This window comes from Saprospiraceae bacterium, from assembly GCA_016719615.1.
Classification (GTDB): domain Bacteria; phylum Bacteroidota; class Bacteroidia; order Chitinophagales; family Saprospiraceae; genus Vicinibacter.
Genome location: JADJYQ010000005.1, coordinates 288,358 through 335,000, shown reverse-complemented (window position 1 = coordinate 335,000; position 46,643 = coordinate 288,358). Strand labels below are relative to the sequence as shown.

At 36.4% G+C, this 46,643-nt stretch carries 29 protein-coding genes (2 of these 29 only partly in view); 13 read left to right on the top strand and 16 right to left on the bottom strand.

What is annotated here, in order from left to right:
* The 9 genes from IPM92_11040 to IPM92_11000 all read right to left on the bottom strand — a co-directional run.
* On the bottom strand, positions 1-526 hold the 5' portion of the coding sequence (locus tag IPM92_11040; GenBank protein ID MBK9108874.1) for a hypothetical protein. Its footprint begins 149 nt before the window's first position; only the first 526 of its 675 coding nucleotides appear in the window; the start codon lies at positions 524-526; the stop codon falls past the left edge of the window.
* 123 nt (positions 527-649) lie between these two features.
* Entirely contained in the window at positions 650-1,246 is a 597-nt protein-coding gene (locus IPM92_11035; GenBank protein ID MBK9108873.1) for a hypothetical protein, read from the bottom strand.
* A 46-nt stretch (positions 1,247-1,292) separates the two neighbouring features.
* Positions 1,293-1,883 (bottom strand): hypothetical protein, encoded by a 591-nt coding sequence (locus tag IPM92_11030; protein ID MBK9108872.1) that lies wholly within the window; start codon positions 1,881-1,883, stop codon positions 1,293-1,295.
* Positions 1,873-3,159, bottom strand: a complete 1,287-nt coding sequence (locus IPM92_11025) for a hypothetical protein (GenBank protein ID MBK9108871.1) — start codon at positions 3,157-3,159, stop codon at positions 1,873-1,875. The genes IPM92_11030 and IPM92_11025 overlap by 11 nt, the downstream gene beginning before the upstream one ends.
* A gap of 54 nt (positions 3,160-3,213) precedes the next feature.
* Positions 3,214-4,266: an AAA family ATPase gene (locus tag IPM92_11020; protein MBK9108870.1), complete on the bottom strand. Its 1,053-nt coding sequence runs from the start codon at positions 4,264-4,266 to the stop codon at positions 3,214-3,216.
* Positions 4,267-4,337: 71 nt separating this feature from the next.
* A complete protein-coding gene (locus IPM92_11015) occupies positions 4,338-4,688 on the bottom strand; it encodes a helix-turn-helix domain-containing protein (protein MBK9108869.1) in 351 nt (116 codons plus the stop codon).
* An 86-nt stretch (positions 4,689-4,774) separates the two neighbouring features.
* Positions 4,775-6,118, bottom strand: coding sequence for a hypothetical protein (locus IPM92_11010; GenBank protein ID MBK9108868.1), 1,344 nt, complete (start codon positions 6,116-6,118; stop codon positions 4,775-4,777).
* Positions 6,119-6,235: 117 nt separating this feature from the next.
* Complete coding sequence (locus IPM92_11005; GenBank protein ID MBK9108867.1) at positions 6,236-7,042, bottom strand: T9SS type A sorting domain-containing protein; 807 nt, start codon at positions 7,040-7,042, stop codon at positions 6,236-6,238.
* The gene (locus tag IPM92_11000; GenBank protein MBK9108866.1) at positions 7,011-11,840 is read right to left on the bottom strand and encodes a PKD domain-containing protein; all 4,830 of its coding nucleotides are present in this window, start codon (positions 11,838-11,840) and stop codon (positions 7,011-7,013) included. Before IPM92_11000 ends, IPM92_11005 begins: the two co-directional genes overlap by 32 nt.
* A 195-nt stretch (positions 11,841-12,035) precedes the next feature.
* On the opposite strand from IPM92_11000, the gene IPM92_10995 reads away from it, so the two are divergent.
* Positions 12,036-15,176: a gliding motility-associated C-terminal domain-containing protein gene (locus IPM92_10995; GenBank protein MBK9108865.1), complete on the top strand. Its 3,141-nt coding sequence runs from the start codon at positions 12,036-12,038 to the stop codon at positions 15,174-15,176.
* Here IPM92_10995 and IPM92_10990 read toward each other — a convergent pair.
* A complete protein-coding gene (locus IPM92_10990) occupies positions 15,171-16,433 on the bottom strand; it encodes a site-specific integrase (protein ID MBK9108864.1) in 1,263 nt (420 codons plus the stop codon). The two genes, IPM92_10995 and IPM92_10990, sit on opposite strands and share 6 nt — an antisense overlap.
* Positions 16,434-17,476: 1,043 nt before the next feature.
* On the opposite strand from IPM92_10990, the gene IPM92_10985 reads away from it, so the two are divergent.
* The 4 genes from IPM92_10985 (at position 17,477) to tnpA (ending at position 24,966) form a co-directional block, all read left to right on the top strand.
* Positions 17,477-21,904: a tandem-95 repeat protein gene (locus IPM92_10985; protein MBK9108863.1), complete on the top strand. Its 4,428-nt coding sequence runs from the start codon at positions 17,477-17,479 to the stop codon at positions 21,902-21,904.
* 234 nt (positions 21,905-22,138) lie between these two features.
* Positions 22,139-23,914 carry a right-handed parallel beta-helix repeat-containing protein gene (locus IPM92_10980; GenBank protein MBK9108862.1) on the top strand — a complete coding sequence of 592 codons (1,776 nt, stop codon included), beginning with the start codon at positions 22,139-22,141 and terminating at the stop codon, positions 23,912-23,914.
* A gap of 175 nt (positions 23,915-24,089) precedes the next feature.
* On the top strand, positions 24,090-24,350 hold the full coding sequence (locus IPM92_10975) for a DUF559 domain-containing protein (protein MBK9108861.1): 261 nt from the start codon (positions 24,090-24,092) through the stop codon (positions 24,348-24,350).
* 163 nt (positions 24,351-24,513) lie between these two features.
* The gene (tnpA, locus tag IPM92_10970; protein ID MBK9108860.1) at positions 24,514-24,966 is read left to right on the top strand and encodes an IS200/IS605 family transposase; all 453 of its coding nucleotides are present in this window, start codon (positions 24,514-24,516) and stop codon (positions 24,964-24,966) included.
* A gap of 863 nt (positions 24,967-25,829) precedes the next feature.
* Here the strand turns inward: tnpA and recQ are convergent.
* The gene (gene recQ / locus IPM92_10965) at positions 25,830-28,205 is read right to left on the bottom strand and encodes a DNA helicase RecQ (GenBank protein ID MBK9108859.1); all 2,376 of its coding nucleotides are present in this window, start codon (positions 28,203-28,205) and stop codon (positions 25,830-25,832) included.
* 439 nt (positions 28,206-28,644) lie between these two features.
* On the opposite strand from recQ, the gene IPM92_10960 reads away from it, so the two are divergent.
* Positions 28,645-32,448: a T9SS type A sorting domain-containing protein gene (locus tag IPM92_10960; protein MBK9108858.1), complete on the top strand. Its 3,804-nt coding sequence runs from the start codon at positions 28,645-28,647 to the stop codon at positions 32,446-32,448.
* A 6-nt stretch (positions 32,449-32,454) separates the two neighbouring features.
* Positions 32,455-33,903 carry a DNRLRE domain-containing protein gene (locus IPM92_10955; protein ID MBK9108857.1) on the top strand — a complete coding sequence of 483 codons (1,449 nt, stop codon included), beginning with the start codon at positions 32,455-32,457 and terminating at the stop codon, positions 33,901-33,903.
* Between the two features lie 70 nt (positions 33,904-33,973).
* Here the strand turns inward: IPM92_10955 and IPM92_10950 are convergent, their stop codons facing one another.
* From IPM92_10950 to IPM92_10940, 3 genes are all read right to left on the bottom strand, one after another.
* The gene (locus IPM92_10950; protein MBK9108856.1) at positions 33,974-36,262 is read right to left on the bottom strand and encodes a glycosyltransferase; all 2,289 of its coding nucleotides are present in this window, start codon (positions 36,260-36,262) and stop codon (positions 33,974-33,976) included.
* A gap of 105 nt (positions 36,263-36,367) precedes the next feature.
* Complete coding sequence (locus IPM92_10945) at positions 36,368-37,399, bottom strand: pesticidal protein Cry7Aa (protein MBK9108855.1); 1,032 nt, start codon at positions 37,397-37,399, stop codon at positions 36,368-36,370.
* Between the two features lie 186 nt (positions 37,400-37,585).
* Positions 37,586-37,762 (bottom strand): hypothetical protein, encoded by a 177-nt coding sequence (locus IPM92_10940; GenBank protein MBK9108854.1) that lies wholly within the window; start codon positions 37,760-37,762, stop codon positions 37,586-37,588.
* 446 nt (positions 37,763-38,208) lie between these two features.
* On the opposite strand from IPM92_10940, the gene IPM92_10935 reads away from it, so the two are divergent.
* The 6 genes from IPM92_10935 to IPM92_10910 all read left to right on the top strand — a co-directional run bounded on the left by IPM92_10935 (position 38,209) and on the right by IPM92_10910 (position 43,081).
* Positions 38,209-38,718: a hypothetical protein gene (locus IPM92_10935; protein ID MBK9108853.1), complete on the top strand. Its 510-nt coding sequence runs from the start codon at positions 38,209-38,211 to the stop codon at positions 38,716-38,718.
* A complete protein-coding gene (locus IPM92_10930; protein ID MBK9108852.1) occupies positions 38,637-39,212 on the top strand; it encodes a hypothetical protein in 576 nt (191 codons plus the stop codon). Before IPM92_10935 ends, IPM92_10930 begins: the two co-directional genes overlap by 82 nt.
* Before the next feature lie 101 nt (positions 39,213-39,313).
* Positions 39,314-39,886, top strand: coding sequence for a peroxidase-related enzyme (locus IPM92_10925; GenBank protein MBK9108851.1), 573 nt, complete (start codon positions 39,314-39,316; stop codon positions 39,884-39,886).
* Positions 39,887-39,924: 38 nt separating this feature from the next.
* On the top strand, positions 39,925-40,476 hold the full coding sequence (locus tag IPM92_10920; protein MBK9108850.1) for a peroxidase-related enzyme: 552 nt from the start codon (positions 39,925-39,927) through the stop codon (positions 40,474-40,476).
* A gap of 32 nt (positions 40,477-40,508) precedes the next feature.
* Positions 40,509-41,675, top strand: coding sequence for a DUF3179 domain-containing protein (locus IPM92_10915; protein ID MBK9108849.1), 1,167 nt, complete (start codon positions 40,509-40,511; stop codon positions 41,673-41,675).
* A 398-nt stretch (positions 41,676-42,073) separates the two neighbouring features.
* Positions 42,074-43,081: a hypothetical protein gene (locus IPM92_10910; GenBank protein MBK9108848.1), complete on the top strand. Its 1,008-nt coding sequence runs from the start codon at positions 42,074-42,076 to the stop codon at positions 43,079-43,081.
* Positions 43,082-43,109: 28 nt separating this feature from the next.
* On the opposite strand, the gene IPM92_10905 is transcribed toward IPM92_10910, so the two are convergent.
* Together IPM92_10905 and IPM92_10900 are read right to left on the bottom strand one after the other, a co-directional pair.
* Positions 43,110-45,323, bottom strand: coding sequence for a TonB-dependent receptor (locus IPM92_10905; GenBank protein ID MBK9108847.1), 2,214 nt, complete (start codon positions 45,321-45,323; stop codon positions 43,110-43,112).
* A gap of 245 nt (positions 45,324-45,568) precedes the next feature.
* Positions 45,569-46,643: the 3' portion of a vanadium-dependent haloperoxidase gene (locus IPM92_10900; protein MBK9108846.1), read on the bottom strand. The gene runs 320 nt beyond the window's last position; 1,075 of the gene's 1,395 nt are visible here — the last part of the coding sequence; the start codon falls outside the window, past its right edge; its stop codon occupies positions 45,569-45,571.

Sequence of the window (46,643 nt, the reverse complement as noted above, 5' to 3'; positions counted from 1 at the left end):
TTGTTACAAAAATCGTTATCTGGTTATTCAAATTTATTTCGCCATTTTGAGCATTGCTTTTAATTTCGAAATGAGGTAAAAATATTCTATAAGTATTAGTCGAATAAAAATTGATTATTGAAACAATACTACCTAAAAACCGATTTAGCTTTCCAATTTTAAATTCTTCACTTGCAAATGTACTTCGGCCATCATATAACACTTTGATAAAATCATCTAATTCATAATTTAGATATTCTTTATAATATTTGCTTGTATAAAGATCTGCTTCAATGTTAAATGTTTGCATAATAAAATCACCTAATGTACTTTTAATATGCTTGACTTCGCTTTTATAATTAATTTTTTGTACAATAAAATGAAAGAGTTCATGAATTATTATTGACAAATAATAATCTCCCTGGCAAATTTCAGCAATAAAACAATTGAAAACAATAGTCTTATTGTCTTCATCAACTTTATATAACCAATCCTCTTGAGAATCCTTGAAATTAAAATTATAATTGCATTGAGATTTTTCAATCATAAAATAAAATTGATTCAAGTGCTTTTTATAATTATCAATTTCAGTTGTACTTAGCATATTCTGTAAACTTAACTTAAAACTAAGAATAAATTTCGTAATTTGCCCAAATTGTTGTGATAATTATTACATTTTGGTCCCATTTATATACCCCAACACATCCGGAAACCCTACCCTCTCACTTTCTCTAACTTTTTGAATTATCTTCAAATATCTCTTCGTCGGTACTCCGGCATAGTATCTTTTAAAATGCTTCGCTTCTAAATCCGTTACAAGGTTTTCGGCTTGTAATGCTATTTGAAGGTGTTTGTCAAATTTACGGTCCCTATGGCTTTTTGTTTGGTTTTTGTAATAATGGTCCAGAATTGCGAATCTGGAAATAAAATAACCCCGTTTGAAATACAATTTTCTGCAAAGCTTCTGAGTCCTGGGACAAACAAAATACCAGATATTTCCAGCTCCTAAATTTGATTCAACTCCTTTAAGCAAAATCCGTTCAGTAAAACCGGTTTCATTGTACGTATAATCCAAAATAATATGACAAATTTTGGCATCCATATCAACCTTTATTGAAACCCTGCCTCTTTCAGATCCACCTTGCATCCAATTCAATACACCGCTGTTAATTGCTCCTTTTCGCAAATAATTCCATTTCTTTAAATCTGAAATGGAAATACTGATAGCATGCTCTAATATAAACGGAAACGTACTAAATCTGGACATATAATTTTAATTTTTATAACCTAAATCCTTAAGGAACTTTAAATATTTAATCGTGATACCGCCGTACTTTAAATTCATCAGGCTCCCCAAGTTTATGGATCACGTTTTCAACTTTGGGTAATACAAATGGCAAGAGCTTACAAATTATACTAAGTCGTTGCAAAGATGCATGGTCCTTGAGCGTTTCGGGCAGTAGCTCAAGTTCCCTTTGTATGAACTCTTTGAGGCTCTCCCGAATGTTTCTTGTTAATGGCTTGGTATACTCAATTTGTGGTTTATCATTTTTTAGTCTTTCAGTTTTGCTATTTAATAGGGTCAAAACTTCCATTAAATCAATGCCCTTAAAATCGGTATTCTTCAAAAATTTGCAAACCCATTCGTAAACAAATAATTTTTGATCCGGAATCAATTTTTGCTTGTCGCATTCATCCTCAAAATCTTGAATTGCCCTCAAAGGTGTTTTGTGGTGCAATGCGAAAATGTTTATAGCTTTATCAAATAATAGTAATGGCATTTCAAGGATTTCAAAATTACCCTGTTTAATTACATCACAAAGCATTTCCAGGACATACTTGTTTCGATGTTCATTTCCGGTTTTAAAATGGCTTTCAAGCTGTTCAATTTCTTTAATTTTCATAGCAATTCAGATTTGTGGATAATGCATGTTTCAATTCCTGTAATCGTTTGAGGTATGGTAAAAAGGTTTGGTTTCCGTTGTTAGCTTTAACAATAGAAATGTTACTTTGAATGAATTTTGAACAGTTGGTAATTGGTAGAAATTTGTTCAAAATAATGGTTTGGGTTGGTAATGCTATTCTTTCAAAGTAGTTTTCAAGCTCAATAATTTCTTGGTTCCAGCTTCCTGAAATAGGATGTCCGGTTTTTCTGATGCTATTTATATTAACGGGCTGCCCAAATGTTTTCTCTTCAACGAATGCTTGGCCAGATGAGAGTGGTTCGGTAGGTTCGGCTCCAGGAAATACAAATTCTTTGTAATCGTATTTCACTAAATAGTCAGCCAGATCAAACCCTTTTTGCCTTTCCGCTTCGGTGGCTCTCCGTTCCAGTAAATCTGAAACTGAAAATGATGCCATGTGCGAAAGTTCTTTTGCTTTGCTGGTCCATTTATCAAACGCATTAAGGTCGGGAAATAGAATTACTTTTCGTCCCTTTAATATGCTGCACTTTTCAGCTGTCAGGTTGGTAAGGCTGCCTACGGCAAGCCAAATAAACAGGGGTAAATAAACGCTGGCAATTATAGCCGTTTTTTCGCTTTCAACGATGGCAACGGGTTTTGTTTTGTCAATTAGTAAATGTTCACCAAACAAACATTGGTTTAGTTCAAATTCGGTCAATTTAAGAGCTTTGTGCGCCCAAGTAATATGATTGAATGGTTCTTTTACTCTTTTGCCTGTATCAGGGCTGTAAAGCATTATTTTCCCCGTTCTTACTTTGCCTTGTGTATCTATTTGCCAAAATACCGTTGCACCGTTCCAATGCTTTGAGGTGGCAATAAAATAACGGCTTACCAGCTCGCCGGCAAGCTCAACCCCGAACAGTTTAATGAGAAACTGTACAAAGTGGTTTGTTTCGTGTGCCTTCAGGCTGGATTTAAATACATCAACAGGAATAAACGAAATGGGCTTTGGTTTGGGTAAAATGTATTGGGGCTTGTGCGGTTTAAGCTTGGGTGTATCAAATAAAATATGGTTATCTTGAAAATATTGTTTTGGGGTGTAATGGTAGCCGCAATTAATTTCACGGTTGCACTTGCCAACGCTGGGATGTAAGTGTTGACCTGTTTCCGTGTCGATGTATCGGGAAAAGGTTTTATCCCTTTGTTGGCAACTTGGGCAACGGTAACGGGTGTTCATTCCCTTGTACAGTTCTAATATGTATCGGTGTTTATTCATTTATTGCCTTTTTAGCGTAACAGGTGTAACACTTGTAACATGGTATTACAGATGTTACAGTGTGTTACAATCCTTTAATATCCTGCTTGCTTTCATGTGGGAAATACCCAGTTGAGCCCCTATTTCCCTAAGGCTTCGCCCTTGTCTCTTTAGTTCGTTTACCTTTTCATTCAGTTTTTCTTTGTCCTTTTCAGTGTGTTGCTTCAAATGTTCACATTCCTTACCGAAATTCACAAATTCAAACATTAAGAAATTATGGGGCTTATCAATTTGACAAACACAAACATTTTCAGAATCGTAAATTTGTCCGGTGTTCCGTTGCTTAATCTGTTTCAAGTATCGTAAATTTTTATCGCTATGGCTTTCACCTATTGAAAAGGAACTATCACAAAAGTTTATTAGCATTTTACTTCCTTGCAGATCATTCCTTGTGATGGGTTTTGTCAAATCCCTTTTGGGAGTGTGTGCCAAAGCAAGAATAGACAGCCCATATTTTGATTTTAATGCTTTTAATAGTTTCATCAATGGCAAGGCATCTTTTGCTTTCTCGGTTTCACTTTTGAGATAAGTGATATTGTCAATGATAAGAATTTTAGCCCCGGTTTCAACTATGCTCCTCTCCAATGAAGAATATAGAAACTCCTCAAATGACTGACCTCCCGGAATTTCAGCTTCCGGATTCAATTCAATCCGCAAGAAATTGTCGCTAAAAGAATAATGATCCTTAAAATTTAAGGAGTACCGGTTCTCAAATTGCTTATCAGATAACTCAAAATCGAAATAGAGCACTTTTTGGTTATCCGATTCCAATTTAAAACCTGGTATAAATTCTCCTTGACTTATGCTATTTCCAATTTGCACGGCCAGAATGGACTTACCCAAATTAGTATCTGCAAATAAAAAGCATAATTCACCCTCAAACCAAAATTCACCAAATAGCATTTTAGGGATTGGTCTCATTTTTGCCTGCTCCAACCATTGATTAGCTGTTTTTACCTTAAACAGGTCTTTATTTTGATAAGATTCCTCAGTCGAATATTTGAGCTTATTAATTTCTTGTTTAATTTCATCAACCCCAATAAAGGTTTCAAAATCAAAACTGGGCATTATTCTCGCATCTCCCTGGCATTGATTTAGCTCAATATTGCCAGAATGACAGGAAATAGGATTGATGTTATTCATTTCCGGCCTCCTTTTGCTTTTAATAAGTATTCCGGAATGGTTTCATGATCAGGTACAATGCTCACCTTTTTACTACATTTTAGCCAGGTATCGATTTCCGATTTGAGAAATCTCAATTTTTTTGCACCTTTTCGGTGTGGGATCGATTGATTATGAACCCAACCGTAAACAGTCATTTTAGATGGTTTATCCGGAAGATAAGCACACAGCTCCTTTAGGTCAAACCATTGGTCTTGTTCTGTTAAGGTGGCTTTATCCCTATCACTCAAGAGTTGCTTAATAATAACCACCTCTTTGTAAAGTTCAGCCACTGCCTTTGGCAATTCATTAAATGTTATTTCGTACATATCCTATGATTTTGTAATATTTCATAGGTGCAAGGTATGCGGTGGATAAGTGGCTACAAGGTGGGAAAGAAGTGATTTTGTGGATATTAAGATTTGTTATTGTGTTTCAATAAGTCGTCCCAATATTGGGGCTTGGAAGTAAATTTCTTATAATTTGCTGTTTCTCTGTAATCTCTATTCTCCTTATCTTTTAAGTTTGGGAAAGTTATTTCCAGGAATTGAAATAGACTCTTAGGATATTCAACGTTTGGGTACATTTCTTTGAACATTAAATAAAACGCATATCTCAACTCACCTACTTTATAATGAACTGAAGGAATGGGTTGCAAATTTTTTGGTAATTCCAAATTTTCAAAATATGTATTTACAAATCCGATTAACCGATGATAATCTGATCCCACCAAGTACTTTTGGTTCGTGAGCGTTTTACCATTCAAAAAGTACAAGTATTTTTCCGCAATTGAAACATCATTTGAATCATTCCTATATTCTAATTTATAGGAATTTTGCCGTTCAATGCCTCGGCTATTACTCATGTTAAATCTTTCTTCGAATACATTATTAAAATGTAATAAGGTTGGTGCCCAATCACTGCTTTGATTTGTTAATTGGGCATCGTCGAACAATGATTTTAAAAAGTGGGATTTAATCTCAGGATTTTTAAACAGGTTAGCAGTTGTTTCAATTTTTGCCAATAACTTTGAAATATTTACTTTGAGTTTGTTGTTAATCCTAAACTCGTTATAGGCAAAACCCGATAAGGGATGACGGTTAAATGATTCTACAAATACATTAAATTCCAAATCAGTAAGTTCAATTTCCAAGGCTTCGTTTAATATCCTTATTGTCGAGGGACAGCATACAAGTATAGCTCTACCTCCAATTTCTGAAATTTGTTTAATCTTTATTAAATCATTCTCTATTTTTAGGTTTGAGGAATCATGGACAAATGTATTTTCAAGATTCCTTATTTCGGAATGATCTACTTCCATTTTTGCACTTTTATCAATCAATTCTATAAGACGGGGAACTACTTCATTGTCAAAAAGCAAAAGAGCGTCAACCCAATATTTTTGAGTGTTAACCCAGCTTACCAATTTGATAACACTTTTAATAAAATACTCCTTTTCAATTCCTTTGAGAAGTTTAGCAATTGCAACTATTTTATTTTTATGTAATTTGACGTCATATTGTTGAGTTTTGGGGTTAATCTGAAAAGAAAAATTTACCAGAGCATTGGGATTTGAGAATATTTGCTCAAAGAGTATCGTAGTCTTTTCGTTTTGACTGATTTGTTGTAAACCGGATAATACAGCTCTACACACAACGGGCCGGTCTATACCAACCCATTTTGTATTCAATTCGATTTTATTATTCAAATAATTCAGGTAATATTTCGTACCCATTTTTATCAACTCCATTTCTTTCATCGCTTTTATAAATTACCTTTTCAATATCGCATGTATCCCTTTCATTTTTGGCGAATTACTAAAATAGCATGGATCTAAATCAATCCATGCTTTTAGTCCATTATATTTAATCAAATCTTACTTTAAAACAATCATCCGTTTCGATTTGACAATTATATCATCAGATTGTAGAAAGATGGTATATACTCCATTGGCCATGCCAGTTGAGTTGAGCAGAATTTCTCCTTGTTGATTACATCTATCCAAACGAGTAACCTCCTTACCATTTGTATCAATAATTCTTATTACGTTCATTTTATCAAACTGTTTGAACTTGTAGATGACTCTAAAGTTATCCTTTACTGGATTAGGAACAATTGTCAGCCAGGAATCATCAAAAGATTCTATATGATTATTGTACCTGAACAATAACATACCACATGAATCAAGCGGCCAGGACTCATTGTAACAATAATCGTTTGAAGTTAAAAAATCATGATACGAAACAGTAAAATGTCCAACTGTCGTGTCCTGGTTTGCTATAAACCCACCCATTTGATCATTACCTGGAGGAAACATGACATCAATAATTTGTCCATTATTTAAATTAAGAGGGTTTAGAAATACCAGATCCTCTTCGGAGCCAGTTTGAATTAATTCGAAACTCCAAAACAGCTCATTTTCTGACCATGAACCATTACATATGTTTGAAAATGACAAGAATTGCGTACCGGTATTAAACAAACCACAGCCGCTTAAGTCAATACAAAACGGAACGTTACATGAAATATCACAATTAGCACCTGTAACCCTCAAGACTAAAACACCACAAAGCACACTACCTATCGTTGGCATTGGTAATGATAAAGAAATAATAGGTTCTGTTGAGCCTGGTACCCAATTATAATTTTGCTCAAAAGCAATTTGTGTACCAGGATAAAGCACTTTTACATTTAAATTTGTGCAACCAGGATTTTGACCAAAAAATATTACTTGGGATAATACGTATGTCTGTAGTAAAATACCCATATTGTGGGTAATGACATAGTATACAACCAACATTTTGTATCATACATTCCTGTGGATCATCAGGACAACATTCATATTCAACAGGAATTGTTGATTCACATCTTAATTCTTCAAAACAAATTGCCAATGTTACAGTATCTAATCCATCACAAGCTCCAATGGCTTGTCGTACATATGCCCTGAGTTCTGTCTTTCCATTGCTCAGCTTTCTGGTTTCAACAGAGCCGACTATTTCCAATTTGCCAAATAAAATCCCATCCGTTGGACAAATTTCAAATTCATCAGGTAATTCAAAAATGCCTTTAACATTGTAATAGTCATAGCCACTTTGGGTCTTGTCATGGATTATATCGATTTGACTGGAGATAATTTCCTCACAACTGCAGGGCTTTGTCAAAAAATGAAAAGGTTCAGAAATGTACTCGCATTGATAATTATCTCTTACCCAAAGTCTGATATATTTATTTTTCATCAATGGGCTTAATACAATGGAAGGTTGCACAGAAGTTTGCTGATTGCCTAAATCTTGCTCAAAAGATGCCAAAGTTTCATCACCGAATAATTTAAATTGCGATATGGGAATTGGACCACCAGTATTATCAATAAAGCCAAATAACTTAGGTGACAATGGATCATTGTCATAGAGCATTGAATCACAAAGAGTATAAACTCCTTCCAGATTGATATGTAACAATGGGTTAGGAAATATAATTTTGAATCCAGCTGAAATACAACCTTCAGGTGAAATGTAATTTGCAGTATAGGTTCCTGCCGTATTCGTGAGAATAAATAGCCCTGTGCTGATTTCGGTCTGTTCTAAAAACCAGGTAACTTCCCTGCTTGAGGTTTCCCTGATTTTCAGAAGTCTTGGATTGCAAGAAATCGTATCTACAGCCAAAGTTATCTGAGGTTTAGGCAATACCGTGATATCAAGTTCTAAGAATGCGCAGATTTCGTTTGGATTTGAGGTTTTATATGCCTCAACTATTAATGTAATTGAGCCTGTATAATTCTGAACAGAAAATAGTATCGGGTCTAAATTGCTACCAACACTGTATTTAGTGTTGTCTCCGGGCTTCAAATAGTATGCACTGTAGCCGTAAATAGGATTGAGATTTCTGAAAAAAGTATAAATATCTTTTGTCAGAATTAGTTCGCATCCATATTGATTCTTAACAGTCAATGTTATTGTATAACTTCCATCTGATGCATAAACTTTATTTGGATTTGCTGCAAACGAAAAACTACCATCACCAAATTGCCAATAGTACGATGTGATCTGGTCTGCACCTGTACCTTGCAGCCCAAATTCGACAATAGAACCTTCACAGGCCTTGATGTCTGGTTGAAATGCAAGATCAAAAACTTCAGGCAACTCAATATTTGTTTGAGTAGTACAAGACTTACCGCCGTAATCTCCAATTAAGATAAGAGTAAAATTACTGCTCAGGCTTGCTGGAGGTATGACGATTTCTTCCCCACTTCCAAGTACATTGGAAGTATTATCCTTATACCATGTATAAGTAGCTCCAGGAAGAAATGGCACAGAATAAAGACTTCCTACAGCTTTCGCCCTGAGCTGATATTCTATACCTGTACATTCAAACTGCGATACAATTCTCGGCACGATATTAATTATTACAGGCCTTACATCGCTTTCAGGGGTAATACAGGTATCTACCATGCTTCCCGTCTGATATACGGTGGCATTGAGCGTAACGGAAAACACACCGGCTTTCTTAAACTCTGATTGGCGGAGTAATAACTGACCAGGATTTTCGATTTCATATTTCGGATTTGTAAAACCGTCGTTAACAGCCCACCAACGACTTTTGACTGGATAAAAGAATGGGTCGGGTAATATTACTCCATGATACTTATATATTGTACATCCTTCCCATCCATCTTCAATTATATTTACAGTCACCGGATCGTGTTCACATTCTCCTTGATTAATAATGCATAAAGGGATATCAAATGTATCTGCGATTATGCATTTTCGATTTATAGCATTGTGATCTGTTCGCACTATGACTTGGGCTCCTATGTATGGTCCATTGATAGATTGTTCCAGTTCTAAGTATGGCAATGTAGTGGTATAATACTCGGTGGCACTATTTGGTTTGGTCACTTCCCAGCGATATTCTGAAACACCTGCAAATTGAGTTGTGTAGAATTTTAAAATATAACTGTCTTCAGGTTCTAAACAATCTAATGGAATGCAATCTTCAACTGTATTATTGTTTTGATCAATCCTACATTTATAAGGGTAAATGTCAATTTTTTCCTGATTAAAAGCAGTCACCCAGCCATTTGCATAATTTTGATCATAACAATTGGAACTTTCATTCCAACTTACTTTTACAAAGTAACTCCCTTCGGTTTGATAGATATAGTACGCAACATTTGTCGGTGTTGTCATCGTCGTTCCATCGCCAAAATCCCAGAAATATTCATCAGCACCAAAAGCGTTTACGACCAGAGCACTCGACTGATCAACACAAGGGTTTCCTAATATAACCGGTGAAGTCCCTTTATTAACAGTAACGAGTAGTTCATAATATTTACTCAGGTTACAATCCAGAATATCTACAATTACCTTAGCCTGGGTAGATTGGCTCACATTATTCCATTCAACTGTCACCACATGCGAACTTTGACCGGCAATGATCTGCCCAACTGATGGAGGATCAATACGCCAGGTATAGGATTGGGCATTGGGATAATTGATGGTGTATTCGGTTGTAGATGCATTGCAAACAGGATTAGGACCACTTATAGCTGCGGTCAGGTTTTCTTTACTGAACACAGCAAGCGAGGTCCACTCAGATTCACAATCGCCTTGTATCCAACGGGCCGATACTTGATACGTGGTTTGATTGGTGAACCACAAAATCATTATATGATTTTTCATTGGTTGACCTGTAATGGTTCCACCAATAATATCCCATTCTACATCACCTGGTGATGTTTCGACAATACTGTACATATATTCCTGTCCGGGACATATATATGGTTGGCCTGTTATTTCAATTGGGCTTTGGACCGGATTTTTAACCGTGAATTGCAAATTCTGACTGCACTCCATACTATTCATCTGCACCTGTGCAAATAAATTATAGATACCTGCTTTAACCAACAGATCTTTACTTACAAGTAAAGGATAATCTGTAGTATTTAATACTTCGATGCCATTGTACAACAATGACCAATGGACTGTCATATTTGAATTGTAATTTTCGATGCTAAAACTGGCATCTGTCCCATAACAATGCACCGGAGTTTGATCAATGATTTTGTTATCATAAACATTTACTTGTAATGTGCCGGTAGCTGTACAATTTATTATACTTGAACTTAAATTCAAAACGACCGTAAATGTACCTGTAAAACCACTGCTGATCCTGACGGTAAACTCATTTGATTTTTCCGTTTTGATAAAATTTTCGGTTCCCTGTCCCGTGACATCCCAGTCATATTCAAACCCCGGCCATTTTGGAGCTGAATATATAACACCAATATTGGGTTCAACATAGCAAATAGTTTGTGTACCACTGATATAATTGTCTAAGTCTGATGGAATAATGAACACATGCTCTTTGCTTGTAGCATTACAAATCGAAGATTGACAATTGGAAGGGGTGACAAAAATAGTCCCAACACCACCTGGGCCGGGTTGCTGCCAGATTACATTGGCTGCCGGATTATTCCCAGGAGCCGGATTAAATTGGCCATGTTCAACAGCCCAAACATATTGCTGACAAACATCATCTACCGAGTAATGTATTTCTTCTCCTTCACATACAGTATTTCTGATGTTGTTGATTTGCAATTTTGTGTTTTGATCGACTGTAACGAAAACTTCTTTTATCATTTTACATTTAGTGATGTTGTATCCGGTAAGCCTTACTGTGTAGTTGCCAGGATCAAGATATGAAGTTAAAAATGGAGTATTTATGGATCTGGTAGATGAACTTGATAATGTGGATCCAGCCTGTATCAATTCCCAGACATAAAGATTGTCATTTTCATGTACTGAGTTATTGGTAAAGAGGATTTCATCACCGAGACAAATATTCAAAAGCGAAGGATCGTTGCCCCCGTACCATTGAAAGTCAATGACAGGTGGATCAAATAAATTGAGCTGGATACATAAGGTTCTCATACATAAATTAATCAGATTTTGAACAACGAGACATAATTCTCCTGTAGGCTGATTTCCGGAATTAAATTCTACTGTATTTGAATTATTACCAACCGGTATGCCGTTGTAAGTCCACGAATACGAATAATCACCATGCTGCATTGTCAGAAATTTCAAATCGGTGTTTTTACAAAAGTTGTACGTTTTGTTCTCTGACGCACCACCTTCATTAGGTATGGGTTTTATGTCAAATTCTTCAAAATGAGCAACTGAAATATTCAATGAGCAAATGGAAACGATCGCCCCGGTGGAAGATCTGATCTCAGCCAATAAAGTTTCTGTACCGGTTTTTTCCCATTGGATCATGCAATGATCTATATTGATGGTTATAAATTTGCCTAAGCGGTTGACCAACCGCCATCGAACTGTCTGATCAGGACCAGGGTTGATGTTGTAAACATATTCAATGGTTTTGCAAACGTCTACTGGTCCGGAAATGGTACATTGTGAATAAACTGAAGTACAAAACAATGCTATTATTGCAATAGCAAAAATCGTTTTTGGGTTCATAAGAAAGGTTTATATTGTTAAAAAATAAATTTCCTTAACATTTAAACGGTATATGGGTTCTTACTTCCTTTTTGGATTCTTTTCGATTGCTAAAATAGGCCGATTTACCTATCTTTGTCAAGTAACAGTTTGACTTTAACTTATGAGAAAGCGTTTACTTGTGTAAAAGGATCATCTCAATAAGCTTATACACTGATGAAAAATGTATATAAAATTTGTTTATATTTTTTATTGATCCTTGGGATGGGCATTTATTGGCCAATAACAGAATTTAACAATTTTGAAAACGAAACCAAACTAATTAATTTTTATTTTCAAAAAGGTGATGCAAATCAATTTAAAGTCGAAATAAATCCAATCCTATTGAGCAGAACATTAATCTTAAAAAATGATATCAACAATAAATTAAAATTGCCTTCATTTGGGTCACAAATCGACAATTGTCTAACAGGTCTTGAGGCTTCGATATGGTATATGGGCAAACATAGTCTAAACTGGAATCGGGGTTTTCCGGCAGTGGATACCGGATTTAGCGGATATGGAGGAGAAGCCCATACCTCAATTTGTGATCGTAATGGAAAATTATTATTTTATACCAACAATAATGAGATTTTTAATTCTAATCATCAGGTGATGGACAATGGAAATATCAATTCACCATTTGGATTAGCCGGAGCTTCTTCCACCATGAATTTAGTTTTACCCCAACCGGGAACCGATTCTTTGTATTGGATATTTTACCCAGGACAGATTACAGACCAAACAGACACTTTTGCAAAAACGCTCAGATATGCTATCATCGACATGAGTCAAAACGGGGGCTTGGGTAAGGTGATCTTAAAACACCAGATATTGATGGATACTACCTCAGAACGAGTGGAAGGCATCCGCCACTGTAATGGAAAAGACTGGTGGATCATAGGTCAAAATGCAATTACCGAGCAATTTACGGTGTGGCTGTTAGATAAAAATGGATTAAGCTTAAATGGGATTTTCATTTCGGGGATTGTGAATAACTTTGATCAAAAATATTATTTATGGGGTTATCTAAAATCTTCTCATAGCGGTTCTGTTATTGTGGAGGCAACCGGAGGTTTTGATGGAGTAAATAGAGTTTTCTTAAATGCAATAGAACTGCATCGTTTTGACCCAATGACCGGAACAATTTACGGTGGAGTACCATTGAGTTTTAATTTATTTAATGAATGGGTATACGGATCCGAATTTTCTTCAGACGACACAAAATTGTATATCACCGGAAGTAAAATTTGGCAAATAGATTTGAGTATGTTAGATACTGCAGTAATTAATTCAAGTATAGTACCAATTTTGGATCAGAGGAAGCGTAGCATAGGTGCACCAGTATTGGGTCCTGATAATAAAATATATATCACCGACGTTTTTAGTAGTTTGAATTTATATACAATATCCAAACCAAATGAGAAAGGCCTTGCCTGTGATTTCCAATCACAAGGATTTTATTTAGGGGAAGGCTCAGGACTTGGAGCGCCTCATTTTGCACAAGGCCTGCAGTTTCCTTACCGGCTCTTTACGCATGGTCCTTATGAGTTTTGCGCCGATACGACGGTGCGTTATGTGTTGACCGATCCTTGTCCGCATCCTGATTTGCAATGGGTTTTACCTGACGGAGGAGTCATCGTAAACCAAAACGGGGATACCATCGATGTTTATTTTGCAGATCCCGGGTATAAACGGGTGATTGCAGCTTATCTTACTCTATGCGGATATAAAAGTGACACCCTAAAAATAAAAGTGAATAATTGTAATTGCCAACCGGCGTTTGAGTGGTTACAACGAGATACATCAATATGCAGTGGCAGTACCGCTACATTTAAGTTCAATTCAAATGCAGACAGCATTTTTGTCAATGGAAATTTTCTTACTTCTGATAGCTTCGAGATCGCTTCTCTGACTAATGATACATGTCTGGATGTCAAAATCCATTTTGCAGAATTTTGTGACAGTACTCTGTCGTTGTGCATTTATACAAAAAAACAAGCTGTTGTTCAAAGGGACAGTATTGTGTTCTGTCCGGGAGATAGTCTTTTCATTGCGAATGTTTATTATTTTTCAGATACCCTTTTAATCTTCAATTATCAAGATCAATCAGGATGTGATTCCGTTTCATATCTTCAACTACTGACCTTCCTTCCAACCATTTCATCCACAGAACAGGTTTGGATCTGTCCGGGTGATTCAGTACAAGTTGGGCAACAATGGTATGAGGATAGTATTGATATTGTTCAAACGTATTCAGATAGGAATGGATGTGATTCAAATCATGTAATTTATATCAGGGTCTATCCTGAGAATCTACCCAATCAGTTTAATCATATCATGTGCAGGGGGGACTCCGTATTGTTCTCAGGAGTTTGGTATAAAGACAGTATTCAAAAAGAATTGGTAAATCAGGACTCAAATGGCTGTGATTCAGTATGGAACCTTAATATAAAACTGTATCCTTTGAGCTTACCCGACACCAACAGATATGAAATATGTCCAGGAGATTCAATTAAGCTTAATGGTCAATGGATTTATGATACTTTGAAGATTGAATCTCATTATCAAAACCAAAATGGCTGTGATTCAGTTCATAGAACGATCGTTAGCTACAAAGGCATTCCACAAGCAAAGAATCTTCAATATTTTATTTGTCAGGGCGATTCAATATATATCGCAAATGCCTGGATCCAAGAAGAAATGAATTGGACCATCCGAAAACAAAACCAAAGCAGTTGCGATTCGGTTTTTCATTATCAGATCAAATGGTATGATGAAATCCGGGTTGATGTACTCAATGAGTTACAAATCGATGAAGGAGATTCCTTGGTATTGGATCCTTATTATTCATCCAATGTAAATCAGGTAAATTGGTCACCATCTACCGGACTGAGTTGTACAAATTGTTTACGTCCCAAAGTAAGTCCTGCAAAAGATACCAAATACTACATCATCGTACAAGATGACAATGGTTGCACTGCGATTGACTCCATACTCATAAGGATTATTAAAAAGGAAAAGGAGTTGTATGTCCCTAATAGTTTTAGTCCAAATGGAGATAATCTCAATGATCGCTGGGGACCTGTGTTGGAGGAGGGAAACGGGATGGTTGAAAGCATCCAATTGTTTGACCGTTGGGGTAATCTTGTTTTTGAATGTAGCGGCTTACAAATTAAAAATGGCCTATGTGCGAAATGGGATGGTAGTGCACGGGGTAAAAAATGCCAGCCAGGAGTTTATGTTTATCAAATCATCTGGAGGAATAAGTCAGGAGTACTACAACAGAAAGTGGGAGATGTGAGTTTGGTTTTATAGATCCAAAAAATCCATCAGATCATTGCTGATCGTCTTTTTGGTATCATCATCAAAACCGGCAAAATAATTCTGGGTAGTTTTTTTATCACTATGGCCAAAAGCTTCGCCAACGACCTCCATGCTTTTACCTGAACGTATCAAACTTGTGGCAAAACTATGCCTTGCCCAATAACTGGAAATTTCATCTGTGATTCCATTATTAGCTGCCAATACTTTCAGATTCTGATTAACGAATCTTCTAAAATTCTTAATCTTGTTGAATTTTATTATTTCAGAATCCTGGTCTGAAATAATAGGGAAGATTAAACTTTTTGGACTTTGTGCTGGAATGCAATACTTGTCAATAATTTCTTTTGCAATTTGATTTAAATAAATGGTTATAGGTTTTTGATTTTGCTTTGTCGTGTTTTTTGTTTTTGCACGTAAAAATGTCAGTTTATCATCCTGCAAATTATTATATCTCAATAAAGCAATATCCTTGAGATTCATACCATTACAAAAAAACGAAAGAAACCAGAAATCTTTGGCTTTTCCCTGTTCCGGATTATTTGGTTTAGAATCAAATAATATTTTTAATTGAGCCTTATTCAAAGCTTTCTTTACTTTTTTGTAGTTTGGTATCAGGTATTTATTTTTTCCAAATGGAAGAATTTCTGAGTCAATATCTTTATCAGCAATGGCATTGTGGAAAATAGCTCTTAGGCAACGCAGATACATTGATACGGTGGTTGTACTCCTGTGCATCACCTCAATCATATATTTCTCATATCTTTCAAGCCATAATGGAGTAATTTCCCTATAAAACAACTTATGAACTTCTTTACCGGTAAAATTAGTTACAAAAGCCATTATGGACTTTAGACTTAATTCATAAAGCTGTGCGGTTCCTATTTGGTCCAGCAATTTCAGCCTATCTATTTGTTCCTGGTATTTTAATAACACATTTTGCCGATCACCTTTTACCGTTTTTAGCGATTTGTCAAATTCCTCAAAGTCAAATGGAACCAAATTATAGGCTTTATCTAAAGCCATTTTTTCAAGAGCCTGGAGCTTTTCTCTGATTGATCTATGTTCTTTAGTAGGCTTTGAAGTAAGCCAGATGTTTTGAAACTCCTTTTCTGTAAAGTCGTAAATAGTAGGATATAGCTTTTGTCTCCTGGGTTCCGGAGTAAATACCCTTAGTTTGAGTGGATATTTCTTGTTCGCTTTTTCATACCGTTTATCCAGGACCAAAGAAATAAAAACCTGCTTTTCCATATCTTTTAGAATATACACAAAAATAATACATTTGCATACAGTTTGCATACAGAAATGCATAATAAACATATAATAACAATATATAATATGATAACAAGTGCCTGTATTACAATGCGTTTAACGATATAATAGGGAATAAAACAATGATAAGATTAAGCAAATATTATGCCTTGCACGCAGGGGGTCCTGGGTTCGAATCCCTGATCCTCCACTTATAAAGGCTGTCCATTTGGGCAGCCTTTTTTATTTCCATCATTTTAGGTTCGAATGCTGACGAACAAGGCTTTCGTATTTTGTTTTTCTTTCTGGTTTCCGTGCCTTGTTGTCAGCATGCCGACATCCCCTCATTCTATTTCCTTTTCTTAACTATTGCTTTCTTCAGGGATCGTCGGCATCCCTGATCCTCCACTAAGGTTCCAGTCAAAAGACTGGAACCTTTTTCTTTTACGCCTAGTCTTTACGTCAATTTTATCCGCACAGGTTCGAATGCTGACGAACAAGGCTTTCTTATTTTATTTTTCTTTCTAATTTCCGTGCCTTGTTGTCAGCATGCCGACATCCCCTTATTCCATTTCCTTTTCTTAACTATTGCTTTCTTCGGGGATCGTCGGCATCCCTGATCCTCCACTGATAAAGGCTGTCCATTTGGGCAGCCTTTTTTTTATTTCATTTTCAGTTCGAATGCATTGAAGGATTTTGCAGTACCAATATACAGGCTTGATATGTGTATTACTTTACCGCGCTAAACATATTTTTTTCAATTGACTATGTTTCTAATCGAACTGCTTATTATTGAATAATTCCCTGAACTTCCAAATAACTATTTCCTTGTCCGAAATTAAATTTTTTGCGACAATATCCATAGCGAACCAAAATCTTCTATAACTTTTTACTGATATTTATAATTATATATATTAAAATATAGTCTAATATTTAAATGGCAGAATAAAAACAAGTTACATTAATAATCCATTTCTTTTTTACAATTCGCTCAAAAAATGCTTATTTTAAGATCTTAATATTGGCCTATCAAATAAATAATTATGAAGTTTCTTAATTCAGTTCTTCTTTGCTTTTCAGTTGTTTACTTTGCTTTCGGACAAACGAATCCCAATTTAAATAAAGGAATCACAACCGACACCTCAATTCAAATCTTTAATCTTTACTCTGCTTTAACTGAAACCAACAGTCAAAGATTGATTCATCATTTCAAATCTTTGGATGCTGATGTTTCCGGGATGGCAACGCGTTTCCGTTTTTCAGCATTAACCGGATTGAACGTTGAGGAAAATATTAAAAGTTTAAGTAATCATTTGCCTGTATTGATTGGTTTTTCAAGTGATTCAGGTGTTGGATTTGAAATATCGGAACAACAAACAGATGCACTGGCGAATATTCATTTGAAGTTCGATCAAACTTATCATGGTTTGCCGGTATTCAATGGCCAATACCTTGTTCACTTATATAAGGATAATACCATGATGGCACATGGAAGGGCTGTTATACCTGAACAGCAAATTGCAGCAACTATAAACGAACAGCAGTCTTTTCAAACAGCAAAAGAATATTTCATAAAAGCTCCGATCGGTTCTGATCCATCGGCAAATCTAGTTGATGCAAACTTTACAGCTAAATCTATAAAATTAGGTTACCAGAAAAATCCTGAAACCACAAACTGGAATTTAATTTACAGGATTGAAATGGTAAAAGATGGTGTATATCCCTGGATCGTTTATGTGGATGCACTAGACAACAAAGTTCTCAAAAGCTACAAAAACTATTGTGGATTTTGTCCAGACAAAAAAAACCACAGCCATCACCTTACGGAATCTTGCGAATCAGAAAATGATATCATGCTCACAAATGAAACAACCTTAGCCAAAGACTTACAAGATGTTGAACGCTCTATACATGTCTGGCGGGAAGGTATGGATGTTTATCTCATAGATGGTTCAAAACCCATGTTCAATGCTGCTCAATTTAAGCTCACTGCACCTATTGGGGCCATTTGGACGCAGGATGCAAAAAGTGGAAATAGCAGTCAAGCAGCAGTACAAATTTACAGCAGTACAAATAACTTTCCCAAAGCCGGCATATCTGCGCATTACAATGCCGGATTAGTCTATGATTATTTTCTTAATACTCATAACAGGAATTCCATAAATGGGAATGGTGGCACGATCAGGTCTTTGATAAATTTTGATAAAAATTATGAAGGTGCATTCTGGGCAGAAAACACCATCTTTTATGGAATTGGCAACTTGACGAATGGATATAAAGATTTTGCCGGTTCGCTTGATGTAGGTGCACACGAGATCACACATGGAATCATTGATGCAACTTCTGGATTAGAATACGTAGGTGAATCGGGTGCAATAAATGAATCGTTTGCTGACATATTTGGAGTCATGGTGGATCGCGATGACTGGGGTTTGGGCGAAGATGTCATCATTCAAGGACATCCAGATTTTCCGACTGGCCTTCAAAGAAATGTAGCAAATCCTCAACAGGGCTTAACCAATATGCATTGGCTCTGGCAACCTGACCATGTCAAATCCCAGTATAAAGGTGCTGCTGATGCAGGCGGAGTTCACTTGAATAGTGGGATTCCGAATTTCGCCTTTTATAAATTTGTTCAGGGCTTGATTGCAAAAACAGGAACTGAAGAAGATGCCAAAAAGATAGCTGAAAAAGTTTACTACCACGCCATGAATTTTTACCTGATCAGACAAGCAAACTTTAAAGACCTTCGCGCTGCAATCGAACAATCTTGTTTTGATTTATATCCTCTTGAAGCATCTATTAAAGAAAAAGCTTCCATGGCTTTTGAAGAGGTTGGTATTGGCACCAGCCCCCAACCCGGAGGTGGAATTTTTGATTTTACTGACGCACAGCTCAAACCCAATCAGGGTATAGAATATGTCCTCAGTTCAAAATTCAATGCAACTAAATCAAAAAACGAAGGATTGTACATTAGTGAAACTGCAGTTCAAAATTTAATAAAAATTAGCAGCTTGGATTTATTGAGCAGACCAAGTGTACTCGATGATGGTTCAGCTATTTATTTTGTAGCTACTGATTATAAAGTTTATAAACTCATTTTCAATTCAGCCACCAAAGCATGGGATCAATCTGTTGTTTTGGACAAACCCAATTACAGAAATGTTGCCGTTGCTAAAGACGGAAGATTTTTAGCTTTATTGGAGAAACAAGTCCTAAATAATAATAACATTATCATTAAAGATCTGATCACCGGCAATGAACGAAAATTTGTCATTACAAATCCCGTGTTTGATGTTACTGTCAAGAGTTCAAGAGTTGTGGAAATTTCAACCATGGAGTTTGACCACAGCGGCCGTTATTTAATGTATGATTGTTATAATGAACATAGCCATAATGGAAATTACAAGTATCATCAATGGGACATTGGATTTTTGCGATTTTGGGATCTACCTCACGATAAATTCGCTGATGGGGCAATTGAAAAGTTATTTCGGGCTCCTTTAGCCAATCCTTCAGCCAAAAGATTATATCATTTTAAAAATCCTAACTTTTCTAAAAATTCGCCAACAGTGATGGCAATGGATTTTTACATTAGTGATTACAACAGCCCGACTGTTCCACTGGAAAATGCCATTGTCGGATGCAATGTTGAAAAAGGAGAGCTCCACTACATTCAGGAAAAGACCAAAGGTTTTGGGTTTCCAAATTTTTCTGTTTTAGATCTTAAAGTAAGTTTCGATGATGGATTTACAAGTTCTCCTTTGAAGCCTGTTAAAAGTTCTGTAGTTCCTATAGATCAAACAAAAATGAAGTCGATCGGAATCCCTGCCTTATTGTTCCAGGGAAATCGATGGGCAACTTTTTTTGCACAGGGATTCAGAAAAAACGCGAATTCTCTGCCCACTGCAGTAGATGACCAGTTTGATCTAAATGAAGACAATGAATTAACAGCATATGCTTACACTAATGATGTTTTAAGTTTAGACATTCCCAATGCTTTTAAACTAAAAGGCAATAATGGAGGGGCCCTGCATGGAAGCGTTACTATAAAAGAAAATGGTGAGTTTACATATAAACCCAATCCAAACTTTCACGGAACGGATGCTTTTGTATATGAACTTTGTGATGTTGATATGGATTGTCAATCAGCAACAGTGATCCTGACCGTTAACTCAGTAGACGATTTACCAATAATTGCAGATGATGAATTTACTATAAATGAAGACCAATCACTTTCAGGAGATGTCGGCTTAAATGATATTCCAAGCGGAGATGGTGGAAACATATGGGCACTCAATGGCCAAAATGGTGGCGCGCAGCACGCCACAGTCACTTTAGATAATCAAGGGAAATTTCATTATATTCCAGTGCCTGATTATTATGGAAATGATGAATTCAGTTATTCAATATGTGATCAAGATCAGGACTGTTTTACTGCAAAAGTAAAAATCAGAATTCAATCAGTTAATGATGTAAGTGTGGCATTAAATGATCGTTTCAATTTAATTGAAGATATCTCATTTTCAGGAAATGTAGGATTGAATGATACTTTAAGTGGAGATGGAACCAATGATTTTAAACTTGTTGGGCCAAATGGAGGAGCAAAACATGCTATTGTCAGGATGACAATCGGAGGTGCATTTTTTTATAAACCAGAAAAAAATTATAATGGTGACGATGGCTTCACTTATGAGATCTGCGATACTAATCAGGATTGTTCAAGAGCTATGGTTTCATTATCTGTAAGTCCCATAAATGATTTTCCCAGAACTGCAGATGATAACTTTATCACATTGGAAGATATGGTGCTTAACGAATCAGTGGCATCCAACGATACGGCAAGTGGGGATATTTTTGACAGCTGGAAACTCGTTGGGACCTACGGCGGTGCAAAAGGTGGCGCAGTAATTATGAATATGGACGGAAGTTTCTCTTATTCTCCTTTTCACGATTTTTATGGTCAAGATCAATTTCAATACGAACTCTGCGATGGCCATCAGGATTGTGCACTCGCTACCGTCTTTGTAAGAGTGAAACCTTTTAATGTTTCACCTCAGACCGCCAACGATCTTTTTAAAATTAAGAAAAATGAAATATTTCAGGCTACGGTTGATCAATACGACTCGTATAGTAGCGTTGATAAACACTTTTATAAGTCCAATGAATTGAACGGAGAAAGCCTAAATGGAAAAGACATTGAGATTAATAATTACGAAAGCATTTATTCATTGATGGTTAAACCCAATCCATTTAATGATCAAACAGAAATTGAGTTTTCCGGCCACGTGGGGCCCATCACGCTTAGCATTTACAATACCTTTGGTCTCAAAGTTTTTGAAGAAAATGTTTCCAGTCTAACTAATCATTTTAAATTTATAATAGATACCAGGCATTTTGAATCCGGAATGTATGTTTTAGATTTGCAAGGTCCCAATTTTAAACTGCTTAGGAAGCTAATTAAGAATTGAGCTTTTTAGGATTCAATTTCAAATATTCCAATACTAAAAATGAATTTTAGAAGAAATATGTTGAGATTTTAAGAAGGATAAGCCCGTGCTAATTAATATTTTAAAGACCGGTAATAGGTAATATTGAATTGTATGCGCTATACAACTTATTAAGGGTTCTTAATTTCATTTAATTAAAAATTTATCAAAGTTTTATAACGATGCTCATTATTTAATTATAATATAACACCCAATATGATTTCTAAAAGCTTCCTACTCCCAGTTTTCTTATTCATAAGTGTTTCGGCATTTTCTAACAATTACTACTTTTCTGAAAGCATTGGAAATGATAATTGGAGCGGGAGATTGGCACTGCCAAATGCCAACAGCACAGATGGCCCAAGAAAAAGTTTAAACGCATTAAATAATTTATTGAATACCACAGTTCGAGCCGGCGACAGCGTTTTTCTAAAGAGGGGTGACCTATGGTCAGGCACTATCGGCATTGCTACAGGAGCGGCCCAAGGTAATCCAAATCAACACATTTTTATCGGAGCCTATGGTATGGGCAATCGGCCCACTATTTTTAAATCAGGTACGGGTGAAATTTTACTTTGCCGCGGTTCGGCAAATGCAGCTGCTTCTTACCTCCACTTTAAAGATCTTGCATTGATCAGCAATTCAGCGATTGGCAGCCGTCCGGTTGGTGTATATGTCAACGAAAGCTTCTACAGTTTAAAGCCACATCACATTATCCTCAATAGCCTTTATATTTCAGGTTGCCAAAATGGAATGATCCTATATCAAAACAACATCTCGGTAGAAAACTGTATGCTTGAAAAAAATGGCAACGATGCACAAGGTCAGGGAATTTTCTGTTCTGCAACAGATGTGCAGTTTAAAAACAATGTGCTGGATAGCAATGGCTGCGGCAGCGTATTTGTGCATAGTATTTACATTAGTCAGTCAAAGAATATTCTCTTTGAAGGTAATGAAATTAAAAATGCCGATGATGGTCTCAAACTTCGGGCTTCGGAAAATCTCATCATCCGAAACAATAGAATACACAATACCTATATTCATACGATCCACGTTGGAGGTGACCAATCATCGGGAACTAAAAATGTAGTCATCGAAGGTAATCATGTCTACAACGCACCTCAAGGTCTTCGAATTAGTTCAGAATCGGGTACGCAAACCTTACTAAGTGAAAATATCATCGTTAGAAATAATATTTTCCCAGCACAGGTATTTATTTCCGATAACGGACCGGTAAAAGATATTTTCTTTTACAACAACATCATCCATACAGGATCAAATCAACCCGCATTGTTTTTTACCAATGCGATCAATCCAGTAAATCTTCAAATTAAAAACAACATTTTTTACAAGACCACTTCTAATGCTAACCATTCGTTGGTTTATTTCAATAATGGATTGAATGGAATATCCTTAGATCATAATCTTTATTATTTCCCGGCCAGTTCAAATAATCTGATCTATGTTAGTGGCACATCATATAAAACTTTAACAGCTTTTCGTTCCGCATATCCTGCATCTGAAATAAAAGGACAAAATGGTGATCCAAATTTTGTGTCACCAACATCTGATTTCCATTTGACCGCCAACAGTTTGCTGGCAATCGATAAAGGAGCCGATATGGCAAATGTCGTAACTCAGGACTTTGACGGAATGCCTAGACCTATTGATGGCGATGGATTAGGTGGTCCTGCTTGGGATATCGGTCCTTATGAATATTGTTGTATTGTGAACACAAAAGATTATTACAATCAAAATCTTATCTGCAATATTTTTCCTAATCCAGCAAGCACTGAAATAGTTATCGAAACAGAATTTACCATACCCGAAATAATTTGCATCATGGATTTATTTGGTAATAAAATTCTCCCAATCAAGGAGTGTTCTAAACAATCAAGAGTCGACATTTCAAAATTACCATCGGGAATTTATTTTTTACAACTCGATTTTAAAGATGGGGTGATATTATACAGGAGTTTTCAAAAGATATAATTTGGGCCTCATCCCCGGCCCTTCTCCACTGGCGTGGAGAAGAGAGTTGCGATTTTCATAAACTAATACGAGTGAATTGGTATTCAATAAATCAAATGCACTTTTCAAGAAACTATGTATTTATATCAATAAATTGATATAAATACAGTTTGACTGTTTTCTATTTTTGAATTCTATGAGTATAATAGATGTTACCCGTGAATTAAGAAAAACTCAAACACCAGCTGAAAAAATTGTTTGGGAATTGGTCAGGAACAGGAGATTTCATCAATTGAAGTTCAGAAGACAGGTTGCTATTCAATGCGGATCTTCTGTATCACCAAGAAGATATATTGTAGATTTTCTTTGTCATGAAATCAAATTGATTCTCGAAATCGATGGAGATATTCATGATACACAAATTAAATATAATAACTTCAGAGAAGACCCATTTTAAAAAATGGTTTATGAAATTGGCTTGGAGATAGGCATTTTGATTTTACAAAAAATTCACAATTAGAGAAAAATTAATAGCGTTAAACTTTGCTATGATTGCATATAGAAAATTCATTAAAAGGGCCATTTTTGCCTACGGACTGTGCAGCCCATAATTTATTACTATGGGACAATCACTCGTAAAAAACTATGTACATATTGTATTTAGCACAAAGTACAGGCAAGCGCTGATACATCCACCCGTGGAAGACGAGCTCCATAGTTATCTTGGAGGCATCTGTAATAAACTCGACTGTCATGTAATTAAAGTGGGTGGATACATCGACCATATCCATATCTTGTGTATGCTTTCAAAAAAGATAGCTTTAATGAAGTTGATGGAAGAAATAAAATCTCATTCTTCTAAATGGATAAAAACAAAAGGGGCGGGATATGAAAATTTTTATTGGCAAGATGGATATGGGGCATTTTCAGTAAAACCTTCGGAAGTAGAAACTGTAATTGCCTACATATCAAATCAGCACAAACATCACAACAAGAAAAATTTTCAAATTGAATACCGTGCTATGTTGAAAAAATATAAAGTTGAATATGATGAGAAGTATGTTTGGGATTGAAAGTTTTGCACATTCGCTAAAAAGGTAAGCAAGAATCCCTGCTAAATTTTCAGAATGAAAAAATAGGGCTATACCCTATTGTATGATATAACGCCCTTTCAGGGCTAATATTAATTGACATCAATAGATCGAAACTTAATATTACAATATCGTTGATGCAATTTAATTTTCAGATCTAAAAGCAATTAGCCCTGAAAGGGCGAGATACCTGAGTGAGGTGGTATCGCCCCTCACGATTTACGATAAATTATTATATACGCTATCGTTGATGCAATTTAATTTTCAGATCTAAACGCAATTAGCCCTGAAAGGGCGAGATACCTGAGTGAGGTGGTATCGCCCCTCACGATTTACGATAAATTATTATATACGCTATCGTTGATGCAATTTAATTTTCAGATCTAAACGCAATTAGCCCTGAAAGGGCGAGATACCTGAGTGAGGTGGTATCGCCCCTCACGATTTACGATATATTATTATATACGCTATCGTTGATGCAATTTAATTTTCAGATCTAAACGCAATTAGCCCTGAAAGGGCGAGATATCTGAGTGAGGCGGTATCGCCCCTCACGATTTACGATATATTATTATATACGCTATCGTCCATCTCGTTGATCAAACACATTCATAACATCGAAACGACCCTCATGATCATCGAAGCATATTCGCAACATGCCATCGCCCCTCACGATTAACGATATGTCAATGTAATAAGCTATGATCCATCACATTTAACAATCCTATTCATAACACCCCATCGTCCCTCACGACCAACGAAACATATTTCTGACGCGCTACCGGCCCTCAAATAAAATTAACTAATGAGTGGTCAACTATTACAAGATCAATCCTATCTTCACGCTAGAGGGGAGTTGGCTGGGTTGATGCTACTTTCTTATACTGCGTCTTCACATTCCCTGAATTCCTCCGCAATATATCCGCAATCAAATCCAAATCATTGGTTTGAGAACTCAACTCCAACAACAGCTGATTTTCCTCATCACTCCAAAACTCATAAGCACGAGGATGCATTTTTCGCTGCTGAAGGATATAGTCGTTGTCAATAATATCGCTTGGTCTATTGGACTCAAACATCGATACCGTATCCCGATAAATTCTGATTTGGTCTGGTTCCAAATTGTTCCATAATTCTCCTGTAAAATAATTGGCGGCTTCGATCTCACGAAGAGTTCCTGTCGGAACCAGCTTCGATTTGAAAAATTGTGCCAATATTGGACTTATATATTTATAGGTCGTATGACCTTTTAAAAAACCATAAAAACTTACATTTGTTAGTTCCCCGGATGAATAGTCTTTTCCTGTTGCCAGCAATAACTTCGCAATCAAAGTATGCGATATCCGCACCGGATATTTTTTAAGTTCTTCGATATAAGTTGCAATTTTATCATCAGACAAGTATTCGGATACATCTATTTTGCCGGCAGAAATCGTTTCGCCTAAATACGCTTGAATCAAATTTTCAAATAGTGGGCCAAATTTTTGGTATTTGGTTTGCGATACCCCCGGAATGCGCAACATCTCCTGGCTATTGGCGGGTTTCAATTCAACCATTTGCATTAAAGTGCTGTCGTGAAAAATAAGATACGGTGGTAAGCCTTCCATTTCTGCAACACGTTTTCTAAGTTTTCGGAGTTCATTGAATAAACTGTTCCCATCCTCAGACTGCGGTCGTTCGCGTTTTTTAGTATCATCCCTTTGTAGAACGAATGCTTCAACAAGATCCAATTTCGCAGCCCCTTTCACGATTCGTTTTCCGTAATCACTTACTTTCAGCACAAAACCTTCGTCATAAGCCATCTCAAAAACGCCGAGTTGCATAAATTGCAGAATATAAGATTCCCAGGCTTGATAAGAATATTCCCTCCCTACTCCATGTGTTTTTAATTGATCGTAAGCTCCCGCAATCAATTCGGCATTCATGGAACCTCTGAGAATATCAATGAGCATTTTAACACCAATGTTTTCCTTTGCACGTATTAAAGCTGATATAGCTTTTTGTGCAATGAGTGTACCATCTATATATTTTGGTGGATGATCACAGACATCACAGGACATACAATTGCGGTCGTAATTTTCCCCAAAATAACTGAGCAATATTTTTCTTCGGCATACGCTTGCTTCCGCATATTGTTGTATGCGTTTCAATTTTTCAAGATTGAGCTCTGTTTGCCCGCTTTCCATGGCAAACTTATTGAGCATCATGAGATCTGAAACATTATAATACAAAATGGTCTTAGCAGGAGCGCCGTCGCGTCCTGCTCTTCCGATTTCCTGATAATATCCTTCCATGTTTTTGGGAAGATTGTAATGGATGATCCAACGTACATTCGATTTGTCGATACCCATTCCAAAAGCTATAGTTGCACATATCACCTGTGTCCGGTCGTATATAAAATCTTCCTGCACCTTAGATCGCTGCTCAGAATTCATGCCAGCGTGGTAATAAGCTGCATTGATTCCCTGATTTCGCAAAAAACCGCAGATGGATTCAGTGTTTTTTCGGGAAAGGCAATAAATAATTCCACACTGTTCCTTATGGGCTTTAATAAAAGCTAGAATCTCCTCTTCCTTTTCTTTTCCCTTCACTTGCTTGCGCACCGATAAATGAAAATTTGGGCGATCGAAAGAAGATATAAATACTTCCGGGTCGTCGAGATTCATTTGCACAATAATATCCTTACGCGTAATTTTATCAGCAGTCGCCGTAAGTGCAATGACTGGAACTCCTGGTAAAACCTTCCGCAAATTTTTAAGCTGCGTATATTCCGGTCTAAAATCATGTCCCCACTGAGAGATACAATGGGCTTCATCTATGGCTATCATAGAAATCTGAAGTTGCCTCAACAAATTATCCGATACAGACAAAGCCTTCTCTGGCGACAGATATAACAATTTGATCTCATTAGCCAAACACCGACGCACAATTTCCGCTTCTGCAATTCTATCGAGACTACTATTGATAAAAACAGCCGGAACCCCATTGCTCGTCAAAGCTTCTACCTGATCTTTCATCAGCGAGATCAAAGGTGATATTACGAGTGCCGTACCTTGTTTCTCCATTGCCGGGACCTGGTAACAAACCGACTTACCGCCACCTGTAGGCATCAAAACCAAAACATCCTTATTCCTTAATACAGCTTGAATAATATCTTCCTGTAAAGGGCGAAATGTGCTATAACCGAAATATTTTTGGAGCAGACTCAGAGCAGTCGACATGGTGTATTAGTGTTCATTAAAATACAAAATTAATTGTTATGTTTAGATTCTAAGGGTAGTTTGATTACAAGCATTAGAACTTTTATTAAAAACTGTTGGAATTCTATTTAAGCAGGAATACATTGTACTTGTTTACAATAATTCAAGACAGATCATGTTTCACATGATAAATCAATTTCAAAATAAATTCTAAATTTTTTATACGTTCCCACCTATTCTCCTTACATTTGTTTACGCACCTCGTCCACACTTGCGAAGATTTGCTTGACTTAGTTCTATCGTTGCGGTTTGAATAAGTAGTAAATCGAGTATAAAGTCTCAATTTTCGCAGTTATTATACATTAAATAATTATTTAATATATCAAAACAAATAAGAATTGTTCGCGAGAACATTCCGTTTGCACATTCAATTATTTTGACATTTTATAAAAACATAAAAATGAAAAACTACGCCCTAATTATGTTCATTTGTATTTGGGCAAATTTAATCCCAAGTAACTTTTGCTTCAGCCAATCTCCTGTCATCGTCGCTCCGGCAGATATGGTTATCTCCAACTCCTATTTATTTAATATTTCCGCACTTTCAGATCGGCTCGATCCGACGTTTGGAAAAATGCTGACCGATCCCCTCGACAGCTCTGAGATCATCACCTTTGATATTGTTTGCGAAAACTATTGCATCGAAAATAAGCTCACGGGTTATCCAGGCTACACCAGTCCCAACCACGTTCCACCTTTTGCTTCAACTCTGGCCTGCAATTATTATAGTCAGCTTTATGACACCAATCAGACCGACAAGAAATATGAACTGCATTGGGGCAAAGATGGATACACTTTATTTACGGATCCCAGTTCCATACAAATTGAAGTACAGGATTTACGCATCGGAAATGAAGGAAGTATCCGGCGCATATTTAGTGCTAAAGGTTTGAACAATGAAATCGTTCGCACAACTCAAACCATTTGGGTGATCGATTGTGCCTGTACTTATCTTTCAGAATTGAGTTGCAAAGATGAAATACAGGTATTCCTGAACGCAGATTGTTTATACACGGTTTCACCGGAAGATCTTGTTCAGGTGCAGGGCCAAAATTTATGCAACTCCTATTATTCCGTTGAAGTCAGAGATTGGATTACCAACAGAGTCATTGACAGAGATTCAATGCAAAATGGTATCCAATTGAGCAAGGCAGACATTCGAAGAACTCTGAAGGCAACCATTACAAATTGCATTAATGGTTCAAACTGTTGGGGACGCATTGAAGTTGAAGATTCAATTCCACCTAAAATTGTTTGTCCGCCCAATGTCACCATAACTTGCGATAAGCCATCTACACCGCGGTTCACCGGCCAGGCCGGAGTAGTTGAGAATTGTGGCGATTACAATCTCACCTATAAAGATCAAATTCTACGAGGTGATTGTGCATTAGCCTACGATCGCATCATTACGCGTTCGTGGCTTGTTGAAGATGAGTCTGATCTCAAATCTCAATGCATTCAACTGATTACGATAAATCTAATCGGGATAAGCGATATCAAATTTCCACCGGATTACAATGATCTCAAAGAACCTTCACTGTTATGTCACGAAAAAATAAACAATTTTGATGTGACGCCTCATTTTTCAAATCATCCGTTGTGTGTTGATGGCTTTCTATTGGATTCTGCTTTTTGGCTGGCCCATCCTAATGAACCGGATATTTATCCCAACAGAAGACAACCAAGGATTTTAGGTTGGAACTGCATCGATGACCCGGGTGGAGATAAAGATGGTCACCCCAATCCGGATCCTGTGTATTATCCACAACACATGCAATGGTCAATGCAAAATCCTCTGTGCTGGGAATCCGCTCAACACATCATGTGGCAGGGAACTGGCAGACCTACTGGATTTAGTTGCACCAATATTTCCATGTCATTCAAAGATGAAAAAATTATTGCTACTGTAGATAGTTGTGACTTCGGAGCAGCACCCTGTTCAAAAATCATCAGAAGCTGGACCGTCTTAGATTGGTGCAACGGAGATATTGCCAAATATGATCAACTCATTAAAATAGTAGACAAAGAAGCACCATTGATCTTGTACCCCGACACATTAGAATTGTCGACTTTAGACTTTAACTGCCTCGGCAGATGGGAAGTGCAGGTACCATGGCTTTTGGATAATTGTTCGCACGAAATTCGATATCAAATTGAATCCACAACAGGAAATTTAACAGGAAATCCAATCACCGGTTACACATTGACGGATATACCTCTTGGCATACATGAGGTCTATGTCGTCGCAATGGATTGCTGTGGAAACAGTACGCGCAAAAAAGTTATCCTCATCATTGAAGATCGCATTCCTCCAGTTGCTGTTTGCAAAATGAAGATAGTAACGACTATTTCCGGAAACCAACTTCCTGGATTAAATGTTGCAAAAGTTCTGGCGACTACTTTTGATGAAGGTAGTTTTGAAAATTGTGCTTCACAAGTATTTTTTAAAGTATTGCGACTAGATCAGCTTCAAGGCAGCCAGAATGGAAGCCATACTCATCAGGACGATTCCACTATGTATTGTAGCCAATTCAATGGAGATGACAATACCACGCTTTCAGGAAATCAAATTTACTTCGATGATTTCGTACACTTTTGTTGTGCAGATTTATACAAAACCATAAAAGTAGTTCTCAGAGTTTATGATGTGGACCCGGGTATTGGACCCATTTTGCCCGAAGACATGAATCAGGGAGCGAGATTATTCAGACGGTTCAGTGATTGTATCGTAGATGTAGAAGTTCAGGATAAATCTGTGCCCACTTTGGTGGGTCCACCTAATATGGTGGTGAGTTGTTCTTTTCCAATCCATATGAACGCATTGAACAATCCCGATGATTCTACATTCGGCCGGGTCGTGCAGGATTTAACTTTGCGCAAGAAAGTAAGCACACTTGATATCGTTTGCCCCTTGTATTGTCTCAAAAATGAAAAAACGGGATATCCCGGAAAAACGACAAGTGTACCCTCAGCACCAACAGCTCCCAACAAAGCCTGCGAATATTCCAGTTCACTATATGATCCAGCCAAACCCAATCAGATCTATGAGTTGGTTTGGGGATTTGATGGTTATGTTTTGTCTGCTTGCTTAGACATCCTGGTTGTCGAAGTAAGAGATCTAAGAACATGCAACAGCCAAGGTAAAATTGAACGGAGATTTTATATCGAAACAGCCAATGGAGTCAGAGTGAGTACTACACAGACAATTTGGGTGGTTGATTGCGATCCTTTTTACATCAATCGAAATAATCCTTGCGACAGCCTTGATGACATTATTTGGCCACATTGCACGATGCCAACATTAAGTGTGAGTACTTGCGGACCCTTACTCAATCCCGACAATCCCGATTTGGGTAAACCGACATTGATGCAGGGAAGTGCAGATCATTGCAACCTGATCAACATTGAATATGTTGATGAATATTTATCTTCTGATACAGTTACCTGCATGAAAGTTCTTAGAAAATGGACAGCTATCGATGAGTGTCAATACGATCCCAATTTTGATCTCAACAAGGGAAGATGGGAATTTCTTCAAACGATATTTGTTACAGATGATATAGATCCCGAAATCAATATCATCCAGGGAAATCAATCTGCTTCAGATTCCAGTGGCTTTGCTTTTATTCCACTCTACGTTCAAATACAAGACAACTGTATACCTACTGAAGATATCAAAGTAAGTTATTGCATTGATGAATTCAATGATGGCAACGGAAAATATCCGGGCGGTTATGACTATGCGAAAAGTTTCTTAACCATACGAGAACATATGTCAGGTCAATTGCCAGTAATTAACGATAATCCAAGAATACCTGATTCTATAAATACTACCATCGCAAGCGGTAAATACCCAATTGGCGTACATAAAATTAAATGGATTGCAGAAGATGTTTGTGGAAACAGAGATTCCATTGTTCAACTCTTTGAAATTAAAAAGATTGTCGACACAAAAAATCAATGGAACGATTCAATTGAATTTGAAATTTTACCAAACCCTAACTCCGGAAAATTCAGAATTCAAACATCGGGTAACTATGATCGCCTCAAAATAATTTCCGGAAACGGCAAAGAGCTTTTAACATTACAAATATCAGGAAACCAAAATTTAAACCTAGAATCTCTTCATTCTGGAGTATATTTACTTCAGGCATACCATAAAGGAAAACCTGTAGCATTTAAAAGACTGGTCATTCTAAATTAAAACAAGATGAAATGGCAATTCAATTTATTTCCAATAATTTTGGTTTTTTACTTTTCCGGACAACTATATTCACAACAACTCATCTTACAGCCTGATCCTAATGCAGGTCATGATGCATTTCTGTTTGAACTGGAGCCGAATACAAATTTTGGAGATTACACGGATTTCATAGCATTTTACTGGACCTTCTTTGGTGTAGAAGGCAAAGGTAGTTCTCTACTTAAATTTGACTTGTCCACATTGCCCCAACAGATAAAAATTACAAATGCTACTTTATCACTATCCCACAATGAATATTCGACCAATCAAGGCCAGGCTGGAAATAATGCTTGTTATTTAGAAAAAATAGTAGAACCGTGGAATGAACATACCGTGACCTGGAACTCAAATCCAAATAGCAGTTTCATGCATCGCAAATATTTACCCGCAAGTCATTCGGAAAATCAAAATTATTCAGACATAGATATTACAAACTTTGTGCAAGAATGGTATCATTCACCATTAACTAATCATGGGTTTAAAATCGAATTGGTAGAATCAAGTCTCTACAGTAGTATGAAATTTTGCTCAAGTGATCACCACATTGCCGCGAAAAGACCCAAATTAATAATCAATTACAAATCAGAATTAGATAGTTGCAGGAGCTTTAGACCAAGTCCGGATGAAGGCATAGATGCTTTTCTTTTTGAGCTGGAACCCACAACAAATTTTTCAAATTATCCGGATCTCATAGCTTTTTCATGGACCTTTTTTGGAGTACCCGGCTATGGAAATTCCTTGATTAAATTTGACTTAACTACACTTCCTGATGATATTGAAATAACATCAGCTGGATTATCACTCTTTCATAATGCTTCCTCAACCAACCAAGGTCAGGCAGGAAATAATGCATGTTACCTAAGAAAGGTCATAGAAGATTGGGACCCTGCAACTGTAACATGGAATTCAAGTCCAACAGTAACCGGAAACAATCAGGTTTATCTTCCAACTAGCCAGGTATCAGACCAAAATTATAAAAATATTTCTGTTATCGACTTTGTCAAAGAGTGGCACGCCCGTCCCGACAAGAATTATGGAATGATGTTAACATTGGAAGACAAATCTCTATATAACAGCATGAAATTTTGTTCAAGTGAGCATCCTATCGAAGCCTATAGACCCGAACTCATCGTGTGTTATCAAAAAATAATATCCAAAACAACAGAAAATAATTCTTCATGGAACATTTCAATACAACCAACTCAGTCACAAAATGAATGGATTATTCATACCTCTAAACTTACCAATGGTCTTCAAATTCAACTATATAATGAAATGGGAACTCCGGTTTCAATACGGAGTACAGTCTTTGATCTGCAAGTTAAACTCGATGCAAGCTCACTCCCTACAGGCATGTACTTTTTAAACCTGATTCAAGGTCAACACATTAGCAAGCATAAATTAATCAGAATGTAATTTTTTAAATATCAGTTGCGATTTTTTTGTTAAAAAATGTGAGTGACTTCCATGTATAATTAACCAAATCTCAATTCAACTGAAATACATTTCCAGAATACTTTTCCATAGTAAGCCTTGCCATGAGATAACTCAATGTAGATTCTGCACCTTGATTTAAGTTGACATGATTTTCTTCCAGTCCATCAAAACATCCACCTGTGCAAGGATTATAAATGATCTGATGCAAATGATTTTTACCTAAAAACCAATTAAATGCATTTTTCATTTTAAGGAGAAAAACCGGATCTTCTGATTCGATGAAAAATTCTTCAAGTGCCAATATCGTGTAAGCCACATCAATAGGTTGCTCGCCATGAAGGTCTGACTCTTTTCCTTTATGTAACCAACTTGTATTGGAAATCACTTTGATAAAACCCTTTTCAAATATCCTCGATAATAAAAAATAAAAAGATTTTTGAGCAATTTCAAGATATACCGGATTGTTTGTTTCCCTCCATGCATATAACATTGACTCGGGCAAAATACTGTTCGCATAAGTTAGATAACTTTCAAACCATTCCCATTGAGGTTCAGATTCATGACGGTACATCTGCACCAATCGATCGGCTAATAATTGAATAGTATTCGTAATTTCCTGAGTTTGTTTAGTGCAATTGTATAAATAAAGACCTTTAATAACAAATGCCATTGCACGCGTTGAATTCATTTTTTGAATAGGCTTATGTGCCGCTTGCAATATAGCATCTGCGGTTTTCAATAAGCTTTCTGGAATTATTGAGTCCAATGAAATTAAATAACCAAGTGCCCACATTGCTCTTCCAGCCGCATCTTCCAAATTCGTTTCATCATTTTGCGATGTGAACTTTTGATGCTTGTCAACATAATTTAAAAATCTACCATCAGATTGTTGACAGAATTTTATAAAGTTTAAATATATTATAAGCTTATCCAAATCCTCTGCTGATCTTGTTTCCTTATAGTGCATAGCGATTACAACCAGTGCCCTTGCATTATCATCAAGTGTGTATCCGGATTCAATATCCGGTTTATTAATTCTTGAAAACTGGATCATTCCAAACTCTGTAGTCATTTTTTTCAAATGATTTAATATAATGGGGGGCGTTCTGAATTGTAATGTGATGATATTTCGAAAACGCTCCGATGATGCTTTTGTAGAATCCGTCAAAGATGCAGCAACATCAGCATGTGTTCTTCTTCCTACAACTTTCTGCATCAAACGCGCATAGGCCATTGATGAATTCTCCCAAGATGTTGGCACAATTCTCTGGAGCGTATTGGAGCTGAATTCCTTTCTCAGTGGCTCATTATCTAACAAATATTTGACCCCCTGTGCTAACTGACCTGAGTTTTGAAAATCAATGATGATTCCTGTATCCTCTCGGAGAACTTCCTTTGCATGAGGAATAGGTGTCGAGATGATCGGACAAGCACAACTCATTGCATACGAAAATGTACCGCTTACGGCTTGTTCCGGATCTTTTGAAGTAAATAAATAAATATCGGTCAGCTGCAAATATTCCAGCAATTGTTGCAAAGGCAAATAACTGTTGATAAATTTTACATGAGCACGCAAATTCAAAGCATCCACCTTTTGTTCAAGTTGATTCCTGTATTGTTCACCTTCATGTTGTACGACTCCAGGATGTGTTTTTCCAATAATAAGAAACATTACATCAGTGTGTTTTACAATGATATCAGGCAACGCTTGCAAAGTCGTTTCAATTCCCTTCCCTGAACTCAACAAACCAAATGTGGATAAGACTTTTCGCCCTTTCAAACCATATTTTTCTTTTAAATAATCTTTGCTCAAATGCGGAACCAAATGAACACCATGTTCAATGACTTTAATTTTATCCGATGGAATATCATACTCCTTCCGCAAGATCTTTAAAGAATGATGTGTCATCACGACCACAGAACTGCATGCATTTGAAATCAATTGAACATTTAATCTCATGCGGTCATCCGGACGAGGCAATACAGTATGAAATACTATGAATACCGGTTTACTCAAGCAGTACAGAAATTTCTGAAAAGCTTTTTCACCTTCTCCACCGAAGAGACCAAATTCATGTTGGACTCCAACGAGTTGAATTTGTGTTTTTGAATTTATAACCTTAGCTAATTCAACATATTTATTGGGGTCCCGGGTATTGAGTACGTGATGTACCTCCTCAGGATAATTCAACTTTTGGTCGCCATCCTCTAATGCACAGATATGAATATGAAATGTATCATAAAATGTTTTGTGCAGCGATTTCACCAAATCCTGTGTATAAGTGGCAATGCCGCACTCCCGCGGAGGATATGAAGTCACAAAAAGTATTTCCGGCATTTGACTTTCCTTGCCGTTCCTGTTTTTTACTTCTTGGTATTTAGTATGAGGACTTGGTTTGGAAGCAAGTACAGTGTTTAAGAGTGCGTTTCGTTCTTGTATCATTTAAATTTTATTGAGAAGAAGTTCCGAAACCAATGTATCCAGCTTGACAGAAGCACATGCGATTCGCTCATCCGCAGCGCCATAATAAATATATAAAATACCATCAAACACCACACATCCTGTAGGGAAACAAACATTATTGACTTCGCCTTTTAATTCCCAGTTATGTTCCGGCTTAAATAAAGGATAAGGAAGTCTGGCTCGTTCGATAAGCGGATTTTCCAAATCCAACAAAGCCGCACAAGCAGAATAAACATAGCCATTGGTAGTATCGTGCACACCATGATAAATAATCAGCCATCCCTCAGGTGTCTCAATAGGGGGACACCCGCCTCCTATATAACTTACCTCATGTTCATATTTCGAAATAAGCGCAATGTTCGATCCAAAATTCAGAAAATAATTTTCCCAAAATTCATGCGTCAAATCTTCAATTTCTTGAATAGATGCAATTTGACTATCTGGTCTAACGCGATGTAGAAAAAACAATTTACCATCTATTCGCCTTGGAAAAAACATCACATTCTTATCCCATAACAATTGCTTCTTTATACCACTTAAAGTTGGGTGAAGCTTTTCATTGTAACGTGCATATTTATCATTAATAATTCCTCTACAGGTAGCAAGATGTTTGAATTCACTATAGGTCATTTGAGGAACAATGAATCCCAGTTTCGTAAATTTCTTTAAGTCTTCAGATACAGCTAATGCACCTAAAGCGTTTATACCATCATAAGCAGTATAACATAGATAATATTGATCGTCAATTTTTGAAATTCGAGGATCTTCAACTCCATGTGCTTCATAATCGTATTGAGGATATAGTATCGGTACATCCATTCTATTAACTACGGTTAGAGGCCCCTTCAACATGCAATAACCAATGCTTGAATAATTTCCTTTACTCACAGCTCTATAGAACAAATGCACATAATCGCCCTCGCGAATTGCGGCTGGATTTAATACTCCCTCATTTTCAAAGCCTAAATCTGTTTTATTTAACAGTACACCGTGTTTTGTAAGTTTTATCATTTAGTTAAATGGGTGTTTCGCAAAATAATATAGAAATATTTCTACGCAAATACATGTTCATTGCAACAAGAGTTATAAATACAAAACCTAATCAGATCCAATCAAGGATATAATTACAAAGCCACTTTTAACTTTATGCTTCCGTTTGACAGAAAAAAGTGCTCACATGAAAATTACTTTTTTACATCAAGACTTTTTACCCGCTGATTTAGAATCATTCTTCGGAAGAAATGCCTCGATCACAGGTGATTTACTTATTCCACCTTTACTTTCACTTTTGTAATCAGATACAATCTTCAATTTTCCGGAAGATTTTCCAGCTGGTGCTTTCTTTACGTTTTTGGTACCTCTGTCTTTACTCATAATGATTTGTATTTAAAAAATGAATTTACACTAAACATTATCATCACCGACAATGCTCTGCTAATAATACACTGATTTATTCGATTTTGCAATTGGGAACTACAATATACCCATTTGTGGCTTGAGGTGACATTAAGTCCACAATAGATAAGATATGGCCCTTAAGCCTATTATATAGAAGTATAACAATAGACCTTCACATTAAGTTTCAATTCTGACAAAATTCATAAACTAAATGAAAAGTTTCGCTTAAACAGTCCTGATTTGTAACCATGTGCTCAAACCTAGAATTTGCCAGCACAAATGGAAGTTATATCATTTAAAATTCAGGATTCATCCTTAAATCAAATTGATTCAAATAATAGTTAATATCTCAGATTCTCTTTTGTCAACTTTGTCTTCATGGAAAGCAATTTTATTTTAAACTCGAAATAAAAAATATAAACATGAAAAATCTCATTTCAACTTTAGGAATTTCTCTGTTATGGATCACTTGCAACTTCGCTCAGGAAATTTGGAATGTAAAAGCCATTTTTCCGGATGGCATACTGGTAGATGTAAAAGCGATTGATGAAGTCGGCAACAAATATGATGTTAAAGCATATGTCGAAAATAAAAACACACAATTCCTGGATGTAAAGGCCATCAAAGATGGAAAACAAATTCCAATAAAGATCCTGATGGGTGATTCAGAACCATTCCCGGGAAAAGCAATAGACATGAGTGGTAAAATCTATGATATTAAGGGTTTCTCCAAGACCAATATCAAATATGATATTAAAGGTGTTAGTGCAATGGGTAATGTGATTAGCATTAAAGCATTGGCTGGCAATAAAGAACAATACGGCGTAAAAGCGATTTCCCTAACGGCATTGTGCATGATATCAAAGGAGTCAAATTTTCTGACCATAAACAAGAAGGAAAAGTCAACGGTCAAGCTTACTATGCTCATGTAAAAGCCATGCCTCAGGTTCTTTGCACAGCAGAAGGACAATGGCATGTAAGGGCTATTGAACCTGGTGGCAGAAGTTTAAAACTACATGCTTTTGCAAAAAACGGATCAAAATACAAGATCAAAGCTTTTTCAAATGGTGGCGATTTCCATATACTTGAAGTGAAAGCAATGGATGGCAACAAACAAATTGCAATTAAACTACTCGATTCAAAAGAAAAATTCGCACCGGTTAAAGCCATTACTGAAGCAGGAGAAATACTCGACGTCAAAGCCATTGAAGAAGATGGAAGTATATTGGATGTCAAAGGCACACATCGCGACGGCAACATAATGCATATCAAAGCGATTGCTAAAAATGGAAATGTTTTTGGTATAAAAGCGATTTCCCAATCGGGTAACTTTTATGATGTAAAAGCTGTAGTGGCTGACGAACTCGGTTCTTTGAATGGTGTTTTATTTAAAGCGCATGTAAAGGCGTTTCCTCAAGAGATGTAATTATATTAAAATCCTGGAGTCAAATTAACTACAAAAAATGAACTTGTGTGAACTTATTTGAATAATTAAACATGCTTGAATATTAATCAAACATTTCGACAATGGCTTATATAGAACTTGAAAAACATTTACCCGGGATTACCGGCCTCCTTGAATACAGGCAAGATACGGCTCAAGCTATCCGGGACCTTACTGAAATACTCATGTGTGGTCCATCTTCATTAACAAAGGCAGAACGAGAAATCATAGCTACATTCGTATCTTCAAAAAACAAATGTACATTTTGCACCGCTGCACATGCTGCAGTTGTTGATGCGCTTTTGGATGAATCCCTTACCTGTGCAGCAGTCATCGAAAATTATAATACAGCACCTATCAGCCCTAAATTAAAAGCATTATTAGTCATAGCAGAAAAAGTGCAGCAAAATGGCAAATTGGTAACTGAAAGCGACATCCTCCGTGCAAAGGAATTAGCGGCAACAGACCTTGAAATACATGATACTGTCCTGATTTCCGCGCTCTTCTGTTTATACAATAAATATGTTGATGGACTTTCAACATATACACCAGTCAATCCTGAATTCTATCAAAAACTTGGTGAAAAAATTAAAGATCATGGTTACCATAGGGTTCCATCCGCTTATGAAAAAATGAAAGAAATGAAATTTGACTAGTGATTTGATACCCTATTTAAAAATTCACAATTTTATTTATGCCCTACAATAAGTTAAATAATGAATTACCAGGCATCCGTGCCCTCATGGAATTCAGACCAGAAACTGCAATTCCATTAAATGCATTGGCAGAACTCCTACTTCGAGATGATGACAACACTTTAACACGCGGTGAACGGGAATTGATAGCCACTTATGTTTCGTATTTAAACGATTGTTTTTTTTGTCAAAATGCTCATGGTGCACTCGCCCAATATTATTTGCAGTGCGATATGGATTTTATTGATAAGGTTAAAGAAAATTATTTAAACATGCCCTTAGGTCAGAAAATAAAGGCCCTTTTAAGCATAGCAGAAAGTGTAACCAAAGGAGGAAAAGAAGTATCGAGAGATCAAATTACGATTGCAAAAAACGAAGGAGCTTCAGATAGAGAAATTCACGATACCGTTCTGATCGCAGCTTTTTTCAATATGTGCAATCGATATGTAGATGGGCTCAACACTTTAGCAGTTCCTAATCGACAGTACTATATTGAAAGAGCAGAAATGAGAGCTAAAGAAGGTTATGCTCATTTTGATCTTTATAAATAATTGCACCATTTTATTGCACACTAGATTTTAAAATGGCCAATCATTCTTCATCGAAGTATTTGTTCCACGCAGTGGCCTTATGTTGGATACTCTTTGAAATCCTGCATGTCTATTTTATTATGCCTATGCCCGGTAGTCAGGAAATAAACTCTCTTGACGTCGCCTATTTCTTACATTATTTCAGATGGAGTTTTCGCTTCATTTTAGGAGTCCTGCTTTTGCTAAATTTTAAAATTGCGTTTGCAACTTCAAAGTGGTTGACCTTGATAAATCTCTTTGCGTTGATATATACAATTTACTTGTTCAATCTCAAAATGTCTGCCGATGTGCTATTTCAGCAGCCTCAATCATTGGAATTTCAATACGCAGCTAAAAGCAAAGTGGATCTACAAAGATTAATTTTAGGAATTAACTTTCAAAACGAGTCGAAAGCTTACACGATACAATATTTAGGATATCATCACCAGGTACGCGATACCATTGGAGGAAAACCAGTCATGGTAACTTATTGTACTGTTTGCAGAACAGGACGCGTCTTCGAACCTGTTGTCAATGGGCGGGAAGATCAATTTCGTTTGGTTGGTATGGATCATTTCAATGCAATGTTTGAAGACCAAACTTCAAAATCCTGGTGGCGACAGGTCAACGGTGAAGCCGTAGCCGGTAAAATGAAAGGACAATTCCTGCCAGAGTTTCCATCAGCTCAAATGACTTTGCAAAAATGGCTGGAGATATATCCTAATAGCCTAATTATGCAACCGGATACTTTTTTCCAAATAAAGTATGATAGTATGTCAACTTATGAATTTGGGAAATATTATGGTAAACTCACCAAAAGAGATCGTCTCTCCTGGAAAGAAAAATCCTGGATTCTGGGAATAAAGCTTGGTAAATTAAAAAAAGCTTACGATTGGAACTATCTGGCAAAACATGGTATGATCTATGATTCTACAGGAAAAATTAAATTAGTTGTTTTATTGGCTTCGGACAAAAAAAGTTTTTCCGCCTTGCAAATTGAAAACGGAGAGCCATTACCAGTTTGGAAAAACGACACTCTTTATTGCCAAAATCAAACTTATAACCTATTGGGTCAATCCCATTTGCCGGGTAAATCGAATTTGAATCGTATACCTTGTTATCAGGAATATTGGCACAGCTGGAGGTTTTTTAATCCTGAAACCTTAGTGGACTTAAAGTAAACAAACGTTTGTTCGTTCCAAAGTGAATAATGTCTTGCGACAGAAGTTCACTTCGTTTGATGAAAGTTATTTAAGAACGCTGAATAATGATTATCCTACTCTATGAATGATATACATTATAATATTGGATTTTCCTCATTACAGGTGGAAGCCTAAATCCTTTCAAAGAAATTAAACAAGATGATTGCTTCCAGAAACTACAAGACAAGCTCCTTTCCCCCATTTTAATTCAAATTTCATCTAAGGCGCGCCTATCCACTACATAATGAAAGCTGCAATAGCCCGCCGTAAAAAAATCGGAATGAAGTCTCATGAAAATACCAAATCATTTCACATTTTGTAATACCTTACCAACGAAATATATGATATTATAATCACCTAACTCTTAAAGCATGCATATGAAAAAGTGGATCCTGTTGATATTCATATTCAATTTATTTGAGACAAATATACAAGCCCAGGAAATCTGGAATGTCAAAGCAGTACTGCCAAATGGAGATCTTATCGATGTCAAAGCAATAGACGCTGCCGGAAATAAATACGATGTTAAGGCTTTCGTCGAATCAAATAATACCCAATTTTTAGATGTTAAAGCCATAAAAAACGGAAATAAATTGCCGGTAAAAATTATCAAAGGTGGCCAAACGCCGTATCCTGTGAAGGCCATTGATACAGATGGAACGCTGCTGGATATTAAAGCAGTTTCGACGATTCATGTGAAATACGATATCAAAGGAGTTGAAATGAAAGGCAATGTAATCAGTATTAAAATGTTACACGGCGATAAAACTCAATATGCCGTAAAAGCAATTTCTCCAACCGGAATTCTTCACGATATCAAAGGCATCAAATTTTCGGAATCCAAAGAGGAAGGCATTTCGAATCAACAAAGTTATTACGCCCATGTTAAAGCCATGCCGCAAATCCTTTCCATTTCGGATGATCCCTATTGGAACCTGAAGGCCATTGCACAGAATGGCAAAAGTTACAAAGTTCAGGCTATCGACAAAGAAGGAATTAAATATCCGGTTAAGGCATTTGCACTTGGCGGAGATTACCATTTGTTGGAAATCAAAGCTTTTGTAGGTAAGAAACTATTCGCAGTTAAGATACTGGAATCAAGCGATAAGCTTGCTCCTGTAAAGGCAATTGCAGAAAATGGTGAAATCTTAGACATTAAAGCAATCCATGCAGATGGTGAAATTTTAGATGTTAAAGGAATTCAACGCGATGGAAACATCATGCATATTAAAGCCATTGGAAAAGATGAAACACGACTTGGCATAAAAGCCATCTCATCAACAGGGAATTTTTACGATGTTAAAGGAATCATAGCACAAGATAAAGCTGCGATTTATGGAGTAGCTTATAAAGCACATATTAAAGCCCTCCCACAACAACCTTAATTTATAATTTGCTATAGTAGCGACTATTTTATAAATTTATGATGATGCTTCCCGACAAAGTTCTTCCATCAGAAGGCCAAATGCCGGGACCGGGATAAAATTGTGGCCTTTTGGTAAAATGCTGTTTATCAAAAAAATTGTTGATATTAAATACAAACTTTAATTGTTTGGATATTCTGAAATCCAAATTAACATCCATCAAATGATAGGCAGGAACCAAACCTACAGCACCGTTCCGATCAGGTAAAAGAGTATTCGCAGGATCTGCAAAACTTTCGGCTGTATAACTGTGCAATAATGACACGCCAAACTTTTTGTATTTCAAATGTACTCCACTTCTGATGATCCATTCTGGGACACTTTCAACTTTATTTCCATTAATAGATAGATTTTCGTTTGCTACTCTGATCGTAGCATCTTTGTATTTGGCATCCATAAATGCCGCCGCTGTAAAAAAACTCAGGTAAAACTCATTTTCATAAACAGGTGTCATTTCGATATACATCTCAAGTCCATTCGTAATTGCATTTCCGATATTTGTCCGATAAATATTCAATAAACCATGCTGGTCTTCCTTTAATATCAAACCTAATTTATTTTTATAGCTCAATCGGAAAAACGAAACATCCCATTTAAAAATTCCATATGAACCTCTGATTCCTAAATCCGCATTATCGCCCTTTGCGTCTCTTAAATTTTTATCAACAGATTCAAATGTTGATCCTGGAATAATATCTTTAAAAATAACCGGTCTGTACGCTTGCGACCAACCACCGTAGATTTGAATCAGCTTGGAAACATTATACTCCACATTGAAACCCAATAGTGGAAAATCATGTGTGATGGTATTGGGCAATAAACTATCCTGATAATATATGATTTTACCAATCATATCTGAATGGCCTTTTTCATAACGAAGGCCTGCATTCATAGAAAACTGTGATGTCAGGTTAAATTTATTCTCAATAAAAATTGCTATATTTTGAGATTTCAAATTCATATCTCTTCCAAATCCACTTTCAACGAGTGATAAGTCGAAATCAAGTCCCGTAGTTCCTTTGCCTAACTGCTGACGGTGCAAGTTATTTTTTATAAACTGTACACCTGTTGCTAAATTCCATACCGAATTAAATACTTTGTAGGAATGTAAACATCGTAGCTCGGCCGTAAAACTATTGAATTCATCAATGTCAACTTGTCTATTTGCATATTGCAAAGTACTAGTTGATATCGTATCTCTTATAGTAATAGGTTTATCGAATATCACACTGTTGCGAAAGCCCAAAATAGCTGAGGAAGTAAAACTGATTTTTGAGTTTTGATTAATATCCCAATTCACTTTAAAAGATGGAACATGAATATCCGGATTATAATAATTTCTGGCCCTGGTAGATTGTCTTGGATCAGCATAAAACATACTGTCGTTAAGTTGTCCGGGAAGATGAATGATGTAATTTGAATGTGTCCATTCTGCAATAAAATGTAAATTATTCGTTGGATAATATGATATAGAAATGGCTTCTGCGTTAAACTTTGAGTCACCATTTTTACGATAACCTTCATTTGATTTACTGTTCATCCATGCAGAATACCTAAGCTTACCGATAGTGCCACTCACTCTGTTGAATGTGCTCAATAAATGATAACTTCCCATAGAATGGATACCTTCATAAGAGAAATTCTTAGAAGTATCTGCTTGCTTACTGATATAATTCAACATCCCTCCGAATTGTGCTCCATATTGCAAGGATGCAGATCCCCGAACTAATTCGATCCTTTCAACGGCCTCTAAGGGAATATTGTAATGACTGGCTGGATATCCATACATATCAGAATTTGTAATGATCCCATCTTTTCTAATATTAAATTCCCAGGAACGGTGCGGATCTAAACCTCGTGTAGAAACATTCATTTGATTTCCAGTACCATCCATATCATAAACGAAAATACCTGGCACTTTCGAAAAAATTTGTCTTGGATACTTTTCAGAAATGGCAAATGATTTATTTGCAAGATTTATAATCTCATTTTTTTTTCCGGAATAAATGTAAGTTCCCTGTATGGGATTTAATCTTTCTAATTCTTTTTGAAGATATGTAGCCTGTATAGTAATGATTCCCAGTTCTCTTTTAAGTAATGTATCCAAGTTTTTAAATGCCGTAGTGTCCTGTGAGCAAATCGTCCTGGATACCAAACTTAAACTAATCAATAAACTCCAGTTTAAAAATATTTTAGAATCCATACTTCATTCAAATTGATTAAAAAACTTTATCACATACGCGTAAAAATATTCTTATTTTTTGATCAAAAAAATTAGAATATGCTAATAAAATTATAATTGATAATGCAGCCTATACAATGGATAAATTCTACAAATAATTCTTATAGTAAAACTATGGGTTCACATATTATTCGACTCATAAAAAAGTGGACTGCCCGGGCGAGCAATCCACCATTTGAACGATTTGCAATTCATTAACTATTCACTTAGTTTTTCCATGGCAAGAGCAGAACTTTTCGTGCTGCTAAAATTCCACAAAAGTTTCCGCTTTCGTAATCCATTCTAAAATGTACACCTAGTGGCAATCGGCTATAAGCATTTTCGTTAGCCAGATCTCGCAAACTATTATAACTTCTGGCTCTTCCATTAAAATCCGTCCGATTTGCATGACAATTATCTGTAAATGGATAAGAGCTACCTACAAAAGCTTCCAATATCCCAACTCCTGAAAATGCAAAAGTTGAATGACCTGATGGATAAGCTGGAAATGGAGGCGTAAAACCTAACCAGGGTATCGAAAATTTAGCATCAATGTTTCGATGAATATAAGTAATGGGCCTTTCAATGTTGTATTTGTATTTATTATACCAAGCAATCACCGCTGCATCGTTCAATGCCATACTGATTTGTGCATACAAAACACAAGTTTTATCCAACTCAAAATTTTCTTTTTGAACGATCTGATCAGCAATTGCCACTAACCTGGCTGGTGGACTAAAAGTCCAACCCACTCTGTCGTCGCTCCAGAATTCTGCCATATGTTCGTTTTCACCTCTGGGATCAAATCGGGCTAAATTGGTCAAAGTATAACATTCATACGCTTGAAGATACATGGCTGAGTTAGGCTCTGGATCACAATTAAAAGGTGCAATGAGTGCATCCAGATCATCTCGATCCAATCCAAATCTGCGAACCTGTCCCCACTGGGAATACAGACCTCTATCGGCAACAGTGAGCGGATCTGTTGGTATCCATTGGCAGCCTGTTGCACTAACTGGAACCGGAAATGGATTGAGGTGTGCATTATGCCCAACGACATCGCTTATTGAAAATCGCCAAATGGCAGCCGCAACCTCCTGGCCATGAGCTTCAGAATTAAGCAAGGTCTGATCTGAAGTTTCTCTGCGATAATATGCTTTTAGTTCGTTTTCCTTTGCTTGTATGGTGTTTAACATTTCTTGTTTATTTAAAATGTTGCCATCTTTATCTTTAAAGGTCACCGTTTCAAAAAATTTATTCATCAAATAAGCATGAGAAGCATTGATGACCGCAGGCCAATAT

What these genes read in the sequence shown, in the direction of transcription:
- IPM92_11035 (MBK9108873.1), bottom strand. Translation starts at nt 1,246, where the DNA reads ATGTCCAGATTTAGTACGTTTCCGTTTATATTAGAGCATGCTATCAGT.
- IPM92_11030 (MBK9108872.1), bottom strand. Translation starts at nt 1,883, where the DNA reads ATGAAAATTAAAGAAATTGAACAGCTTGAAAGCCATTTTAAAACCGGA.
- IPM92_11025 (MBK9108871.1), bottom strand. Translation starts at nt 3,159, where the DNA reads ATGAATAAACACCGATACATATTAGAACTGTACAAGGGAATGAACACC.
- IPM92_11020 (MBK9108870.1), bottom strand. Translation starts at nt 4,266, where the DNA reads ATGCCCAGTTTTGATTTTGAAACCTTTATTGGGGTTGATGAAATTAAA.
- IPM92_11015 (MBK9108869.1), bottom strand. Translation starts at nt 4,688, where the DNA reads ATGTACGAAATAACATTTAATGAATTGCCAAAGGCAGTGGCTGAACTT.
- IPM92_11010 (MBK9108868.1), bottom strand. Translation starts at nt 6,118, where the DNA reads ATGAAAGAAATGGAGTTGATAAAAATGGGTACGAAATATTACCTGAAT.
- IPM92_11000 (MBK9108866.1), bottom strand. Translation starts at nt 11,840, where the DNA reads ATGAACCCAAAAACGATTTTTGCTATTGCAATAATAGCATTGTTTTGT.
- IPM92_10995 (MBK9108865.1), top strand. Translation starts at nt 12,036, where the DNA reads ATGAAAAATGTATATAAAATTTGTTTATATTTTTTATTGATCCTTGGG.
- IPM92_10990 (MBK9108864.1), bottom strand. Translation starts at nt 16,433, where the DNA reads ATGGAAAAGCAGGTTTTTATTTCTTTGGTCCTGGATAAACGGTATGAA.
- IPM92_10985 (MBK9108863.1), top strand. Translation starts at nt 17,477, where the DNA reads ATGAAGTTTCTTAATTCAGTTCTTCTTTGCTTTTCAGTTGTTTACTTT.
- IPM92_10980 (MBK9108862.1), top strand. Translation starts at nt 22,139, where the DNA reads ATGATTTCTAAAAGCTTCCTACTCCCAGTTTTCTTATTCATAAGTGTT.
- IPM92_10975 (MBK9108861.1), top strand. Translation starts at nt 24,090, where the DNA reads ATGAGTATAATAGATGTTACCCGTGAATTAAGAAAAACTCAAACACCA.
- tnpA (MBK9108860.1), top strand. Translation starts at nt 24,514, where the DNA reads ATGGGACAATCACTCGTAAAAAACTATGTACATATTGTATTTAGCACA.
- recQ (MBK9108859.1), bottom strand. Translation starts at nt 28,205, where the DNA reads ATGTCGACTGCTCTGAGTCTGCTCCAAAAATATTTCGGTTATAGCACA.
- IPM92_10960 (MBK9108858.1), top strand. Translation starts at nt 28,645, where the DNA reads ATGAAAAACTACGCCCTAATTATGTTCATTTGTATTTGGGCAAATTTA.
- IPM92_10955 (MBK9108857.1), top strand. Translation starts at nt 32,455, where the DNA reads ATGAAATGGCAATTCAATTTATTTCCAATAATTTTGGTTTTTTACTTT.
- IPM92_10950 (MBK9108856.1), bottom strand. Translation starts at nt 36,262, where the DNA reads ATGCCGGAAATACTTTTTGTGACTTCATATCCTCCGCGGGAGTGCGGC.
- IPM92_10945 (MBK9108855.1), bottom strand. Translation starts at nt 37,399, where the DNA reads ATGATAAAACTTACAAAACACGGTGTACTGTTAAATAAAACAGATTTA.
- IPM92_10940 (MBK9108854.1), bottom strand. Translation starts at nt 37,762, where the DNA reads ATGAGTAAAGACAGAGGTACCAAAAACGTAAAGAAAGCACCAGCTGGA.
- IPM92_10935 (MBK9108853.1), top strand. Translation starts at nt 38,209, where the DNA reads ATGAAAAATCTCATTTCAACTTTAGGAATTTCTCTGTTATGGATCACT.
- IPM92_10925 (MBK9108851.1), top strand. Translation starts at nt 39,314, where the DNA reads ATGGCTTATATAGAACTTGAAAAACATTTACCCGGGATTACCGGCCTC.
- IPM92_10920 (MBK9108850.1), top strand. Translation starts at nt 39,925, where the DNA reads ATGCCCTACAATAAGTTAAATAATGAATTACCAGGCATCCGTGCCCTC.
- IPM92_10915 (MBK9108849.1), top strand. Translation starts at nt 40,509, where the DNA reads ATGGCCAATCATTCTTCATCGAAGTATTTGTTCCACGCAGTGGCCTTA.
- IPM92_10910 (MBK9108848.1), top strand. Translation starts at nt 42,074, where the DNA reads ATGAAAAAGTGGATCCTGTTGATATTCATATTCAATTTATTTGAGACA.
- IPM92_10905 (MBK9108847.1), bottom strand. Translation starts at nt 45,323, where the DNA reads ATGGATTCTAAAATATTTTTAAACTGGAGTTTATTGATTAGTTTAAGT.